The following is a 57,671-nucleotide window of genomic DNA, read 5'->3' as shown; positions in this document are numbered from 1 at the left end:
TGCGCGGAGGATTCGGATTCACCGTGAACGTCTTCGCCGATGCCCTCCTCGGCTGGGGCGACGGCGCGCCGGGGCCGGATCCGCGTTCCGTCGTCGACCTCCTCGCCGAGATGGGTGCGCGGGTGATCGCGCCGGGCCTGGTGGATGCGCCCGATCCCGCGGTCGAGTCCGCGCAGGCACGCGATCTCGAAAACGTCGTGGCATACGCGCAGGAGTGCGGTCTCGACCTCACGGTGACGCTCGCGAACGTCGGGCGCCGCGATTTCGCCCGGATGCTCCGCGTCGTCGACCACGCTGTCGCGCTCGGCGCGGTGCGGGTGGACCTCATGGACTCGACGAGCAGCCTGAGCGCGGATGCGATGCGCGTGTTCGTCCGCCGATTCCGTGCCGGGCTCGCCCGACCGGTCCCCGTCACGATGCACGTGCACGACGACTTCGGCTTGGGCACGGCGGCCGCGATCGCCGCCGCCGGCGCGGGTGCCGGTCCCGACGTGTCCGTGAACTCGATGTCGTATCGCGCCGGCTTCGCGGCGATGGAGGAGGTCGTGCTCGCCCTGGAGGTGCTGTACGGCGTCGATACCGGGATCAGGGTCGACCGGCTGCAGTCCCTGTCGGAGCTGGTGTCCCGCGAGTCGGGCGTTCCTCTTCCCGGACTCAAACCGGTGACCGGGCGCTACGCGCACCTCAAGAGCACGGCGATCGACGCCATGCTCACGCTGCGGGACGGTCCCGACGTGTTCCCGCCGGTGTCCGGGAGCGTCCACCCCTCGGTCACAGGAGCGGAGGCGCGGTGGGTGTGGGACGGCATGAGCGTGCGCGAGTCGGCTCGACTGCTCGCGAGAGCGCTGGGGACGGAACTCGACGACGCGGAGGTCGATGCTGTCAAGGCCGCGCTCGACGCCGCGGCCGCCCGACGCGCGGCGCCCACGGCCTGGCTCGAGGCGAACGAGGCCGCGGACATCGCACGGCAGATCATCGACACGCTTGCGGGCCGGACGGCGCCCACCACGGAAACGGCAGCCGGGGCGCCCGGCCTCGGCCGCATCCCGACGACGAGGAGGAACTGATGCGCATCGGAATCGACGCGCGGCACGCGCCCTGGACGCGTCCGCTCACCGCACTCGAGCAGGTCGCCGATGCGGCCGACCGCGGCATGGAGGGGATCTTCTTCCGGACGATGCTCGACATGAGCTCCGCTCTTGATCCCGGCGAGCTGCGCGACATCCGCGCTCTCGCCGACGAACGCGGGATCTACCTGGAATCCGGTCTGGGCAAGGTCAACACCTACGCCCTCGCCGAGACCCCCGAGGTCCGTGAGATCGGCGACGGCGACACCGTGCTGGGCTTCCGCCGGATGATCGAGGCCGCGGGCGGCATCGGGCTTCACGAGCTGTGGGTCTCGACGGGCGGCTACAAGCAGTTCGGCGGCCGCTTCACCTATGACCGCTATCGCACGGACGTCTCCTGGGGAGATCAGCTGGCCGCCATCGACAAGTTCGTGCACGTCCTCGCGCCGATCGCGCGCGATCACGGCACGCACCTGAACGCCGAGACCCATGAGGAGATCACCTCGTTCGAGCTGGTGCGGCTCATCGAGTCGGTGGGCGACGACGTGATGGGCATCGTCTACGACACGGGGAATCCGCTGCAGCGGGCGGAGTCGCCGGCCGAGACGGCGCGCCGTGTCGCGCCGTACGTGCGTCAGACGCACCTCAAGGACGTGGCGCTGTTCTTCGATCCTCTCGGGATCCGCCATCAGCCGCGGCCGATCGGGGAGGGGGTGATCGACATGCGGGCCGTGCTCGGTCCGCTCGTCGAGGCCAACCCCGGGCTCAACCTGTCTATCGAGAGCGGAGGGCCCTGGGCGCGGCCTGAGGGCGTCCCGGAGCCGGCGCCCGGGATAGCGCTCTACGATCCCGTCTGGATCGAGGGGCACCCCGATCTCCTCGTCGGCGAGTTCGCGGCCTACCTCTCCCTGGCCCAGCAGTATGCCGATCGCGTCTCCGCGGGGGAGCGGGCCTCCTTCGAGGCCATGGCCGGTCACCCGGTCACGGTCGAGGAGGCCTGGGACTGGATCCGCCGGTCCGCCACGACGATCCGCACCGTGCTCGCCCAGCTCGGCGCCGACGACGCGGTGCCCGTGTGAGCGGGGCGGTGGATCCCGTGCTCTCCGATGGGGGACAGGCGCTCGCCGAGGCGATCGCGGCGTCCGGTGCGGCCGTCGGGGTCGCGGCACGCGATCTCGCGGCCCTCGACTCCGCCGTCGGGCCGGACGCCATCGCAGCCGGAGCCTCCGAGGTCGCGGAGCTCGGCGGACGGATCATCCTGCTGGGCTCGGTCCGGCAGGCCAGCCCGGAGCTGGATCGGCACGAGCTGCGCGACGCCGCGGCGGCCGCGCGGGCGCACGGAGTGGCGCTGCACGCCAACATCGGCGCTCTGCACGAGAACCGGTATCAACCGGAGTTCGCCGCCGACACCCTCGCCGCCGCCGACGACCTCGAGATCGCTCAGTTCCACACCATCTTCGGACTCATGGAGGACCGATTCTCGACGGGCCCCGCCTGGTCGGATTCGCTCATCCGCGCCGTCGGACCTACCCGCCGGCTCCTGGACCGCGCGGATCGCCCTCTCGTGCTGCGCACGCACGAGGAGATGACGACCTTCGAGGCCGCACGGTTCCTGGACGAGGTCGATCATCCGGCGCTGCGCATCGCGTACAGCCCCGTGAACGTGGTCTGCCGTGTGGAGGACCCGCTCCACGCCTACGACAGGGTCGACAGCCGCACCACGACGCTGTTCCTCGACGACGGCGAACAGGTCCGGGTCCCGACGGGCGCCGACCGGCGCCTGCGGCCGCTGGGCGAAGGCACGGTCGACTGGCTCTCGGTGCTCCGGCGGTTCGGCCGTCGCCCCGGAGGCGTCGTCCTCCTGGACCTCGCCCAGGCGACCTTCGACGTGCCGTTCTACGACGCCGATTGGCTCGCTCATCAGCCCGACCTCACCCCGGGCGAGTTCGCGCGTTTCGTGCAGCTCACGCGTGCCGGAGGTGCGCGGCAGTCGTCGATCGATCGCCGGAGGGCGGTCGCGCGCCAGGTGCTGAGGCAGGCCCACCGGATCCGGGAGAGCACGCGGAGCGCGCGAGAACCCGCGCTCAGCTGGCTGGCGTGGCTGGACACCCTGGACGAGCGTGAGATCGAGCAGCACCTGGGCGGCGTGTTCGAGCATTCGTCGTGGGTCGCGGCCGCGGTCGCGGAGGGGCGCCCGTATCGAAGCCTGGACGAGCTGCATCGCGCCATGATGTCCGTGATCCGGCGGCTCCCGGAGAGAGAGATCGACGCGTTCCTCGCGCGGCATCCGGACCTCGGTGCCGACGCCGCGGGCCTCACGACGGCGTCGTCGCAGGAGCAGGCAGGAGCCGGACTCCTCACGGCGGATGCCTCGAGGGCGGGTCTCATGCGCGAGCTGAGCTCGGCCTATCGCCGCGCGCACGGATTCCCTCTCATCGTGGCCGTTCGAGGGCGGGGCGTCGATGACGTGGTGCGGGAGATGCACCTCCGTCAGACAGGCGACACGGCCTCGGAGCGCGAGCGCGCGCTCGAGGCGATCGGAGCGATCACCCGCATGAGGCTCGACGTGCTGAGCGAGGAAACCGCATCTGCACGCATGTCGTGATCAGCGACGATGTGCAGACCCCGTTCGATGACGAAGCGGCGCGGTCTCGGCCGAAGAGGACTGGATCCGCTTTCCTCGCGGGTCCGGGCCTGTTGTCATCTCGCTGAGGGTCAGCCGTTGCGCAGGCGGCCGCTGATACCGTCTCCTGACGGCCGACGAGGGGAGAACCGTGACCGACGACCCGACCCTCGGGCTGACGCTGAGCGGCGGCGGAGCGTACGGGGCCGCCCAGGCCGGGGTGCTGCAGGTGCTCGCAGAGCGCGGCATCCGCCCCGGGATCGTCGCGGGGACGAGCGCCGGCGCCCTCCTCGGCGCAGCGTACGCGGCCGGATTCGACGCCGACGCGATCGAGCGCGCGGTCCGCGGCTTTCGCTGGGGTGCGATCGCCCGCTGGTCGCTGCGGCCTCGCTGGGGCCTGCTCGACACCCATGCCGTGACCGACGCGATCCACCGCATCCTCGGTCGCGACCCTCTGATCGAGGACCTGCCCCGCCGATTCGGCGCCTACGCGACGGATCTGCGCACACGACGCGGCGTGATCCTCGACCACGGTCCGCTCAGCACCGCCCTCCGTGCCACGGTCGCCGTCCCGGGGGTGCTGCCGCCGGTCCGCCGGGACGGCGCTCTGCTCGCCGACGGGGGGATGGTCGACAACGTCCCCGACGCCGTGACTCGCGCACTCGGCGCGGAGCGCACGATCGTCGTCCGGCTGCACGCCAAGTGGGAGAACGTCCGCATGATGCGCACCGTCACCGCGACGGCGGATCTCGTCGCCGACCCTACCGTCCTGCTCATCCAGCCGGAGATGGAGCGCATGGCGCAGTGGGTGACGAAGGATGTCCCCCGGCTCATCGCCGAGGGGCGGCGCGCCGCCGAGGAGTCGCTGGACGCTGCGGACCGCGACGGCCGCGTGACGTCCGTCGCCTGACCGCCGCCCCGCCGCTGTCCGGGAGTCTTGCGTGAACGCATTCGAGGCGGATGCACAGGCGTCGCATGCCCGTCCCCGCATATGCCTGCGCGTAGCGTGGGACCAGCGATCGGCGCCCGCCTTTGGCTCCAGCTCCGGCCCTCGGCCGGACCCAGGGAAAGCGCTCATCGATGACGTCTGTACGCACAGAGATCCCCTCGCGTCTGGGGCCCGTCCGCCAGACCTACGCCCGCCAGGAGGATTTCCCGCACGTCGCGCGTGCGTTCGTCGAGGTGTCACGGGTGGTGCGGGAGACCGGGCTGATGCAGCGTACGCCGAGGTTCTACGTGCTCGTGGCCGCCGCGCTCGCGTGCGCGTTCGGTGCGGCGATCGCGGGGTCCGTGCTCTTGGGGGACAGCTGGTTCCAGTTGCTCATGGCCGCCGTCTTCGGGATCCTCTTCACCCAGGTCGCTTTCCTCGCACATGAGGCCGCGCACAGGCAGATCCTCACCACCGGACCGGCGAACGATCGGCTCGCGCGTGTCCTGGCCGCCGGCGTCGTGGGCATCAGTTATTCCTGGTGGGACTCCAAGCACAGCCGTCATCACGCGAACCCGAACCGCGTCGGGAAGGATCCCGACATCGAGGTCGACACGATCTCGTTCCTCGAGGAGGATGCCGCACAGGCACGGGGCCTGATCCGGATGATCACGCGCAAGCAGGGCTGGCTGTTCTTCCCCCTACTGACGCTCGAGGGGCTCAACCTGCACTACCTCGGCATCAAGCACCTCATGGGCCGCGAGCCGGTGAAGGGCCGCTGGGTGGAACTCGGGCTGATCGCCGCTCGCTTCGCGCTCGTGCTGACGCCCCTCTTCCTGCTGCTGCCGCTCGGCAAAGCCGCCGCGTTCGTCGGCGTCATGCTCGCCGTCTTCGGCGTGTACATGGGGGCGTCCTTCGCGCCGAACCACAAGGGCATGGCCGTGATCGCCCCTGACGCGCGTCTCGACTTCTTCTCGAAGCAGGTCTACACCTCGCGCAACATCCGCGGCGGCTGGTGGGCCACCTGGCTCATGGGTGGGCTGAATTACCAGGTCGAGCACCACCTGTTCCCGAGCATGTCCCGGAAGCACCTGGCCCGGGCCAGCGAGATCGTCCGCGAGTTCTGCGTCACCCACGACATCCCCTACACCGAGACGTCGCTGGGACGCTCCTACGCGATCGTCATCGACTACCTCAACCGGGTGGGGCTCGCCGCTCGTGACCCGTTCGACTGCCCCATGGTCGGGCAGTACCGGCGCGCCTGATCGAGGGCGTTCGTCGCCCCTTGGTCGTGGCCAGGCCACGGGTGACGCGCCGCCTCGATCTCCGGCGCAACGCCGCTCAGGCGAGATCCGCGAAGAGCGCCATCGTCTCCGCACCCATCTCGATCTGGGCCAGGATCACCCGGAACGATCCGTCGGGATCGATGTAGAAGTCGGTGCCCAGACCTCCGGACCACCCGTAGCGGCCTCGGTGCGGCCCGTCCGTCTGCACGGCGACGCCGTAGCCCCAGCCCACCCCGTCCCAGAAGCCGGGGAAGAAGCTGTCCGGCGTCTTGAGCCGCGCCGGAACGCGATCGGTCCGCATCTCGTCGAGCAGGTTCGGGTGCACGATCGTCCGGTCACCGGCGCGGCCGCCGGAAGCCAGCATCCGGGCGAACGACGCATAGTCCGACGCGGTCGAGACGAGCTCGGCGTGACTCAGATCGAACGGTGCCGGCGCGACGTAGAAGCCCGAACCGGCGGGCTCGATCTCGAGCAGCCCGCCCGAACCGTCGTGACGGTGGGCGGCGGGAAGGCGGTGCGCCTGCTGCGGCGGAACGGAGTATCCGGTGTCGACCATGCCGAGCGGATCGAAGATCTCGTCGGCGAGGTGATCCTGCACGGGGCGCTCCACGATGCGGCCGAGGAGGATGCCCAGAATCCCGAAGGAGTGGTGGTACCGCCATCCCGTTCCGGGCTGGAACATCAACGGGAGCTCGGCGAGGGCGTTCAGCCAGTTCTGGGCGCCGAGCGCGACCGGGTCCTGGCTCGCGTGGGTGCGACCCTGCACCATCGCGTCCCGTAGCGGTCCGGGAGCGGTCGTCATGCCGTATCCGGAGGTGTTGGTGAGCAGGTGCCGGACGGTGATGGGCGATTCGGCGGGCACGACCTCGTCGAGCGCTGACTGCGGAGTGCGCAGAACACGGCGATCGGCGAGCTCCGGGATCCACCGTTGCACGGGGGCGTCGAGCTCGAGCCGGCCCTCCTGCACCAGCTGGAGCGTCGCGACCGCCAGCACGGGCTTCGTCATCGACTGGATGCGCACGATGGCGTCGAGCGGGAGATCGCCCGAGGAGAGGATGTCCAGCCGGCCTGCGGCGTCCCCGTCGGCGACCACGATCCCGGGCGCGGTTCCGCTCGCGACGTGCCTGTCGAGGATCTCCTGCAACGGTGTCGTCATCGATCCGGCTCCTTCACCTGCGCGGGCATCGTCATAGGGGTGGTCCCGGCCCACTCTAGGCGGAGGGCCGGCGATCTCTCTCGGCAGCGCGATCGGCTCGGCGACCGGTTGTCAAGCCCCATGGATCTCGGCGGGATCCGGCCTATTCTCACTCCGTACGGCATCCAGCTACCGAATGGAGGCACTCCTCATGGGCATCGGAACCGGCATCGTCCTCTTCGTGATCGGCGCGATCCTCGAGTTCGCACTCAACGTCCAGGTCTCGTGGATCGACCTGCACCTCGTCGGCTACATCCTGATGATCGCCGGTGCGGTCGTCTTTCTCCTCAGCCTGATCCTGCTGCTCGTGCGGCGCGGCCGCCGCACGGTGCCGCCGACGACCGACGAAGACCTGCTCTGAGCCGCTGAGGCGTCAGTCGCGGTGCTCCCGGTAGTAGGCGAGCAGCGCGCGGGTGGAGGGATCCTGCGCGGCGATCGCCTCCTGATCGCCCTCGATCGCGGGGGCGATCTGCAGGGCGAGCTGCTTGCCGAGCTCGACGCCCCACTGATCGAACGAGTTGATGCCCCAGATCGCGCCCTGCGTGAACGTGATGTGCTCGTAGAGGGCGATCAGCTGGCCGAGCACGGCCGGCGTCAGCGCAGGGGCGAAGATCGAGGTCGTCGGGCGGTTGCCGGGGAAGGTCCTCGCGGCGACGAGCGCGCCCGTCGTGCCCTCGGCCTCGACCTCCTCCGCGGTCTTGCCGAACGCGAGCGCCTTGGTCTGCGCGAGGAAGTTCGCGAGGAACAGGCCGTGCACGTCGCGGCCGTCATCGGCGAGCGGGTAGGCGGGGTTCGCGACGGCGATGAAGTCAGCCGGGATGAGACGCGTGCCCTGATGGATGAGCTGGTAGAAGGCGTGCTGCCCGTTCGTGCCCGGTTCACCCCAGAACACCTCACCGGTGTCGGTCGTCACCGGCGTGCCGTCCCAGCGCACCGACTTGCCATTGGACTCCATGGTGAGCTGCTGCAGATAGGCGGGGAAGCGGCTCAGCTGCTGCGCGTAGGGGAGCACCGCGTGCGACTGCGCGCCGAGGAAGTTCGAATACCAGACGTTGAGCAGGCCCATCAGGACCGGCACGTTGCGCTCCAGGGGAGTGGTGCTCACGTGCTCGTCGACGGCATGGAAGCCGGCGAGCAGCTCACGGAACACGTCAGGGCCGAGCGAGATCGCGAGCGACAGGCCGATCGCGCTGTCCACGGAGTAGCGTCCGCCGACCCAGTCCCAGAAGCCGAACGCGTTGGCGGGGTCGATGCCGAATGCGGCGACCTTGTCCAGTGCCGTGGAGACGGCGACGAAGTGGTGCGCGACCGCGTCGCTGCGGGCCTCGTCGGTCGCGACGTCGACGCCGGCGGCGGCGAGGTGCTCCCAGAGCCAGTCGCGGGCGAGGCGCGCATTGGTGAGCGTCTCGAGAGTCGTGAAGGTCTTCGAGGCGACCACGAACAGCGTCGTCTCGGGATCCAGATCCGCGGTCTTCTGCGCGATGTCGGTCGGATCGATGTTGGAGACGAAGCGAGCCTGAACCCCGGCATCGGCGTAGGGCCTCAGCGCCTCGTAGACCATGACCGGGCCGAGATCGGATCCGCCGATACCGATGTTGACGACGTGCGTGACCTTCTTGCCGGTCACGCCCCGCCACTCGCCGGAGCGCACCCGGTCGGCGAAAGCACTCAGCGCGTCGAGCACCGCGTGCACGTCGTGGTCAACGTCCTGGCCATCGACGACGAGCGCGGGGGAGGCGTCCGCGGGACGCCGGAGCGCCGTGTGCAGCACGGCGCGGTCCTCGGTCGTGTTGATATGCTCACCGGCCAGCATCGCGGCGAAGCGCTCGGCGACGCCGGTCTGCTCGGCGAGCTGCACCAGGGCCGCACGGATCTCGGGCGTGATGAGGTTCTTCGACAGATCGACGCGGAGGTCCGCAAGGTCGAAGGTCAGACTCTCCACGCGCTCCGGGTCTGCGGCGAACCAGCCGCGCAGATCGGGAGAGAACGACTCCCGCAGCGCGGTGAGTGCGGTCCAGGCGGGCGTCGTGGTGGCGTCGATCGGGGAGCTCATGGAGCCCACGCTAGCGCGCCCGGGGCACGCCGTGCGGACGAAGTCGCGCCGCCCCCGCGTGACCCGGAGCGGGGCGCGCGCCGCGCCCCGCTCCGGGGCGGGGATCAGGCCTGAGCGCTGCGGTCCGGCAGCTCCTGCAGCGTCCAGCGGTTGCCGTCGGGATCGGCGAACGTGACGAAGCGGCCCCAGGCCTGCTCATCGACATCGGTCGCTTCTGCGCCCACACTGCGCAGATGCGCCAGAGCCTCGTCGGCGTTCGGCACGACGACCTGGATCGTGTTCTGCTTGCCCGGCTCGAGATCGACCCCGAGGTTGGTTCCGAACGCGATCGAGCAGGCGGATCCGGGAGGCGTCATCTGCACGAAGCGCAGCCCCTCGAACGGCGTCTGGTCATGATCGGCGTGGAAGCCGATGCGCTCGTAGAACTCCTTCGAACGATCGACGTCTGTGACCGGTACGAAGATGAGCTCGATCTTCCAGTCCATGCTGCACGCTCCTTTGAGAGGGAAACCGTAGCGGGGGGATCCGCCGTCGTTCCGACGCTACGCCGGGCGTCCGACATTCGGACTCGGCCGCGAGCCTGACGGCGGGCACCGTGAAGGCGCGGTCAGCTGTCGTCGCGCAGGGCCTCGGTCGCCTGGCGGTGCGGGAGCACGGAGTGCATGCCGGTGTAGCCCTCGCGCTCCTGGGCGGCTGCGAGGATCCCCTTGCGGGCGGCGAACCACCCCACGATGAGGGCCGGGACGATGACGATGAGGGAGAGCAGCACCCAGCGGCCGGTCTCGGTGAAGCCCATGGTCACGAGCACGAACAGCAGGAACGCGAGGGTGAGGTATCCGGTGTAGGGGGCGCCGAACATCCGGAATGACGATCGCTCGAGCAGGCCCTTCTTCGTCAGCGCGTGCAGGCGCAGCTGGCAGAGGATGATGGTGGCCCACCCGCCGATGATGCCGAGCGCAGAGACCTCGAGCACGATCTCGAAGGCCTGCGACGGCACCACCGCGTTCAGGACGACGCCCGCGAGCGTGATGACCGAGGTGAGCAGGATGCCGCCGTACGGCACGCCGTTGCGGCTCATCCGTGCCGTGAAGCGCGGCGCCGACCCGTTCACCGACATGGACCGCAGGATGCGGCCGGTCGAGTACAGCCCGGCGTTCAGGCTGGAGAGGGCGGCGGTGAGCACGACGAAGTTCATCACCGATCCGGCCACGGCGCCCGTCTCGGCGCCGCCGAGGTGGGTGAAGAAGGTCACGAACGGCGACTCCCCGGCCTTGTAGGTGTTGAACGGAAGCAGGAGCGAGAGCAGCAGGATCGAGCCGACGTAGAAGATCGCGATCCGGATCACGACGGTGTTGATCGCACGGGGCATGATCTTCGCAGGCTCGGCCGTCTCGCCCGCAGCCGTGCCGACGAGCTCGATCGAGGCGTACGCGAACACCACGCCGGAGATCGCGATGAGTGGGGCGAACAGGCCCATCGGGAAGACTCCGCCGTGCTCCGCGATGATCGAGAAGCCGGTGGGCCCGACATCGGTCGGGGCCTGCATGATGAGGATGACCGTCCCGATGATCAGGAACGCCACGAGCGCGACGACCTTGATCATCGCGAACCAGAACTCCATCTCGCCGAAGAGCTTCACGCTGACGAGGTTCAGCGACAGCACCACGACGAGCGCGACGAGTGCGATGAGCCACTGCGGCACGGCCTGCAGCGGGGGCCAGTAGTGCGCCCAGAACTTCACATAAAGCGCCGCCGCGGTCACGTCGACGATGGACGTCATGGCCCAGTTGAGGAAGTAGAGCCAGCCGCTCACGAAAGCGACCTTCTCGCCGTAGAACTCGCGGGCGTACGAAACGAAGGATCCGGAGGACGGACGATGCAGCACGAGCTCGCCGAGCGCGCGCAGGATGAGGAACGCGAAGAAGCCGCACACCGCGTAGACGATGATCAGCGCCGGCCCGCTCGAGGCCAGGCGCCCGCCCGCTCCCATGAACAGTCCGGTGCCGATGGCGCCGCCGATCGCGATCATCTGGATCTGACGGGGCTTGAGTGCCTTGTGGTAGCCCGCGTCCTCGCTGGAGAAGTCTTCGACCGCCATGAGGCGATCGCCGGTGAGCTCGCGCTCGTTCTCGAGGGCGTCCTCGGGATCGACCGCGTGGCCGGGGTTCTGATCGCTCATCTGCGATGCCTTTCCTCTGGGCCGCCCCGGGACGACAGCCGATCATCGTGCATCGGAGATCATGCCTCGGATCCGGTGCGCAGGGCAACGAACGAACCGGCGCGGGGGACAATGGGCCATGACCGAAACCAGCCTCGCCGGCGACACGATGCTCTCCCGGGCGGAAGGGCTGGCCGCGGGCAGAGCCGCTCGTGACCGCATGCCCCGCACCGCCCTGGCGACGATCACCACGACCGGACGCGACCCGCTCGGGATCCTCGATCGCCAGAACAGCACGCGGTTGCAGGATCTCGTGCCGCTGCGCACGGAGCGGATGGCCTCCGATCCGTTCGCGTTCTACCGGGGCACAGCCGCGATCATGGCCGCGGACTTCGCGCGCGAGCCGCACACGGGGATACTGGTGCCGTCCTGCGGCGACGCCCACATCGGCAACTTCGGCTTCTTCGCGTCTCCCCAGCGCACGCTAATGTTCGACCTGAACGACTTCGACGAGGCCGCGTGGGCGCCCTGGGAATGGGACCTCAAGCGGCTCGTCGCGAGCGTCGTGATCGGAGCACGCGAAAGCCGCGGACAGGCATTGGCGGACGATGCAGCGCGGCGATGCGTCCTCGCGTACGCGAGAGCGCTGCGCGCCGCCGTCGACGCGGATCCGCTGCAGCGGTACTTCGCCCATTTCGATGCCACCGCGGCAAGGGACGGACTCGACGTCGACTCGCAACAGACCCTGCAAAAGGCGATCGCCGCCGCCGAGAAGCGGACCGGGGCCCGCGCCGCACGCAAGCTGACGGTCCGCGGCGACGACGGCCACCTGCGGTTCGTCGAGCAGCCCCCGGTCATGACGCACGCCGATCCCGAGATCCGCGAGGTCAGCGACACCGCCTTCGAGCGGTACGCCGTCACCGCGAACATCGACATCCAGCTGCTGCTGCGCCAGTACCGGGTGCGCGACGTGGCGCGCCGTGTGGTCGGCGTGGGCAGCGTCGGCACGCGCTGCTTCCTCGCCGTGCTCGGCACCGCTGACGCCGAGCCGCTGCTTCTACAGGTGAAGCAGGCGGGGCGCAGCGTGCTCGAGGAGTACGGCGGGATCGAGCAGCCCGCCGACCTTCAGGAACGGATCCGCGAGAGCGGCGAAGGGGCACGCGTCGTCGGCGTGCAGCGTGTGCTGCAAGCCTTCTCGGATCCCTTCCTGGGGCACATCAAGGGTTCCCGTGATGACTACTACGTGCGTCAGTTCCACGACATGAAGGGCTCGATCGACACAGACGAGGTCGAGGACGAGGGGTATCGCGAGTACGCGGTGGCCTGCGCGATCACGCTCGCCCGCGCGCACGCGCAGGCGCCCGCGGCCGCACAGATCGCCGGATACGCGGGCAAGGGCGCCCAGCTCGCCGATATCCTGGTGAGCTGGGCCAACGCCTATGCCGAGTTGGCGGATGATGACTACCGGTCGTTCGTGGCACGGGCGGCCGAGCAGGGTGCGACGCACGCCGCATCGGACACAGCGCAGCACGCTGCGCGGGAGGAGAGCAGATCATGAAGCAGGTCCGATTCGGATCCGGATCCGCTCCGGCGGTCGTCGCCGGGATGATGCGCATCGACGGGCGCACCCACACTCAGATCCGCGAGCTGTACGACACCGCGCGAGCGAACGGGATCGACTTCTTCGATCATGCCGACATCTACGGCGGTGCGATGCACGTCTGTGAGGACCGTTTCGGCGCCGCACTCGGGCTGTCCGCTGCGGAACGCGACGAGATCACCCTGCAGACCAAGTGCGGCATCGTGCCCTCGGAGGGGATGTTCGACTTCTCCTACGAGCACATCATGGGACAGGTCGAGGGCTCCCTGAAGGCGCTGCGCACCGACCGCATCGACGTGCTGCTGCTGCACCGTCCCGACGCCCTCGTGGAGCCGGACGAGGTCGCGCGCGCCTTCGACGAGCTGCACACCTCCGGCAAGGTACGCTCCTTCGGCGTCTCCAACCACACGCCGCGGCAGATCGATCTGCTGAAGACCGCGGTGACGCAGCCGCTCATCGCCAACCAGCTGCAGCTGTCCATCACGCACGCGCCGATCATCGCGCAGCCGCTCGCGGCGAACATGGCCGGCCTGGATCAGAGCATCGTCCGCGACGGCGGCGGGATCGTGGAGTACTGCCGCATCGAGGGCATCACCATCCAGGCGTGGTCGCCCTACCAGGCGGGCTTCTTCACCGGAGTGTTCCTGGACAACCCGGCCTACCCGGAGCTCAACGCGGTGATCGACCGGATCGCGGCCGCGCACGGCGTCACGCCCACGGGCATCGCCACCTCGTGGATCACCCGGCACCCCGCCGGCATGCAGGTCGTGCTCGGCACCACCACGCCGTCGCGCGTGCAGGAGGCGGCGGAGGGCGCCGACGTCGAGCTCAGCCGCGCCGAGTGGTACGAACTGTTCCGCGCCGCCGGACACACCCTGCCGTAGGGGCTGGGCCGGAGCGCGTCCGCGATCTCTTAGGCTGTCGGCATGGGCCTGGTGTTCTCGATCCTCGTGCTGTTGCTGTTGATCGGCGCGCTCATCGACATCATCACGCGCCGCGACGACCAGGTGAAGCACCTGCCCAAGGTCTTCTGGATCATCCTCGTGATCATCGTGCCGCTCGCCGGATCCCTGATCTGGTTCCTGGTCGGTCGCGAATACGACGGGGAGGGGATCCGGCTGCCGCGTCCGCGCGAGCGCCGCTCCGGCCCGCCGGCGCCCGCCGCGCCGTCCCAGCCCCGCGACACACGCAGCACCGAGGAACAGATCGCCGACCTGGATCGCGAGATCGAGGAGTGGCGACTGCGCGCCGAGATCGAGAAGCGCAAGAAGCAGCAGGGCGAAAAGGGCACGGAATGAGCACCGCACCGCAGCGTCCCCGCGCCGTGATCGGCGGCGGCAGCGGCTATCTCGGCACCGCACTGCGCGACGCGCTGCGCGTGGATGGCTACGACGTGCGCACGATCGGGCGGGGTGCCGATGCCGATGCGCGCTGGGATGACGAGGACGGGATCCTCCGTCTGGTCGACGGCTCCGCGCTCGTGATCGGCCTGGCCGGCCGGCGCATCGACTGCCGCTACACCGACCGCAACCGTGACGAGATCCTGCGCTCGCGCGTACGCACCACGGCGGCCCTGCACCGCGCGATCTCGTCCGCCGCCAATCCACCGGCGGTGTGGATGAACGGCAGCTCCGCCACCGCCTACCGTTACTCGCTCGCCACGCCGCGGACGGAGGCGGATCCGCTCGAGGAGCGGGGCTTCTCGCCCGACGTCACCCGGGAGTGGGAGGCCGCGCTGTTCGCCGGCGAGCTTCCGGGAACCCGCCGGATCGCCCTGCGGACGTCGCTCGTGCTGGGCCGCGGTGCTCCGGTCATGACGATGCTGCTGCGCCTGGCTCGGCTGGGTCTCGGCGGACCGCAGTACGACGGCTGGTGGTTCCCGCATCGGCGTTACCGAGGGATCGGCCCGCATCCCTCCGAGCCCGCGCGGCCCGACTATGAGCACTCGCGGGGCCGGCAACGGCTGAGCTGGATGCACGAGCAGGACTTCGTGCAGGCGGTGCGATTCCTCCGCGACCACGACGAGATCACGGGGCCCGTGAACATGGCGTCGCCGAACGCCGTGACCAACATCGAGCTCATGCGCACGCTGCGCCGGGCCGTGCGCGCGCCGTTCGGACTGCCTGCGCCGCGCTTCGTGCTGGAGCCCGGGATGGCCGTGCTGCGCACCGAATCCGAGCTCATCCTGAAGAGCCGGTGGGTGCTGCCGCAGGTGCTCGAGGATGCCGGATACGTGTTCCGGTTCCCGGAGCTGGCCGGGGCTGTGCGTCAGATCCAGGGGCGCTGAGCCCGGCTGCTCGCGGCGCCAGGTCGAAGGACGCTGAGCCCGGCTGCTCGCTGGTTGCATATTGCGGCTTCGGCCCTTGGGTGACGGCAATCTGCGACCACTGAGCGCGGCGCCAGGGGGCGTCAGGCGCGGGCGCGGGCGGCGGTCGTGAACGAAGCGCGCACGGCCTCGTCGAGGTCGGGGTGCGCGAACGCGTAGCCTGCGGCGAGGAGCTTCTCCGGCGCGACCCAGCGGCTCTTCAGGATCAGTTCGGTCTCGGTGCGGATCCCGATCGCGCCGAGCTCGAGCATCCAGCGCGGCTGCGGCAGCCCGAACGGCACGTCCAGGGCGCGGCGGATCGTCGCCATGAGCGTCCGGTTGTCGCCGGCCCCCGGGGACACCACGTTGACGGGACCCTCCAGCTCGGGGTGAGCCTCGAGGAAGGCGATGATCCCCGCCACGTCGTCGAGGTGCACCCAGCTGAATCGCTGCCGCCCTCCGCGGGTGCGGAACTCGTGTGCGGTGCCCGCCGCACGACGGGCGCGGCCGATCGGCCAGTGTCCGTCGTGCTGCGTGCCGCCGAGGCCCCGCCGGGTGAGGGTGCGCAGGGTGGCGAGCACGCCGCCGTCACCGAGCACGATCGCGGTGCGCAGCGCCACGCGGCGCGTTCCCGGCAGTTCGCCCGTGAACAGTGCGCGCTCCCACGCCCTCGCGACCTCGACGGAGAACCCGGTGCCGAGCTCTCCGGTCGATTCGGTCTGAGCCCGGTCCTCCGCATGCCGGTAGATCGTCGCCGTCGAGGAGTTCACCCACAACGGGGGCGGGGTCGCCGCACGTCCGATCGCGGTGCGCAGGGCGGCGGTCGTCTCCTCGCGCGAACGGAAGATCTCGGCACGGTTCGCCGGTGTGTAGCGGCAGTTCACGCTCTTGCCGGCGAGCCCGACCACGAGATCCGCGCCGTCGACGGCGGCATCGATCCCGGCCTGGTCTCCCCAGGTCAGGTCGGCGCCGTGACGGGAGATCGTGATGACCTCGCGCCCCGCGGCGCGCCAGCGCCGGGCGAGATCCTGGCCGATGAATCCCGTGGATCCGCCGAGCACCACCCGTCCGCGGCGGGTGTCCGCTCCGTTCATGCGTCCTCCTCGATCCGGTACTGGAACGTGCCGGCGTACTCGTGGATGCGGCCGAGCAGCGGCATGTCCACGGTCAGAGCGACTCGCTGCGCGCCGACCGCGTCGTCTGCGCTCTCCCGCAGTCGAATCCGCGGAGCGAGCCACTGCGGGAACCGGATCCGCACTCGTCCCAGTCGCAGGCCCACCCGAGTGCTCCGCAGTTCGAGGGCGCCGTCGGATGCCGTCACCTCGAAGACCGCGGCGACCACTCCACCCCGCCCCAGGCGATCCACGACCCGGCCGTGCGGCAGCGGGTGCACCTGATCGCGCATGGTCCAGGGGTCGGTGCGAAGGTGCAGCGTGCGCTCTGCGGATCGGCCCACTTCGTCGCGGTTGCGCACCGTGAACGGGACTGCCTGCGCCCAGCCGGCGTAGACCGCGCCGCCCCGCTGCAGCACCCGCAGCAGCGGGCCGAGCAGCGTCCGCAGGAGCGGGTTCCGGCAGCCGACCTGGTCGAAGACGCCGTCGCCGACGCCGACCCACCCCGCGGGGATCGGCTGGACGTACGCCTGCAGACGCGGATGCAGCGTGGTGATGCGGTCGCCGAGAGCGATCGCGTACGGGGATCCGATGGTCATAGGTTCAGATTATCGAACATGTTCAATTATGCAAACAGGGCTTCAGGAACAGAACTCTGGCCCTTCAGGAGCAGAACTCTGGCCCTTCGGGAGGACAACTCTGGCCCTTCAGGTCGCAGAAACTGCTCTTCCAGACGCTCGGAACGAGCAGATATTGCGACCTGAACGAGCAGAGGTCGCGACGAGCAGGGGTCGCGACGAGCAGGGGTCGCGACGAGAAGAGGTCGCGACGAGCGGGGTCGCGGCAAGCAGACGTTGCGACCTGAACGCCGAAGCGAGCGCGGCGAGCGGAGGGGATCGGTGGCGCTGAACCTCAGGCGTCCTTGAGGCGCACGAGGCGCTCGTGGCCGGACTCCTCGAGCTCGGCGATGTCGGCCCGCGACTTCACGAAGGCGTTGAACGAGCGGTAGCCGAGCGCCTTCTCGCTGAACGAGGGGTCCATGCGCCGCATCTGCGTCTTCACCGCCGAGCTGTGCAGCCATTCGTCGCCGTCGCTCTTGTCGTGCCCGAGGCGCAGCGCGCGCACGAGGGTCGCCGTGGCCTGCTCCTGATCGGACGTGCTGGGCACGTCCTTCTCGGTGGTCGCGCGGGACTGCTTGCGTGCGCTCTGGGTCTGCTTTGCGGCTGTCTTCTTCGGTGCCGCCTCTTCGGCCGGCGCTGCCGGCGTCACCGCGCGCTCGACGCCGGGAAGCGAGTCGTAGGCCTCGAACTCGTCGCAGGCCGCGGCGAGCGACTTGGCGGTGGAGCCGGCGACGCCGACGCCGATCACGTACCGGCCCAGGCGCTTGCACCGCTGTGCGAGCGGCACGTAGTCGCTGTCGCCGGCGACGATGACCACGTGGGTGAGATCGGGGAGGCGGAACATGTCCTCCACGGCGTCGACCGCCAGGCGGATGTCGGCGCCGTTCTTCGCGTAGGCCGCGGCTGGGAAGAGCTGCACGAGATCGACGGCCCGGGCCACCAGCTGCGACCGGTACTCGGCGTTGACCGGTGAAGACCAGTCGGCATATGCCCGCGTGAGCACCAGCGTGCCGAACGAGGAGGCGTAGTCGATGATCGCGCCGACGTCGATCATCGCGGCCTTGAGCCGCTCCGCGACCTCGGCGTCGGCCGGATTGTCCTGGATCCGCTGACGGTCCTTGCTGTACGCGTTGCGTCCGTGCACGCGGTCGTACCAGGAGATGACGATGTTGTCGAAGTCGAGATAGACGGCGACACGGGTGTCCTGCGGCTCGGCCATGGGGCTCCTTCGGTTCGGAGGTTCTCGGGTATCAGGCGGTCTCGCTCGGATACTGCACGCCGATCTGCCCGCGGATCTCATCGAGCAGACCCATGATCGCCACCGACTCCGCGACGGGCAGCAGATCGCTGTCCGGCGCCGAGCCGCGCTCGGCGGCCTCCGCGACGTAGCGCTCGGCGGCGAGCGCCTGGTACTGCATGCCGCGTCCGCCACCGCGACCATGAGCGGTGGTGCGACCGTCGAACTCCTCGAGCACGGTGCCATCGGCGGCGATCACCCGGAAGGTCGTGGGGGAGTACCAGACCCGGTCGATCTCGATGCGGGCCTGGGTGCCGAGCACGACGGCTGTGTTGGGGCCGGCCGCGCGCGACGAGGAGAGCGTCGTGGAGACGGCGCCTCCGGCGTGCGTCATGACGGTGGCGACCTCCGCGTCGGCGCCGGTCTCCACCAGGCGCCCCGTGGCCTGAACGGTCACCGGCGCGCCGAGGACGTCGTGCACGAACGAGATCGGGTAGATCCCGAGGTCCAGGAGCGCCCCGCCGCCCAGCTCGAGGGCGTTCAGGCGATGGGCCGGATCCGTCGGCAGCGACTGCGTGTGGTCGGCCGAGACCGCGCGGATCTCACCGAGCGTTCCGGCGGCGACGATCTCGCGCAGACGTGCCATGTGCGGCAGATACCGGGTCCACATGGCCTCCATGACGAGCAGACCCTTCTCACGACCGAGGTCGGCGAGATCCTGCGCCTCGGCGCGGTTGAGGGTGAACGCCTTCTCGACGAGCACGTGCTTGCCGTGCTCGAGAGCGAGACGGGCGTCGGCGTGGTGCATCGGATGCGGGGTGGCGACGTAGACGATGTCGACCTCGGGATCCGCCACGAGCGCCTCATAGGATCCGTGCGCCCGGGCGATGCCGAAGCGCGCGGCGAAGGCGGCGGCGGACTCCTGCGACCGGGATCCGACGGCGACGAGGTCGAGCCCCGCCGTACGCAGGTCGGCGGCGAAGGCGGCGGCGATGCCGCCCGTGGCGAGGATGCCCCAGCGAAGCGCTGGACGGGGGGAGTGGCCGGTCATGTCTCCAGCGTAGGGGGTATCGGATCGCCCGGCGGAGGCGCCGGGCGCCGCCCGTGCCGCTCACGAAGGAGGTTGGCATGATGGGACCATGGCAGACCTCATCACCGCCGCCGAACTCCGCGCCCTTCTCGAGAGGGAGCCGGTCGCCGACGACGGCGCCGATCCGCGGATCCTCGATGTGCGCTACCGCCTCGGCTTCGCGGACGGGCACGCGAACTACCTCGCGGGACACATCCCCGGCGCGGTGTTCGCCGACCTGGAGGCCGATCTCGCGGGTCACGGTGCGGCGTCGGAGGGCCGGCATCCGCTGCCCTCCGACGATGCGCTGGCGGAGGCGGCGCGACGGTGGGGTATTCGACAGGGGCAGACCATCGTGGTCTACGACGACTCCTGCTCGCTGCCCGCATCCCGCGCGTGGTGGGCCCTGCGCCGGGCGGGGATCGCGGACGTGCGCGTGCTCGACGGCGGTCTCGGAGCATGGCGCGAGGCCGGGGGAGAGATCGAGGAGGGCGAGATCATCCCGCGGCCGGGGGACGTCGTACTGAGCCGGCCCGGCACCGCGGACGTGCTCGACACCGATCAGATCGCAGGGTGGGGCGGAGTGCTGCTCGATGCGCGTGCTCCCGAGCGCTTCCGCGGCGAGACCGAGCCGATCGACCCCGTCGCCGGACACATCCCGGGCGCGCGCAACCTGCCGATCGCCGAGCTGCTCACCGCCGACGGGCGCTTCCGCAGCCCTGCCGAGATCGTGGCGGCGTTCGAGGCCGCGGGCGCCGGGGAAGAGGTGCCGATCGCGGCGTACTGCGGATCCGGCGTGACGGCGGCTCAGCTCGCTCTCGCCGGCGCGCTCATCGGCCGGGAGGTGATCGTGTACCCCGGATCCTGGAGCGCGTGGTCGAACAGTCCGGGCCGCCCGGTCGAGGTCGGACCCGTGCCGGCCGAGGAGGACCCGCTGGACGAGTGACCCGGCGAAGCACGCAGGAAGGGGTGCCGCCGGTCCCCTCGGCGGCACCCCTTCCCCTCGGATCGCTGTGCGTCAACCCGACTTCGCACATCCCCAGTTCACGGTGTCCCCAGTGGCCGACGCTCTTCGCAGTGGCCGCACCGTATCGATCCGCAGAAGAAGAGCACCCAGGGTGGCCGGTGATACATCGGGCTCAGAAGCCGCTGCCGTGCGTCTGGAAGGGGGAGACGACGCCCGTCTGCTCCGTCGCCCGTGCCAGTGCGTGCGCGGGGGCGAGCCCCGCGGCGAGTCCGGCGTGGACCGCGCCGAGAAGCTCGCACGCGTCGTCGTCGGCGACGATCACGGGCGACGCGATGACCGCGCGCGTGCCCGCATGCAGCCAGACCCTGGTCATGCCGATCGCCTCCCACCCCCAGCGCACGGACGATCGTCCGACCTCGCACGCCGACAGCACGACGGTGTCCGGGACCCGCCCCATCTGGTCGATGTCATAGCCGAAGAGGGCACCGTCGGCGAGCTCCAGGCCGGAGAACATGGGGTTGCCGTCGGCGTGGCGACCGTGCGCGGCGACGTGCAGTACGCTCACCCGCGTGGACAGCTCCGTCGTCGCGCCCACGGTCGCCGCGTCGGGACCGAGCACCTGCGCGCCCGGCCACGCGGTTGCGGCACGGGCGACCTCCTCGGCGCCCCGGACGACACGCGGACCGACCGCGAAACCGGCGCCCCGGAATGGCGCCTCACCGCGAGCACGCAGCCACTGCGTCGCCGAGTCGGTCAGGGTGAACACCCGGCCGCGCATCCCGGGCAGCATGCCCCAGGGGAGGCCGTTCAGGATCGCCGCCGCAGCCAGCGCGAGGCGCCGATCGCCCACGACTGGGAGCACCGGCGTCAGCAGCGTCTCCGACAGAATCATGAGCCGCTCGTCGAGCGCGCGTCGCACGACCGAGCCCATGGGACCGTCGCGGACGGTCGCTGCGACATCCAGATCGGCGCGCAGACCGGCCATCGCCCGTCGCGCCTCGGGCCAGCGGGGGACGTCGATCACCCGGGCGTCGTCGGCGGTCACGGCGATCGCGACCAGGCCGTCGCGCTGATACGCGTAGGCGACGAAGGCGCTGTCGTCATCGAGCGCCACCTGCAGCTCGTCGAGCGCGGCGCGCTCCCGGCCTCCAGCCCGGCCGATCGAGGACCACTCGCGCTGCCGCACGCGCTCGCTCAGCTCGGCGGCGCGGGGCTGTGCGAGCCAGTCGCCGGACGCGGCCTCGGAACGGAGCATCCGCAGCTCGGCGAGATCCGCGGCCAGCCCGGGGTCGGGCGGAGGGCGCAGCGGCACGGTCTGCTGGCTCAGGTGCCGGGCGCGCTCCGACCACTCGAACACCACCGCCGGCCGACGGGAGCGCACCGCTGCCTCCAGCCCGGCGTAGAGCAATCCCGTGCCGTGCATGACGAGGGCGGTGGCGAGATCCAGGCTGCCGAACGAGGCCTGCCACGCGGCGAGCTCGTCCAGGCCCGCCGCGGCGATCCGACGTGCGCCCGCGTCATCCCCGGCAGCGGCGGCCCGCGCCGCTCGCACCTCCTGGGCGAGCAGACGCACCTGCAGCCCCGCGCCCGGCGACACCCGTATCCGCGCCTGCACAACCGGGACTGCGCTGCCGGTCTGCGCGTGGTGGCGCTGCCAGGCGAGCCGCAGTGACGACGCCTCGCCCCGAAGCCGGTGGTGCTGCAGCTGCGCCTCGACGCGGTCGATGTCGGCGTCGCTCGGAGCGCGCAGCCCGGTCGGCCGTCCTTCGGTCTCCACGGTCAGCAGCGCGCGCAGCCGCACCGCCTCGGCGCGCACCGCCCATGACTCGCTCCCCACGGCGCGGAACCGCCGTGCGGCCGCGGCGGAGATCGCCGCCGCCCGCTCCGGCTCGTGACTCAGCAGGGAGCGGGCGAGATGGAACTCCGCCTCCGCGCGCGCCTGCCTCATCCGGTGCGCTCCGAACACCCGGATCGCCCGTTCGAGCGTGCGCTCCGCATCGCGGGTGAGGCCCGCGTCACGCAGCACCTCCGCTCGATCACGGTCGCAGATCGCCGCGTTCACGGCCGACGCCGCGCTCAGCACCGCCTGCGCCTCGCCCATCTTCTCGAGCGCGGGCACCAGCTCGCCCGCGAGCAGTGCCGCGTAGCCGCGATTGTGCACGGCCATCGCACGCGAGATCTCGTCGCCCGTCGCCGCGTAGTCGAGCACCGCCCGATCGAGGTCGGCGATGGCCGGCGCCAGCCGCCCTGCCTGCATGTGCGCCACGCTGCGGTTGAGCAGCATCGGCCCGCGATGCGCCACCTCATCGCCGATGCCCGCGATGCCGCGATCCAGCATCGTCACCGCTCGCGGCAGATCACCGCGTTCCAGGGCCACCAAGCCGAGCTGGCCGTAGAGCATGGCCGCCGTGGTCACGGACAGGCCGGGCAGGCGCAGCGCCTCGAGGCAGACCGCTTCGGCGGAGGCGCGGTCTCCCTGGCGGATCGTGATCGCGGCGATCGAGCCGGCGATTCTGGCCCGGAGGTTGGGGTCCTCGGTGCGCGCTCGCGCGCGCAGGAGCTCGTGCCGCGCTGCGGCGTTGCGTCCGGCGTTCAGCTGCGCGCGGCCGCGCCGGTACAGCTCATCCGCCGTCAGCGTCACTCTCACAGCATGGCGCTTCGGCGCTCGCTACGGGAGTGTCTTCTCCGTGCGTGACGCGTCCTGGATGGCGCAGCGCTCGAGCACGGCGTCCACCGCGTCGGCGGGCGCCGACGGTCCCCGCGCCGAGGGTGCTCCGGTGCCGAGCTCGTGGGCGATCCGCCCGGCGACGATCGGCGCGGCGAACGAGGTGCCGCTCCACACGGCGAACCCTCCCGCGAAGTCGTCGAGGTCGAGCGTCTCGCGCCGGCGGTCCTCCGCGTCGTTGCGCATGCCGGCCTGCGTCCCGCCGTCGAACGACACCGGCAGCGTGGAGAGCACGGAGACGCCGACCACGTAGGTCCGCACCCACGGGCCGATGTTCGAGAACAGCGCCACCGAGCGTGCGGACGGGTTGAGCGCGCCGACCGAGACCTGCGGGGCGAGGTCGGCCTCATCGGCCGGATCGATGCCGGACTCCGGGCCCCAGGCGAAGAGCGCCGCAGGCGAGGAGGGCCGGTCGGTCGCCTCGTTCCCCGCCGAGCACACCACGACGCATCCTGTCCTGCGCACGCGCTGCAGTAGGGCGTACAGCTCGCTCTGCGTCTCCTCGGCCCCGGGGGATTCGTGGAAGAAGCCGAACGAGAGCGTCATCACGTCCAGGTGCACCGTCCCGTTCTCGAGGAGTCCGACGATGCGCCCGAGCGCGCCGAGCAGGTCGTTCTCCATGATCGTGCCGTTCCCGTCCGAGACCCGGACCGGCAGGATCTGCGCCTCGGGGCAGGCCTGCAGCACGAGCCCGGCGATGAAGGTGCCGTGTCCCGCGACCGGATCCAGATGTCCGTCGAGCGGGTCGCTCATGCTCGGGTGCGTCTCGGGGTCGGTCGCCGGATCGCTCAGCCCGAGCGGCTCACCGGTGAGACTGGTCCTCGCGATCAGCACGGGGTCCGTACCCGGTGCGGTCCCCGGCATGTTCCCGAACCAGGGGTGCGCGCCGCAGCCGGTGTCCAGCACGGCGACGACGGGGCGACGTGCTCCTGCGGGCAGCGGGGTACGCGCAGGTGCCGCTCCGGTCCACGCGACGGGCTGACGTCCGCCGAAGCCGGGGAACGCGTAGCTCGCGAGTCCCGCCGGGTTTCCGGTGAAGGGGTTTCCGGTGAACGGGTTCCCGGTGAACGGGTTGCCGGTGAACGGGTTGCCCGTGAAGGGATTCCCGGTGAAGGGATTCCCCGTGAAGGGGTGGATCCCGAGCAGGTGGTTCAGCGTGAGACCGGGGATGCCCTCGTCCCGCGCCGCCACGAGCAGGCGCCAGGCGTCGGGTGCGAGCACCGGCCGGGCGTCTCGTGCGGCCCCGGCCGACACGCTGATCCGCAGACGGGTCGAATCCGCCACTCCGGGGTCGCGCGCGGGGCCCGCCCGGCCCGCGAGCGCTTCCGCCCCGGGATCGTTCCCCGGCGCTCGGCGTGTGCTCGGCGTGATGCCGCCGGCCTTCCGTGCGTCGAGGGAGTCCTCCAGGCGCTCCACGGTCACGCTCCATCCGAGCGCCGCGGCGAGGGCGGCCAGCCGCTCATCTCCGCGGCGGCCCGATGCGTCCGGCTCGAAGAACGCCGGCCGCACCAGCAGCACGTCAGGCTCGTAGACGGTCGTGTGCGCCGCGGGGCCGTGCGCCGGCTGCAGGGTCACGTCGAGCACCGCACCCCTGAATCGCGCCGCGCGCTCCCTCTCCCGCCAGCTCGGTCGCGAGCGGGGCCTCCGTCCGTCCTCGCCCTGGCCATGCTGTCCCTCATCGTCCCGTGCCATCCGTGTCTCCTGCTCGATCCGTCGTCTCGCATCACACTTCGAACTGCGGGGTGCGGAATTCCGTCGGCTCGCCGTCCGCCCCGCGCAGGACCAGCCGCAGCGCCGAAAGACCGCTCGGCACCGCGTCGAAGGCGAACCGGCCGGGGCCCGCGATCTCCGCGGACCAGTCGCGGTCCTGCTGGATCAGGCGGATCGCGAGAACGGCCCCGTCGACCCACCCGTCGATCCGGCGCAGATCCGATTCGGTCGTCGTGACGTGCACCACGACGCCCGTGGTGCCATCGCTGAACTGCAGGGTCGCCGTATCCGCCTCGCCGCGCACGGCGATCGACCCCTCCTGCTCCACCAGCGTCAGCAACGCGTACTCGCGCCCGAGGTCCTCTACCGCGACCGCGGCGACCATCCGGTCCGCAAGCCCGGCGGGCACCGGATCGTGGACTCCCCACTCGACGCGCAGCCGCGCGAAGAGCGCCGCGTCGGCCGCTGTCTCGTCAACGGTCATCGTCGTCCTCCCATCCGTCCTGCTCCAGCAGCGCGCGGAGCTTGCCCAGGCAGCGCTGCCTGGTCGGCCCGATCGAGCCGATCGGCATCGCGAGGTCCTGCGCGATCCGGGCGTAATCCGGCCGCTCCTCGAAGGCCACGATGCGCAGCAGCCGCTGGCACCGTGCGTTCAGCGCCGCGACGGCGCTCCAGAGCGCGCCGGCCTCCGTTCCGCGCTGCGCCTGGCGCTCGGCGGACTCGCCCGCGGGCAGGTGCGGCTCGAGGAACTCCGCCTCGGTGGGATCCGCTCGGCGCTGCATCCGGCTCACGCGCCACGCCTCGCGCCGGGCGCACATCGTCAGCCACCCCGAGATGGCGCGTGGTTCGGCGATCGCGGCGTGCCGGCGCATGAGGGCCATCCAGGTGGATTGCACGACGTCCTCGGCCAGGGCACGGTCCAGCCCGTATGCGCGCGCGACGTGCCACAGCACGGGCGTCATCAGGCGCACGAGCTCGTCCATCGCGCGGGGCTCGCCATCGCGCCAGCGCAGGAAGAGCGCCGTCGCCCGCTCCCATCGCGGCGGATCCGATCCGGCGCCGTCCCACGCCGCGACCCGGCCGTCGGCAGTGCCTCGATCATGCTCGACGGCGTCGCCGAAGGCTCCGTCGCGCTCGTCGAACGGCTGCGTACGGTCGCCGGTGGCCGTCATGGCGCCCATTGTCTCCACAAGGGGCAGGAGAGCGATAGTGGCTCGTTGATACAACTTCCGCGCGCGGATGTGGTGGCATCCGCGAGGGGGGGCTCAGAGCGCTTCGATGACCTCGCGCAGCACGTCGGGGTCGTACCAGGCGATCTCGCCGCCGGCGAGGGCGTGGTAGCGCTCATGGCCCTTGCCGAGGACCACCACGGTGTCCTCGGGACGCGCCATGCGCACAGCCGCGGCCATGGCCTCGCGGCGGTCGGCGATCTCGGTGATCTCGACGGTGCTCGAGCGTGCGCCGGCGATGAGCGAGGCGCGGATCTCGGCCGGATCGTCGTCGTAGGGGTTGTCGTCGGTGATGACCAGCACATCCGCGCACATCGCGGCGAACCGGCCCATCATGCGGCGCTTGGCGGCGTCGCGATGGCCGTTCGCACCGAGCACCGCGATCAGGCGGCCCTGCGGCGTCGTGGTCCGGATCGCCCGCAGCGCGGCGTTGATGGCTTCGGGCTTGTGCGCCGAGTCGACGATCGCCGTGAACGGCTGCCCGAAGTCGAATCGCTGCAACCGTCCCTCGACGCTCGGCAGCGCGGCGATACCCGGGGCGAGGTCGGCGAGCTCGCGCCCGGACTCGACCAGGGCGGCGACGGCGGCGAGGATGTTGTTCACATTGAACGCGCCGGTCAGCTGCGTGGTGAACGGCACGCGCTCGCCACGGGGGGAGCGCACGATGAACGAGGATCCGTGCGCGTGCAGTTCGACGTCCTCTGCGCGCCAGTCGGCGGAATCGGATCCGCTCGCCGAGGTCGTGCGCACCGGCACCGTGGCCTGGGCGGCGAGCACGCGGCCCCAGTGCGAGTCGATGTCGACGATGCCGATCTTGGCGTGCTCGGGGGTGAGCAGCAGCGCCTTGGCGGCGAAGTAGTCGGCCTGGGTGGGGTGGTAGTCGCGGTGGTCATGGCCGAGGTTCAGGAAGATGCCCGCATCGAACGCGAAGCCGTCCACACGGCCCAGGGTGAGGGCGTGGCTGGACGCCTCGACGGCGACGGTGCCGAGCTTCTGCTCGCGCATCACCGCGAACAGCGCCTGCAGCTCGGGCGCCTCCGGGGTGGTCAGCACGGGCGGGAAGAAGTCGTCGCCGACCGTCGTGCCGATGGAGCCGATCGTGCCGGATTGCGACATGCCGGCCGCGGCGGCCACGTAGAACGCCGTCGTGGTCTTGCCCTGGGTTCCCGTGATGCCGATCGAGGTCATCGACGCGACCGGGTCCCGGTACAGGAACGCGGAGGCGGGGCCGGCCGCCAGGCGCGGATCATCGACGACGAGCGTCGGCACGTCGTCGGGCACGAGGGCCGCGCCCTCGGCATCGGTGAGCACTGCGGCGGCACCGGCCTCGACGGCCTTCGCCGCGAATCGGGCGCCGTGCGCGTTCGCGCCGCGGATTCCGAGGAACAGATCTCCGGATCGGACGTGCTCCGTGCCCAGGGCGACACCCGTGAACGCCGCGTCGGCGCGATCGGGGACGGCGACGTCGAGGTGCGCCGCGAGGTCGCCGAGCGTGGCGCGGAACGTCTCGACAGGGCGGGAATCCAGGCGCGGGGCGGGATAGTTCGACACGGAGGGCATGACCGTCCGAGTCTACCGGGGCGCGGGGCGGATCCCTTCGGGGGCTTCGTGGCCGAGGCGGCTCACTGCGCGCGCATGAACTCCTCGGCGGCGCGCACCTGCTCGTCGGTGGGGCGGACGCCGGTGTACAGCACGAACTGCTCGAGCGCCTGCAGCGTGGCGACCGAGGCCCCGTTGATGACGGTCTTGCCCGCGGCGAGTCCCGCGCGCACGAGCGGGGTCTCGGCGGGGAGCGCCACGACGTCGAACACGACCCGGGCGGCCTCGACCGCGGACGGCGGGAACGACAGCGCCTCGGCCTCGGCGCCCCCGGACATGCCGATCGGGGTCACGTTGACGAGCACGTCGGCGGCGTGCCCGTCCACGTCCGCGGCCCAGTCGAAGCCGTACAGCCCGGCGAGCGCGCGTCCGGCGTCCTCGTTGCGCGCGACGATCGTGACGTCCGCGAAGCCCGCGTCGCGGAAGGCGGCGGCGGTCGCCTTCGCCATGCCGCCGGACCCGCGCAGCAGCACGGACGACGCCGGGTCGATCTCGTTCCGGGCGATGAGCTGGGCGATCGCCGAGTAGTCCGTGTTGTAGGCGGTGAGCACACCGTCGTCGTTCACGATCGTGTTGACCGAGTCGATGGCGGTGGCGGAGGGATCCATCCGATCCACTAGCGCGATCACGTCCTCCTTGTAGGGCATGGAGATCGCGCAGCCGCGGATCCCGAGGCCGCGCACGCCGGAGATCGCCTGCGCGAGGTCGGTCGGGGCGAACGCCTTGTAGATCCAGTTCAGCCCGAGCGCTTCGTAGAGGTGGTTGTGGAACCGGGTGCCGTTGTTGCTCGGTCGCGCGGACAGCGAGATGCACAGCGTCATGTCTTTGTTCAGGATCGGCACGGGACCAGCGTACCGACGCGGGCTCAGGCGTTCGCGAACTCCTGCGGCACGGCCGTCGTCGCGATCGCGAGAGCGAGGGCCTGCTCGAGGTCGGCGAGGATGTCCGCCGGATCCTCGATGCCGATCGACAGACGCACCGTCGTGGACCCGATGCCGGCGGTGGCGCGCTGGGCGGCGTTCAGGTGCGAGTGCGTCATGGAGGCGGGGTGGGAGACGAGCGAGCGGGCGTCGCCGATGTTCGCCACGAGGCGCACGATCTTCAGACCGTCCACGAACCGCTCCACGCGCTCCTGATCCAGGGCCTCGTCACCGGTGGAGACGAGATCGATCGAGAACACCGCGGGGGTCCCGCGCGGGAGGTAGCGGGCGGCCAGGTCGTGCCACGGGTTGCCGGCGAGACCGGGGTGGTGCACCGCGGCGACGGCGGGGTTCTGCGCGAGTGCCTCGGCGATGGCCTGGGCGGACGCGCTCTGCCGTGAGACGCGCAGGTCGAGCGTCTCGATGCCCTGCAGGATCTGGTGCGCGTTGAACGGGGACAGCGACGGCCCCAGGTCGTGCACGTACTTGGCCTTCACGAGCGCCGCGAAGGCGAAGCCCTGTCCGAACCGCTCCCAGAGCGAGAGCGGACCGAACCGGTCGTGCTGCGCCGTGAACTGCGGCCAGCGCGCAGGGTCGGCGCCGAAGTCGAAGGATCCGAGGTCGACGGCGACTCCGCCCAGCGACGTGCCGTGGCCGCTCAGGTACTTCGTCGCGGAGTGCACGACGATGTCGGCGCCGTGCTCACCCGGGCGGATCAGGTACGGGGTGCCGACCGTGCTGTCGATCACGAGGGGGACTCCGGCGGCGTGCGCGGTGTCGGCGACGGTGCGGATGTCGAGCACCTGCGCGAGCGGGTTCGCGACCGATTCCGCGAAGAACAGCCGGGTGCGCTCGTTCGCGGCGGCGCGCCAGGCCTCCGGGTCGTCCTGGTCGACGAAGCTCACCGTGATGCCGAAGTCGGCGAGCGTGTCCTGCAGCAGATCGACGGTGCCGCCGTAGAGCCGGTCCGCGGCGACGACGTGCCCGCCGCGGCCAGCGAGCGCGAGGATCGTGACGGCGACCGCGGCCTGTCCGCTCGCGACGGCGACGGCTGACACACCGCCCTCGAGCGCGGTCACCCGCTCTTCGAGCAGCTGCTGCGTGGGGCTGGCGTTGCGGCTGTAGATGTTGCCGGCACGGCGCAGCGCGAACAGGTCGCGGGCCTCGGCCAGCGAGCCGAACTCGTAGGCGGCGGACTGGTACAGCGGTGGGACGGCGGTGTTCTGCGGCGTGCCGGCGACGTACGCGGCCTGCACCTGCTTCGTCGCGAAACGGGTGTCGGGGGCGGAGGCGGCGGTATCGGTCACGGACCCATCCTCGGGCGCGCGGGTGCGGATCCGCAGGGATGTTTCCGACTGTTGCGGATCCGAAGGGTCAGAGCCCGCCGGGTGGCTTCAGGGGCGCAGCACGATCTTGCCGTCCGCGGCGTGCGCCTCGATGAGGCGGTGCGCCTCTGCGGCGTCGGCGAGAGGCAGCTCCGGTCCGAACTCGATCGAGAACCGGCCCCTGGCGATGAGCCCGAGCGCCGCCGGCACGGCCTCGGCGCGCCAGGCGAGCTCCTGCTCCGTGAGCGGCACGGGGCTGCCGCCGCTGAACGCGCGGATGCCGAGCGCGGCCGCGTCGGGGCCGCGCACGATCGTGGCGATCCGGTCACGGTCGGAGACGAGCGCGAGCGACGTCGCGATCGCCTCGTCGGTGCCGGCGCCGTCGAGCGCCACCGTGATCTCTCGCCCGTCTGCGGCGTCGCGGATCCGCTGCTCCAGGCCTTCTCCATAGATGACCGGGATCGCGCCCAGCGCGCGCATCCGCTCCTGCGACGAGGGGCCGCCCGTCGCGATGACGGTGGCGCCCCAGTCCACGGCGAACTGGATCGCGGCCTGGCCGACCGCCCCTGATCCGGCGTGCAGGAGCAGCAGATCCCTCTGCTCGACCCCGAGCGAGAGCAGCGACTGGTATGCGGTGCCGGCGGGAATGCCGAGTGCGGCGCCCTGCGCGGCGGTGACGCCCTCAGGAATCACCGAGGCGTGCGCGGCCGGTACCGCAAGCGCGGTGGCATACGTGCCGCGGGTGTCGCGGATCGCGACGCGATCACCGACTTCCAGATCGTCGACGCCGGATCCGATCGCGGTCACCACGCCCGCTCCGTCGAAGCCGAGGTGCCGGGGCTCTGTGATCGGCGGCAGGGGGCGCAAACCGCTGCGCTGCTTGGCGTCGATCGGATTCACGCCGGCTGCCTCGACGCGCACGACCACCTCGTCGGCGGCAGGCACCGGATCCGGAACCTCCACGAGAGTGAGGACCTCCGGTCCGCCGAGCTCGGTCTGCACGATCGCCTGCGCCATGGCTCCAGGCTACGACGCGTCGGAGGGGGCGGGGCGGTGCAGCCGAAGGTGGTCAGTCACCTCATGATCAAGCAGAAGGGTGGATCCGACATCAAAGACGCGCCTTTTGTAAAGGGACCGCAGCTTCTTCTTCCTGGGTATTCCGTTGGAGTTTTCCTATGCGCTAGCTTGATGCCTGGTCGGCTCTTCGCCGGTCGAATCTGCGGTTTCGCCCGGTGGAATGAGGAGACGCGTGCGCGCACTACCGACGTTTGTTGTGTCCGCAGTCATTTGCGCGCTGGTGGCGACCGCGGCGCCAACAGCCTCAGCGACACAGCGACCTATAGCCCAATCAACGGCCTCAGTTCCCAAATCGAGCGTCCTCTCGGCTTCCCAGACATATGCGTCGGTTCGTTCGATGGCATCGGGCGTCCCTGTAGTGGTGGATGATCTGACGACTTCTACGTCGCTTACGAAGGCGATGCCGGACGGGTCGATGCAGCTGGAGATGTCGAGCCGTCCCGTACGTGTGAAGCAGGACGGTGGATGGGTTCCCGTCGACACAACCCTCCAGCGTGACGGGGACTGGTTCTCCCCGGCCGCGTCGGCCGTGCCGGTCCGCTTCTCACCCGGTGGGACAGATGTCATCTCCCAGACGCAGACGACGTCCGGAGAGTGGGTGTCGGAGTCGTGGGCGCACGGACCGCTCCCGACGCCGACGGTCGACGGCGACACCGCAACGTATGCCGAGGTGATGCCCGGCGTAGACCTCAAGCTCGTGGCCACGAAGACGGGTATGGCTTCGATCTATGTGGTGAAGTCGGAAGAAGCGGCCAAGGGGAGCGGGCTTGCGAGTCTGTAAGTCGCTGTGGACGGGGCGGAGCTCACCTCCCCCGACAAGGGCCGGGTGGGAGCCAAAGCGGCGGACGGGTCCGCGTTGATCGCTGCGCAGCCGCTGTGGTGGGACTCGTCGGACGGCGCCACGTACAAGGAGCCGGGGGACAAGGACTCGCCGGCGCCGGTGACGCACACGCTGACGTCGGATCAGCTGACCATGGACGTCGGCGCATCCGTGGTCACGGAGGAGAAGGCCAGTAAGAGCCCGGTGCAGTACCCGATCTTCGTGGACCCGGATTGGAGTTCGGGCACGACGGCCGCGTGGTACACCGATGCAGCATACCCGGACGCGTCGTATCTCACCGCCGGTGCCTCCGACGTGCTTCGCGTCGGGATCTACGGGCAATACAACTCGGACATGTTCTTCGCGTTCCCGAACACAGCGCTGGCAGGGAAGCAGATCCTCAACGCAGTGCTGAACACGACGCAACTGTCAGTCGATGCGTGCCCGGCCGGTCCGATCAGCAGCCACTTCGTGAGCGTTTTCGACCCGGGATACACCTGGAATCAGGAGCAGTTCTGGCGGGCGACTGGGCAGCAGTGGTGGTCTGGCACCTATCAGCAATGGGTGGGGCAGTCCGGCTGCGGTGATGTGTGGCAGCCGATCGGGTGGTCGGTGACCTCGATCGTGCAGTCGATGCAGGGTCGGGCGAACAATCTGCATTTCGCTTTCACCGGGGACAACAGCATGTCGCGGAAGCACTTCAGCCGGGATGCGTCCCTGATCGTCTCCTACAACACGCCCCCGGACACCCCCACGAACCCGGCCTTCGCCTCTCCATCGAGAGCATGCGGAACCGCGAGTGCGCCGGCGTTCGTGGGAGCGGCGAACGTGACGGTCAGTTTCAACCAGACGGACCCCGATGGCGGAAACGTCGACGACAACGTGAACCTGTTCAAAGCGACTGATCTTGTCAACCGAATCCAGTGGCAGCATCCGGGAATGGTTGCGCAGGGGCCGAGAAGCGTCACCTTCACGGGGCTCTCGGACGGTATGACATACGCGTGGGACGCGCGGGGGAGCGACTGGCAGGCTGATGGTGCCACCGCGACACCGCTCTGCTATTTCACCGTTGATCTGACCAAGCCCGCGGTGCCGTCGGCGACGACCACCGCGTCCTCATTCACAGTCGGTAGCCCGACGAGTGTGCAGGTCACTGGGGCGGCAGACGTCGCCGGCTACACGTATTGGGTGACTCCGACGCAGTTGACGTCCCCGGCCCCTGCGGTGCCCGTGGATGGCACGGTTAACACCGCTGCGGCACTTCCGGATTGCAACGGCCGGGTAACAGCGAGTGTGCGGTGGGCATGCGGAAACGGCACGGCCGCAGTGACGATTACCGTCGCCCCTACGAACTCGCTGTCCACGCTGTGGGTCTCGGCGTATGACAAGGCGGGTAACCAGTCGACCGCTCAGGGGCTCCCGCTGTACCAATCGACGGGTGCCCCGGCCGCCGACGCCAACGTTGATGCCGGTCACATGTGGCAGGTCTCCACGCTGTCGTCGCCGCTGCCGTTGGTGATCCCGGACAGCAACCCGTGGGCGGGAGCCAATGCGATCAGTCTTCAGCTTCCGTCTGGCTCGGTGAGTTCAACGGACAGCGTCTTTCCGCCGCTCGCCGGACCGGTGCTGAAGACGGGCCCCCTCGCCCTGTCTAGTGACCAGATCGTGGCGTCGAAGGTACCGGTGAACGCTGCGAATAGCTTCACCTGGAGCATGTGGGTCAAGGCGACGAGCGTGCCATCGGGCCAGGATCAAGTCGTCGCGGTTCAGACAGCGGGCGCCGGGCGGGGCCAGGTCCAGTTGAAGGCGACGAAGGACAACACTTACTCCTTCTGCATCACGGGCGCCCCTGCCGCAGACGACAACGGCCGTCCCGTCAGCAGTTGCGCGACGGGTGGATCTCTGTCGATCAATCACTGGCAGCTGATGACGGGGATCTGGGATGCAGGCAATCAGCAGCTACGGCTGCTGATCGGCAGCTCCATTGTCCCGGTGGCGGCGACCGAGCATGTCGTCGGGTCGGGCGATTGGTCCGCGAACGGGTCTCTCATCCTCGGTCCTGCACCGGAGACGGGGAGGTTCGCTGGATTCATCGCGGACCCCGCGTTCTTGCCGGGTGTGATCGATTCCCATCAGCTGTCCCAGCTGGCCAACCAGCAATTGCCGTTCAGCAGCTAAGACGACACCTAACGAAGCAAGGGATGAGGAAGCGATGAAGCGGATGTCGATGCGCCGGTCCTGGGCGCTATCGGTGGTGTCGGTCGTGTCTTTGACCGTCGGGGTCGTCGCGGGCACGCCGGGCGCGGCCTTGGCGGCGATTCCCCCGGCGCCGACCGTGCCGGCGCCGATATTCGGCGACCCGGTGCCCGGTTCCTCCTTGGGCGAGCTGGCCGACCTCGGCGGCGGTGACGCTTCGCAGAGTGTCAGCGTGCCATTCCCGGCAGACATCCCGGATACCCCGGCCGCGTCGATCGACACCCCCGCCACCGACGTGCAAGGGGTGACAACAACCGGTGAGGCAGAATCCACCCCCGCGACAGTCGTCGGCGACTGGAAGGACGTGGGCAATTCGCGGATCAAGGTCGCCGCTGCATCGAACGGGAACCATCCGGCGAAGGCTTCGAGCAAGCCGCAGACCGGATCGAAGCCGCCGAAAACGCCCCAGCCGAAGGGCAGCGAACCTGCCACGCCCACGCCCACGCCCACGCCCTCTCCCTCGCCGAGGCTCACACCGGGCACGTCACCGACCGAATAGCCTTCCCCAACGCCCACCCCCTCGCCGACACCCAGCCCTGAGCCCACCGACACACCAACCCCAGCGCCTGCTCCCAGCGAAGAGCCGACCTCGCCTCCGGCCGACGACACGACCGCGTCCCCGTCCGTGGAGGTCGGCGTGCTCAGCAGGGCCGCGGCGAAGAAAGCCGGTTTCGACGGCGTAGCGATCTCGCTCGCCCGAACCGACGGGGAGAGCGAGGCGCCCGTTGCCGTGCAGGTGCCTGACGAACTGCTGTCGAACCGATTCGGCGGCAACTACGCCTCGCGTGTGCGCTGGACGCTGGTCCCTGACCCGACGGCCAAGAAGGGGGGCGCGAAGGGCAAGTCCGTCCCCGTGGCTTCGGCGAAAACTACTGGCGCCACGGTGCTGACTCCGACGGTGGCGGCGCAGCCGATGATGCTGGTTGCTACTTCGACGACGTCCTCATCGGATGGAACCGGATCGTACGGTGCGACGCCGTTGAAGTCCTCGTCCTCGTGGGACGTTGCCGAGCAGACGGGTGCGTTCACCTGGAAGTACGACATGCCCGTCACTGCCCCCGGGGCCGGCCCCGTGCCGGCCCTCGGTCTCTCTTACAACTCGCAGTCCGTGGACGGGGAGACAGGATCGACCAACAACCAGACGTCCGCGGTTGGTGAGGGGTGGGATCTGTCCGCGGCCGGGTTCGTGGAACGCAGCTACGTCCCCTGCGCGAAAGACGACGGCGCAACCGGTGCGGTCACAACCTCGGGCGACCTGTGCTGGAAGACCGATAATGCGACCGTGTCGTTCGCCGGCCACTCGGGCCCGCTCGTGAAGGACTCGTCGTCGGGAAAGTGGCGGCTCGAGCACGACGATGGCACGCGGTTCGAGCACCTGACGGGCACGGCACAGGGCTGTCAGGCAAACGGGACCGTGTCGACCGACTGCTGGAAGATGACGACCACCGACGGTACCCAGTATTTCTTCGGTCTCAACCAGCTTCCCGGCTGGTCGGCCGGGAAGGCGACGACGAATTCGACCTGGACGGTGCCGGTGTATGGCAACGATTCGGGCGAGCCCTGCAATACGGGCACGTTCGTGGCATCGTCGTGTATGCAGGCGTGGCGGTGGAACCTCGACTATGTCGTCGATGTGCACGGCAACGCTGAGGCGCTGTACTACACGGCCGAAACGAACAAGTACGCCAAGGGCGGGTCCGGCGCGACCGCCTATCAGCGTGGTGGTGTGCTGTCCAAGATCGAGTACGGGCTGCGCGCGAGCAATGTCTACGGCGCGAACGCGGCCGGCTACCGGGTGAACTTCACCTACGACCCGCGCGGTCGCTGCAGCGATGCCTCCGGCGCGACCTGCACCACCGGCGCCCTCGACAGTGCGACTGCACCGACGAACCCGTCCTCCTACCCGGATGTCCCGTTCGATCAGTTGTGCACCGGCGCGTCGTGTTCCGCGTCGCAGATCGGGGCGAGCTTCTTCACGAACGCGTCCCTCACCCAAGGTTGACGCGCAGGTCCTTGTGGCGGGCGCTTATTCGACGGTGAACTCGTGGGCGCTGTCGCACTCGTTCCCCGCGCCTGGGGATGGTACCTCGCCGGCGTTGTGGCTGACCCAGGTGCAGCGCACCGGCACCGCGGCTGGTCAGGCGGCGATCGCGGAGCCGGCGACGGTGTTCTCCGGAACGACGATGCAGAATCGTGTGTGGGTCGTCGATGGGCTCGCGCCGCTGGACAAGTGGCGGCTCAGCTCGATCCAGACCAGCCTCGGCGCGGTGATCAGCGTCAACTATCAGGGGCAGCAGTGCACCCCCGCGCAGGCATCCGCGATCCTCGCCGACCTGCCGAACAACACCAAGTGGTGCTTCCCGGAATGGTGGGTACCGCAAGGATCGATCCCGCTCGGCGGTCGTCAGGACCTGTTCCACAAGTACCCGGTGAGCTCGATGATTGTCGACCCGCGCACCGGAGGCCCGCTCAGCAAGACCCAGCAAACCCAGTACTTCTACGGCACCCCCAAGTGGCGATACAACGACTCCCCGACCACTGTCGCGAACACGCGAACCTGGAATGTCTTCGCCGGCGTCGACACCGTCGAAGTTCGCGAGGGCAATCCGGCCGCACCGGCCGCCCAGAAGGTCTCGAAGTACACCTACTACCAAGGCATGAACGGCGACCGGGCATCGGCGTCCGGTGGGACGAAGACCGTCACCGTGAACGGCACCACGATCCCCGATGACCGCTGGTTCGCGGGACAGACCTACCGGCAGCAGACCCTCGCAGGTGTCGGCGGGACGAGCGTGACCGACCTCATCAACACCCCGTGGACGTCACCGGTAACGGCGAACGACGGCACCCGGCAAGCCCGCATCACCGCTGTCGGAACCACAGTCAGCACCGAACCGCTCTCCACCGGCGGCAACCGGACCTTGACGACGTCTACGACGTTCGACAACACCTACGGCTACCCGCTGACGGTCTCGAAGGTGCCATCGGATGCCGGCGCGACCTGCACGACAACGACGTACGCGGCGGCAAACACGTCGGCATGGCTGATCGGGCTTCCCAGCGAGGTGCGCACGCTCGCCGTGTCGTGCCCGAACACGGGCACTGCTGTGATGCCGCGGGATCTCGTCAGTGATACGAAGACCACCTACGACAATGGTTCGTGGGGGGCTGCCGCGACGCGGGGACTCGCGACATCCACCCAGGCGATCGATCGATACGACGGCGCCACCGCCCACTGGGCGGGCACCGGATCCGTCACCTACGACGCCCTCGGACGACCCCTGGTGAAGACGGACGCCCTGGGCCACACCGCATCCAGTGGTTACACGCCGGCGGCAACGCTGCCGGTGACGAGCACGACCACGACGAACACAGCACCGTTCTCCTGGGTCACGACGACCACCTACGACGCGTCCACCGGGGCTGTCACCTCGGTCGTCGACGCGAACGGATCCCGCACGGACGTGTCGATCGACGCGCTCGGTCGGACCAGCCAAGTCTGGCTACCCCTCGTCCCCAAGGCGACGAACCCGTCGTCACCGTCGATGGCATACACGTACACACTGTCGCAGACCGCGCCGAACGCCGTGAGAACCGACAAACTCACCAGCGGAGGGGTCGTCACGACCTACGACCTGTATGACGGGCTCGCCCGCGCCGTGCAGACACAATCCGCGGCAGGGGGTGGCGGCACGGTCGTGAAAACCACCAACTACGACGACCAGGGCCGCACCTACTTCGTCGACAACGACTACTGGACCTCCTCCGTCAACCCCGGCACCGCGTTCTTCACCCCCACCAGCGAGAACAACATCCCCTCCCAGGTGGTCACCTCCTACGATGCCGTCGGGCGGGCCCTCACGAGCATCTTGAATGGGACCGGCACCGAGGTCTCGAGAACGACGAACACCTACCCGGGCGCGGACCGCACCGACACGGTCCCGCCGACCGGGGGAACAGCGACGAGCACGTTCACGAACACGCTCGGGCAGAAGACGAAACTGCTCCAATACCTGACCGGTGCCATCAGCGGCACCAGCCAGGCGACGACATACGGGTACGACGGCGCCGGTCACATGTCGAGCATGCTCGACCCTGCCGGCAACACGTGGACGTGGACGTATGACCTGCTGGGTCGCCGGGTGGGGCAGAAGGATCCCGACTCGGGGACGTCCTCGGCGACGTACGACCTCGCCGGGAACATGACCTCGACCACGGATGCCCGTGGCCAGCTGGTCACGACGACCTACGACGAGCTGAACCGCAAGACCAAGATGTTCTCCGGCGACGCTCTCGGGCCGCTGCTCGCGTCCTGGACGTACGACACCGTCAAGAAGGGTCTCGTCACCGAGTCCACGTCCTACACCGATTCCGGATCCGGAGCTCTCGGGGTCCCCGGCGTTCCTGGCAAGGCGTACAAGACAACGGTCGTCTCATATGATGCGGCGGGGAACCCGACCAAGACGACCGTGTCGTTGCCGTCGGACGCCCCCGCGTTCGGGGGGACGTCGTTCACGAAGACGAACTACTACAACGTTGACTCCACACCTCAACTGACCCAGTTCCCGGCGGTGGGTGGGCTTCCTGCGGAGAACCTTCGCTACAACTACGACTCATGGGGGCGACTGTCCGGGCTCAGCGGGTACACAGCGATCCTCGCAGGTACGGTGTATACGCCGATCGGGCAGTTGTCGCAGTTCGATCGGTACAACGGCACGAACAGCGCATACTCGACCTACGGGTATGACAACGCGACCGGGCAGGTATTGCAGATCACCGACAACGCCGTGTTCGGTGGTGCCGGCCACTACGTCGCCGACCGGTCGTTCACCCGTGACAAAGTCGGGAACGTGACCTCCTCGACGGTGAACTCGGTCCTGCCGACCACGGGTACGCAGACGACGTGCTACACGTATGACGGGCTGAGGGAGCTGACCCGCGCATGGACTCCGAACTCCTCGTCCACGTGTGCGACGACACCGTCGGCGGGGGCGATGGGTGGCATCGCACCGATGTGGAACGACTACACCTACGACACCAAGACGGGCGACCGCACCGGCCTCACTTACCACTCGTCCACGGGCGTTGCCTCTCCCGTGGCGTACACGTACCCGGCTGCCGGTGCTGCACGTCCGCACGCGCCCGGCACGGTGACAGGACCGGTGGATCTCGGTGCGGGTTCGTATTCGTACGACGCGGCGGGTAACCAGACGGGTCGGCCCGGTCAGACGCTCACTTTCAACGAGGTCGGGAAGGTGTCCAAGGTCGTCACCGGCTCAACGACGCAGACGAATGTGTACAACCCGGATGGGTCGCTGCTGCTGCGTGTCTCAAGTGCAGAGGGTGCCGCGCTGATCCTCGGGGAGACCACGCTCACCCAACCCGCAGGATCGACCGTGACCTCCGCCGTCCGCACCTACATCGCGGCCGGTGGAAAGGTCGTCGCGGAGCGTTCGGCGACGACCGGTGTGACCGGCACAACCCTGACCTGGTTGTTCAGTGGACTCGACGGAACCGTCGACACCCAAACTGACGCGAAGACGGGAACCACATCCCGCCAATACCGGGACCCCTTCGGTATCCCGATCGGCGGAGCAACCGGCGTATGGGCAGACGGCACAGGGTTCCTCGGCAAACCCGCCACCGCATCGAGCAAGCTCACCACCGTCGGCGCGCGCACCTACGACCCGCTGTTGGGTAAGTTTGCTTCGACCGATCCGATCATCGACCCCACCAATCCGCAACAAAACATCGGGTATGCGTATTCTCAGAACAACCCGGTCACTTTCAGCGACCCAAGTGGTTTGATCATCGACGAAGGATGCGGTGGATGGCACGTAAGGTGCGGTCAGATGGCCAGCACGCCAACTATTCCAACCAAGGCAGGCGGCAACACGCCGCCAAACTCGTCAGGAAACTGGTGCAGCGGTCTTGACTTCGGTTGTGAAGTCAACAAGAACCTCAGGGAACCTGTACTGAAGGAAAAGAAACCACTTGTCACTAGGGACTACGAGTACAGCTATTCATGGCCGACCGACCTAAGGCACTCGGCGAGCGACGTCATGTCCCTCTTTAAGCATGCTCCCGGCAAGATCTTTCCGTTCAAGATCGACGGATGTTCCGAATTCAGTGCCGGGAGTAAGTGTTGGCTTCGAACTGACGAGGCCGCGAACGGTGCGCTTGCTTTTAACCCGTTGGCCCCGAACGGTCATGTTGGCGTGAGCACAACCCCGACCAGTGTCACCTTTACGGTCCTCGATTGGGGCTACTTCGACGGACCCGGATCTCAAATCACATTTTCGACAAAGCAAAACGATGATGGGACTGTTACATTTAGTCAACATGGTAATGCGCAGTATGCTCTGGTTGTCTCTGAGCTCTTGATCAATCGGGGACACGCATCCGAATACCCTTGGTGGCGACAGGCAGAGAATCTCCAATGCGTTGGTGGAGTTTTGACCCACTGCGTTGGGGGGTAGCGACGATGGAGACGAAGACGTTGGATGCGGGGCAGGTGAGATCGCAATGACCCGTGAATGCGAGGATCCGCGGAACGCTGCTGCGCATCAACGAAAATGGAAATTCTTGTCAGCGTGGGCGCGAACGTCTATCGGAACGATTATCGCGGGTATCGCGTGGAGTATCTCGTATCAGGTCTTGTATATAGACTCATTTCCCGTACTCAATCCTCCGTCGGCTTCGGAATCGATACAGAATGCTGCGATTCTCGCTGCTATTGTTTGCGCGCTTGGAATGATTCCGGCGGTTTTGGTCGCAGCACTTCTTGTTGGCGCATCCCGGTCGAATATAACGCGCATCCTCCTGGCGCCGATTCTGGTCAACCTTGGTGCGGGCGTCCCGTTATTCTTCATAGCTGGCTTGATGCCTTCATTACTACTGCTGATTCCGCTCGGCGCCATTTCAATGATCCTTTCATTGATGGTAGGGACCCGAACACAGAGAGGATCATTCGTCGAGTGAGATTACGCGGTCGGTTGGACGGTCCCGTCCGAATGTAACGACGATTGCAGCAATCAATCTGGAGACAGGACCCTTATCGGTGATATGGACACGGTGATGAGGGGGAACTCGCCTCAGCAGCGGAGCGCAGTGAATCGGACTGGGTTTTGTTCCGATCGCTATTCCTGTCCGGCGGTCGCAACCGGGTGAGTGGGATTCAAGCCGGTGTCACACGCTGGTTCCTGATGAGCCAGGAATCCCCGAGTCTCACTTCGCGGCGAGTGCCTTCACGATACGCTGCGGAGACACCGGTTGCGCGGTGCCCAGACGCTGGGCGAACAGGCTCACGCGGTACTCCTCGAGCAGCCAGCGCACCTCGACGAGGCGGGGCTCGGCCCCCGCGGGCAGCGGGATCGTGCCGTCGGCATCGGCGTAGGCCTGCGCCATGCGCTCGTACTCGCTCTGCCGGGTGCGATCCTTGCCCGGGGCGTCGGCGAGGGTGCGCAGCCGATCCAGGATCCCGTCCAGGTACCGCGGATAGTGGGCGAGGCGCTCCACGCCTGCGTTGGAGACGAAACCGTTCGGCAGCAGCCCGCCGAGCTGGCCGCGGATGTCGTTCAGCGGCCCGAGCAGGGCGAGAGAGTTCTGACCCTTCATCGCGCGCTCGACCTCGCGCGCTTTCGTGAGGATCTTCGCGATCAGCGACACCAGCGCGAACAACTCGTCCACGACGACCGCCGAGACGCCGTCGCGCACGCGTGCGAAATCGGCCTCGGAGCGCACGATGCCCGCGGTCCCTGAGTCTGTCGAAGGGGCCGTCAGACGGTCGATCGCCGCCCTTGCAACCGCGGCACGAGAATCCTCGATGAGTGTCGCGACGTTCGGGTACGGCGACGCGGCGAGTGCGAGCTTCTCGGCGCTGGTCAGGTGCTGCTGCACGTAGGACGCGGGGGAGGGGATCCCGAGGAGCACCAGCCGCAGCACACCGTCGCGCGTCGCCGCGCGCGCGGCCTCTGCGGTGGCCTCCACGCGCAGCGCGACGGACTTGCCCTGGTCCACGAGGGCGGGATAGCCGCGCACCACTCCGCCGGCCACCCGCGTGTCCAGCACCTCCGGCAGATCTCCGACGTCCCAGGTGGTGATGCCGTCGCGCTCGGCCGGGGCTGCGGCGTGGGCCGAGCCCGCCTGAGCCACGTCCGCCGCACCGCGCCGACTTCCGGGGCGGCCCTGTCCGGGACCCCGTTCGATCGATCGGGCCACGCTCTCGCGCGACCGATCTGCCAGATCCCGCTGCAGGGTGGTCAGGTCCCGGCCGGATCCGACCGCGCGGCCGCGTTCATCGACCGCGCGGAAGTTCATCCGCAGGTGTGCGGGAACCCGCTCCAGGTCGAAGTCCGCGGCAGACATGGGCTGGTTCGCGAGCGGCTGGATGAGACGGGCGAGCGCCTCGCCCAGGCTTCGGACGGGAAGGCCCCGGAACGATTCCGGTCCCTCTGCGGCGAGCTCGGCGCCGAACTTCTCCGCCCAGTCGGCGGCAGGCACGACGTGCCGCCGGATCGCCTTTGGCAGCGCCCGCAGCAGCGCCGTCACGAGCTCGGCGCGCAGTCCCGGCACCTGCCAGTCGAAGCCGGCGTCCCGCACCTGCTGCAGCAGTGCGAGCGGGATCACCACGCTCACGCCGTCATCGGGAGCCCCGGGCTCGAAGCGGTAGGCGAGGCCGAGCACCTGATCGGCCTGGGTCCAGCGGGTGGGGAAGTCCTGCTGATCCGCGCGCTCGTCGTCCTCGAGCAGGTCTGCCTCGCGCATGACGAGCAGCTTCGGGGTCGCCTGGAGGGCGTGGCGCCACCACGCCTCGAACGAGTGCACATCGAACACATCGGTCGGGATGCGCTCGTCGTAGAACCGGAACACGGCCTCGTCGCCGACGAGGATGTCGCGGCGGCGCTCGCGCTCCTCGAGCTTCTCCAGGCGGCGGCGCAGCTCCGCGTTGCTGCGCCAGAACGCCGAGACGCGCTTGTCGATCCGGGACGGATCCCATTCGCCTTCGACCAGCGCGTTCCGCAGGAAGAACTCGCGCGCCGCGGGTCGGTCGATGCGCGCGAACTGCACCCGTCGGCGCGCCACGATCTCGACGCCGAACAATGTCACCTTCTCGTACGCGACGGCGGCGCCCGCCTCCTTGGACCAGTGCGGCTCGGAGACCTGCCGCTTGGCGAGGTCGCCGGCGAGCGCCTCGGCCCACGCCGGGTCGATCGCTGCGGCCGTGCGCGCGAACGTGCGCGAGGTCTCCACGATCTCGGCCGCCATGACCGCACGCGGGGCCTTCTTGCGCAGTGCGGAGCCGGGGAACAGCGAGAAACGGATCCCGCGCGCGCCGCGGTATTCGGCGTTCCGACGCTTCGGATCCTTCTGCCCGCCCTTCGTCGGCGGACCCTTGGTGAGGTTGCGCTCGTCCAGGATGCCGATGTGGCTGAGCAGCCCTGCGAGCAGCGCGCGGTGGACGGCGTCCGGGGCGGCGGAGTCCGTCGCCGCGTCGCGGCCGGTCTTCACGAGCGTCCGCAGCTGCCGGTGCACGTCGAACCATTCCCGCACCCGGACGTAGTTCAGGTGCTCGGAACGGCAGAGCCGGCGGAACGCGCTGGATCCGAGCTCCTTCTGCTGCTCGCGCAGGTGGTTCCACAGGTTCAGGATCGACAGGAAGTCGCTGGTCGGGTCCGCGAAGCGCGCGTGCATCCGCTCCGCCTCGTCGCGCACGCCCTGCGGCGCGTCCGCCGACGGGCGCTCGCGCACGTCCTGAATCGACAACCCCGCGACGATCGCGAGCACGGGCGCCGTCACGCCTGTCCGGCCCGCTTCCACGAGCATGCGAGCGAAGCGCGGGTCGATCGGCATGCGCGCGATGTCGCGGCCGATCCGGGTGAGCCGGGGGGCCGCGGTCGCCGAGCTCGTCGAAGCCCCCTGGCCCGTCTGCACCGCGCCCAGCTCCACGAGCAGATCGAGCGCGGAGCGCACGTCGCGCGACTCCGGGGGAGTGAGGAACGGGAACTCCGCGATGTCGCCGAAGCCGAGGCTGAGCATCTGCAGCACGACCGAGGCGAGCGAGGTGCGCAGGATTTCGGGCTCGGTGAACTCGGGGCGCTTGTCGAAGTCGTCCTCGCTGTACAGGCGGATCGCGATACCGGCGCTCGTGCGGCCCGCGCGCCCGGACCGCTGGTTCGCCGAGGCCTGCGACACCGCCTCGATCGGCAGCTGCTGCACCTTGGATCGGCTGCTGTACCGCGAGATGCGGGCCGTGCCCGTGTCGATCACGTACTTGATGCCGGGCACGGTGAGGCTCGTCTCGGCGACGTTCGTGGCGAGGATCACGCGGCGGCGCAGGCCGGCCACCGTCGACGGCTCGAAGACGCGATGCTGCTCGGCGGCGGACAGGCGCCCGTACAGCGGCAGCACCTCGACCGGCGCCGTCTGAGAGCGGTAGGCGCCGCGGATCGCGTCGGCGGCGTCGCGGATCTCGGCCTCGCCCGGCAGGAACACGAGCACGTCGCCGCGCTCCTCGCGGTCGAGCTCCTGGAGGGCTCGCACGATCGCGGTGACCTCGTCCTCGGGCTCGGACTCGGTGCGCTTCCTCGGTCCCTGAGCTTGTCGAAGGGACTTCGTGGATCCGGGCCCTTCGACAAGCTCAGGGACCGGATCCACGAGCGGCCGGTACCGGATCTCGACCGGATAGGTCCGCCCCGATACCTCGATCACCGGGGCAGGCTCGCCGTCCGCTTCGGCGAAATGCTTCGCGAAGCTGTGCGGGTCGATCGTGGCCGAGGTGATGACGACCTTGAGGTCCGGGCGCTCGGGCAGGATCCGGTGCAGGTATCCGAGCAGGAAGTCGACGTTGAGGGAGCGTTCGTGCGCCTCGTCGATGATGATCGCGTCGTAGCGGCGCAGCAGCCGGTCGCGGTGGATCTCGTTGAGCAGGATCCCGTCGGTCATGACCGCGATCCGGGTCTCGTCCGAGACCTGGTCGGTGAAGCGCACCTTGTAGCCGACGAGCCCGCCCAGCGGCACGCGCAGCTCCTCGGCCACGCGCTCTGCGATGGTGCGCGCGGCGAGCCGGCGGGGCTGGGTGTGCGCGATGCGCTCGCGACCGAGCTCGAGCAGGATCTTCGGCAGCTGCGTGGTCTTGCCGGATCCGGTCGCGCCGGCGACCACGACCACCTGATGGTCGCGGATCGCCGCGGCGATCTCGTCGCGCGCGGCACTGACCGGGAGTTCCGGCGGATAGGAGATCACGGGCGCAGACATAGCCCTCCAGCCTATCGCGGTGGAGCGCCTCTGTCGGGCTCGTCCGGCGAACGACGAGCGGCAATACTGAAGGCACCATGAGCATCCCCGTCATCCTCGACTGCGACCCCGGCCACGACGACGTCTTCGCGATCTGGCTCGCCGCCGCGAACTCCGCGATCGACCTGCGGGCGATCACCACGGTCGGCGGGAACGGTCTGCTGGAGTTCACCACGCTCAACGCCCGCATCGCCTGCACGGTCGCGGGGATCGAGGGCATCCCGATCGCCGCCGGCGCGGCCGGGCCGATCCATGGCCGGCTGCATCCCGCCGAGCAGATCCACGGCGCGAACGCGCTCGGCGGACCCGTGCTGCCCGAGCCCACCGTTCCCGAGGATGACCGGGACGCTCCGACTCTCATCCGCGCGGTGCTGGAGTCGTCGGAGGAGCCGGTCACGATCGTCGCGACCGGGCCGCTCACCAACGTCGGCCTGCTCGTGCGCGACCATCCCGACCTGCTGCCGCGCATCGCGCGCGTCGTCTGGATGGGCGGGTCGACGGGCCGGGGCAACGCGACCCCCTACGCGGAGTTCAACGCCTGGACCGATCCCGAGTCGATAGCGCTCGTGCTCGACAGCGGCGTGGACTTCACGATGGTCGGGCTGAACATCTCGCATCAGGCGCTCATCACCAGGGAGGTGCGGGAGCGGATCCGCCGCATCGCCACCCGCACGGCGGCGTTCGGGGCGGAGCTGCTGGAGTTCTTCTGTGCAACCTACGAGGTCGCGGAGCATATGCCGGACGGGCCGCTGCACGACCCCATCACGGTCGCGATGCTCATCGATCCCTCGGTGGCGACGACCGAGCGTGCACGCCTCGACGTGGAGACGGAGGGCGTCTTCACGAGGGGCGCCACGAGCGTGGATCTCCTCGGCGTGCTCGGCGCGGAGCCCAACGCCACGATCGCGATGGACCTGGACGTCGATCGGTTCTGGGCGCTCATCGAAGAGGCGGTCGGCGCCCTCGCCTGAGAGTGCCGACCGCCTCGAGGGATCAGTGGACCGCGCGGCTCAGAAGTGGGTGCCGCCGTCGATGCGCACCTCGGTGCCGGTGATGAAGGCGCCGTCGGCGCTCGCGAGCATCGCGACCACGCCGGCCACGGACTCGGGACCCGCGAAGCCCTGGCCGATGGCCGGGGCGAGCTTCATGAACAGGCTCATGTCGGCGTCCTCGGGCAGCCCCGGTCCGCGGCTCTGCCCGCTCTGGCCGGATCCGTCGGTCATTCCGGAGGAGATCGACCCGGGCTGCACGGCTGTGAAGCGGATGCCCTGCTTCGCATACTCCGCCGCCAGCGCGTGCGTCATCGACTGCACGCCGCCCTTGCTCGCCGCGTAGGCGGCCATGTACGGGTGCGCGAACATCGCCGAGGTCGAGCTGAAGTTGACCACGGCGGCGTCGCTGCCTTCGAGCAGTGCGGGGATCGCTTCGCGGATCATCAGGAAGGTGCCGACGAGGTTGACCTGGATGACCTGCTGGAACTGGTCGAGCGTGGTCTCGGCCGTGTGCGAGGAGCGCAGGATGCCCGCGGCGTTCACCAGCACGTCCAGCCCGCCCAGTGCCTCGACCGCGGCGGCGACGCCGGCCCGGACGGAGGTCTCGTCGCCGATGTTGACCTCGATCGCGGTGAGACGATCGGCGGCGTCGCCTGCCTTCGCGATGGTGTCCGCGAGCCCGGCAGCGCTGACGTCAGCGGCGACCACGCGCCCGCCCTCGGCGAGCATGCGCAGCACCGTGGCCTGTCCGATGCCGGATCCGCCGCCGGTGACCAGTGCGCGGCGACCTTCATAGCGGTTCATTCGAATCCTTCTTCCTTGCGGTCTTGTCGTGCCTGAATGGCACAACGTGCCATATTGACACATAACACCTCACAACGGAAGGTATTCCCGTACGCTCGGAGCATGCAGACCCGCACCGGACTCATGTCGCGTCGCAAGGCCGCGACCGCCGGTGAGATCGCGGCGGAAGCGGCTCGCCTCTTCGCGGAGCGCGGCGTCGCCCAGGTGACCGCGGCGGAGATCGCAGAGGCCTCAGGAGTCTCGCTGCGCACCTTCTATCGCTACTTCGCGACCAAGGAGGACGCCGTCGCGCCCGTGCTCGAGATCGGCGCCGCACGGTGGCAGGCAGCTCTCGAGGAGGCCGAGGACGAACCCGCGGTCGCGATCCCCGCAGTGCTCGCCGCGCAGCTGACCCCGGAGACACCCGAAGACGCCGAAGGTCTTGCCCGCATGCGTCCGCTGCTGCGCGCGCTCGCCGAGGATCGCGAGCTCAGGGCCGTCTGGCATCGCGTGAACCACGAGTCCGAGGAGCGCCTCGTGGCCCTCATCGCCGAGCGCGGCGAGAGCGACCGGCTCGCCGCGCGAGTGCTCGCCGCGGCGGCGACGGAGGCGATCCGCATCGGCCTGGAGGAGTGGGCGCAGTCGACGGCAGGGGTGCGCGGAGCCGGATCCCCGGCGGCGCTCGCCGCCCGTGCCTACGCGGCGCTTGCCCCCAAGCGCTGAGCGCTTGTCGGCGGGAGCCGGGCCGGAGGACGCCGACCCGACCTCCGGAGCGGGAACCTAGGCTGGAGGCATGACGACGATTCCCGGAATCCTGCTCAACGACGGCCACACCATCCCTCAGCTCGGCTACGGCGTCTTCAAGGTCGACCCGGCCGACACCGAGCGCACGGTCACTGAGGCTCTCGAGATCGGATACCGCCACATCGACACCGCGGCCATCTACGGCAACGAGGCGGGCGTCGGAGCGGCGATCGCCAAGAGTGGCATCCCGCGTGACGAGCTGTTCGTGACCACCAAGCTGTGGAACGACCGGCACGACGGCGACGAGCCCGACGCGGCCATCGCGGAGAGCCTGGAGAAGCTCGGTCTCGACCACGTCGACCTGTACCTCGTGCACTGGCCGACCCCCGCCAAGGACAACTACGTGCACGCCTGGGAGAAGGTCGTCGAGATCCGCGACCGGGGCCTTGCCCGTTCGGCCGGCGTCTCGAACTTCCTCGTGCCGCACCTGGAGCGCATCGTCGCCGAGACCGGCGTGACCCCCGCGGTCGACCAGATCGAGCTGCACCCCGCCTATCAGCAGCGCGATGTCGGCTCCTGGGCGCGCGATCACGACGTGAAGATCGAGGCGTGGGGTCCGCTCGGCCAAGGCAAGTACGACCTGTTCGGCATCCCGGCCGTCGCGGACGCCGCAGCGGCGCACGGCAAGAGCCCGGCGCAGGTCGTGCTGCGCTGGCACCTGCAGAAGGGCAACATCGTCTTCCCGAAGTCGGTGCGCGCCGAGCGCCTGCGGGAGAATCTCGACGTGTTCGACTTCGCCCTGAGCGACGTCGAGTTCGCCGCGATCTCCGCCCTCGACCCGGGTGACGGATCCGGCCGCGTCGCCTCGCACCCCGACGAGGTCAACTGACCGTTCCGGGAGCCGGCCCGGCGTAGCGTGAGGCCATGAGCAATCGCCTCGCCGGCACCGGCAGCCCCTATCTGCGCGCGCATGCCGACAACCCCGTCGACTGGTACCCGTGGGGGGAGGAGGCGTTCGCCGAGGCCGCGCGCCGCGACGTCCCGGTGCTGATCTCGATCGGATACTCCACGTGCCACTGGTGCCATGTCATGGCGCGGGAGTCGTTCCAGGATCCGGCTACGGCGGAACAGCTCAACCGCGGATTCGTGTCGATCAAGGTGGACCGCGAGGAGCATCCCCAGGTCGACACCGCGTACATGGCGGCGGCCTCCGCGTTCACGCAGGATCTGGGCTGGCCGCTCACCGTCTTCGCCACGCTGTCCGGGCGGGCCTTCCACGCCGGCACGTACTTCCCGCCCGTGGCTCGGGGACAGCTCCCGGCGTTCGGCACCGTGCTCGCCGCCGTGCGCGAGGCCTGGACCGAGCGCCGTGCCGAGGTGGAGGGGCTGGCCGGCGCGGTCGCCGAAGCGCTGGAGTCGTCGGAGTCGGCGGATCCCTCGCCGGTGCCCGATGAGGCCGCGCTGACGGCGGCCGCGAACGAGATCGTGGCGCGAGAGGACCGCCGGCACGGCGGGTTCGGCACGGCGCCGAAGTTCCCGGTCGCCACGACGCTGCGCTTCCTGCAGGCGCAGGGACGCACCGATGTCGTCGCGCGTGCGCTCGACGCGATGGCCACCTCGGAGCTGTGCGACGAGGACGGCGGCTTCTTCCGCTACGCCACGCAGCAGGACTGGGCGGTGCCGCACTACGAGCGGATGCTCACCGACAACGCCCAGCTGCTGGATGTGGCCATCGACGCCGGGCGCGCGGACGTGGCGCGCGGCATCGCGCATTTCCTGCTCACTGTGCTGCAGCGCGCCGAGGGCGGGTTCGGTGCCGCGCAGGACTCCGAGTCCGTGATCGACGGGCAGCGCAGCGAGGGCGGCTACTACCGCCGCCCGGTGGCCGAGCGGGAGAGGCTGCAGCCGCCGGCGGTCGACGGCAAGGTCATCACGGGCTGGAACGGGCTCGCGATCGCCGCGCTGGCCCGCGCCGGCGCCGCGCTCGGCGAGCAGTCCTGGATCGACGCGGGCGTCCACGCCGCGGAGACCGTGCTGGCCGTGAACCGCGACGCGGCCGGGCGCCTCGTGCGCACGTCCTTGGACGGGGTGCCCGCGGCGGCTGTCGCCACGGACGCCGACCTCGGGCTGCTTGCGAACGGGCTGTTCGCCCTCGCTCTCGCGACGGGCGATGTGCGCTGGGCGACGCGCGGACTGGAGGTGCTCGACGCCGACGCGGCGGCCGATCCGGTGCTCGCCGCGCATGCGATCCCCGCCGCCGCGGACGGCGGCGACGGCGACCTGCCGTCCGGCACGTCTGCGCGGGCGGCGGCCGAGTTGACCGCCTGGCGGCTCGGGGCGGGGGAGCAGCACCGCGAGCGGGCCGCAGCCCTGGTCTCGGCGCGGGCAGCGCAGGCGATGCGGCAGCCGTTCGGATCCGGCTCGCTCCTGCGTGTGGCGGCGGGGCTCGCTCGGCCGCCACGGCAGATCGTCGCGGTGACCTCGGAGCCGCGCGGGGCGCTCGCGATCGCCGCGCGCTCCGCCGAGGCCGATCTCACCGCGGTGCTGGCTCCGCAGCAGGTGCGGGCTTTCGCCGCGGCCGGCTTCGCCCTCTTCGACGAGCGCGACGGCGTCGACGGCGTCGTGCACGACTGCCGCGGCTTCGTCTGCCGGCTGCCGGTGTCGGATCCCGCACTCGTCCCTGTCGCGCGCTGAGCGTCGAATCCGCGACTGCTGTACATTCTGACCAGGCGTACGGCACCGGGGCTCGGCAGACTGTGCGACGTGCGCAGGTCTTGCTGATCCGTTTGTCCAGCGATCGTGGCCACGGATACAGTGGCCCGGATCCCCGGCGACGTCGCCGCTGCGGCCCCGCCGCCGACGCGCCTCCCACCGGCCCGAACGAACCGCAGCAAGGACGCCCTCGACGATGACCCTCCCTGTCACCACGCCCCCGGCCACTCCGCCGACCAACGCCCGCTTGGACGCCGTGCCGGCCTACAAGCAGGGACGATCCGCCCCGGACGGCGCCTCGAAGCTGTCCTCGAACGAGTCCCCGCACCCGCCTCTGCCGTCCGTGGTCTCCGCGATCGCCGAACGGCTCGGATCCATCCATCGCTATCCGCAGATGGCGGCGCCTGAGATCATCGGCCGCCTCGCCGAGCGCTACGGCGTCGAGCCGGAACTGGTGACGGTCGGCGCAGGTTCCGTCGAGCTCGCGTCGCAGCTCATCCACGCCACGGCCGGCGAGGGCGACGAGGTCATGTTCGCCTGGCGGTCGTTCGAGGCCTACCCGTCGTTGGTCCGGATCGCAGGGGCGACCCCGGTGATGGTCCCGCTCGACGCGGAGCACCGGCACGACCTCGACGCGATGCTCGCCGCGATCACCGACCGCACGCGCCTGATCTTCGTGTGCAACCCGAACAACCCGACCGGCACCGTCGTCGGGCCCGAGGAGCTCGAGCGCTTCGTGGCCGCAGTACCCCGCGACGTGCTCGTGGTGATCGATGAGGCCTATGTGCACTTCGACGGGTCGCCGTACTTCGCCGAGCACCCGACCGCGACCGATCCGGAGCGCGGCGCCGGCCTCGAGCTGTTCCGCCGCTACCCGCATGTCGCAGTGCTGCACACGTTCTCCAAGGCCTACGGGCTCGCCGGCCTGCGGATCGGCTACGCCATCGCGCCCGCCGGGATCGCGGCCGCCCAGCGCAAGGTCGCCGTGCCGTTCGGCGTGACCGACTTGGCTCAGGCCGCCGCCGTCGCCTCGCTCGACGCGCAGGATGAGCTCGCCGTGCGCATCGCGGAGGTCGCTGAGCAGCGCGACCGCCTGCTCGGGGTGCTCTTCGACGCGGGATGGCCCGCCGTGCCCTCCGAGGCGAACTTCGTCTGGGTGCCGGCGGGGGAGCGCGCCGTCGAGCTCGATGAGCTCCTGCACGCGGGCAGCGTCGTCGCCCGCACGTTCCCCGGCGAGGGCGTGCGCGTCTCCGCCGGATCCGCCCTGGACATCGACCGCGTCGCGGCGGCCCTCGCCACCGCGAACCCCGCTCACCCCACCGCTGCCGTTCGCGAGGAGGCGACCGCATGACCATCGAAGTACCCCTGACGACGACCACCACGAAGGGCCTGCACCCCGGGCTCACCCGTCGGCAGATCTCCATGATGGGGCTCGGCGGCGCGATCGGCGCGGGACTGTTCGTCGGCTCCGGCCAGGCGATCGGCATCGCAGGGCCCGCGGTGATCGTGTCCTATCTCGTGGCCGGCACGATCGTGGTGCTCGTCATGGCGATGCTCGCCGAGATGGTCGCCGCCAACCCGTCCTCGGGCGCATTCAGCTCGTACGCGCAGAAGGCCATGGGCCGCAGCGTCGGCAGCGCCGTGGGCTGGCTGTACTGGATCCAGCTCGTCGTCGTCATCGCCGCCGAGGCCACGGGCGCCGCGGGCATCGTCGCGCATCGCTTCCCGGGCCTTCCGGAGTGGGCGTGGGTGCTGCTGTTCGTGCTCGCGCTCACGATCGTGAACCTGCTCGGCGTGCGCAACTACGGCCGGTTCGAGTTCTGGTTCGCCGCGATCAAGGTCGCCGCCATCATCGCCTTCCTCGTCGTCGGCGTGCTCGCGATCGTCGGCCTGATCCCCGGCGTGCCGGCGACCGGCGTCGGCAATCTCGTCGATCAGGGCGGCTTCGCCCCCACGGGCATCGCCGGCATCGCGGGCGCCCTGCTGATCGTCGTGTTCGCGTTCGGGGGCACCGAGGTCGTCGCGATCGCGGCGGCGGAGTCGGACGACCCTTCGCGCAACATCAGCCGGATCGTGCGCCAGGTGATGGTGCGGATCCTGGTGTTCTACGTCGGATCCATCTTCGTGATCGTCACCGTGCTCCCGTGGAACTCCAAGGAGGTGCTCGCCGGTCCGTTCTCCGCCGTGCTGGACACGCTCAAGATCCCCGGGGTGGGACTCGTAATGGACCTCATCGTCATCGTGGCGCTGCTGTCGGCCATGAACGCGAACATCTACGGCGCCTCGCGCATGGCGTTCTCGCTCGGCGAGCGCGGGCTCGCACCGCTGGCGCTCACCCGCACGAGCACGGCAGGCGTGCCCCGCGTGGCGGTGCTGGCCTCGGTGGCGTTCAGCTTCGTCACGGTGATCCTGAATTGGATCTGGCCCGAGCAGGTGCTGCCCACGCTGCTGAACGTGGTGGGATCCACCCTGCTGGTCATGTGGACGGCGACGGCGATCACGCAGCTGATCCTGCGCCGCCGGGCCGACGCCGAGGGCACACCGCTGCCGATGCGGATGTGGGGCTTCCCGTGGCTGTCGGTGCTGACGCTCGTGCTGCTGGGCGCGATCATCCTGCTCACGATGCTCAACGAGGGTGCGCGCACCCAGCTGCTGCTGACCATCGGCCTCACCGTGGTGCTCGTGGTGCTCGCCCGGGCCACCCGGGGCCTGTCCCGCCCCGGCGTCCTCAAGGACGGCGCGGACGACGTGTTCCGGGGCTGACGATGCGCATCGATGCCCTCGACGCGGCCCTGATCCGGCTGCTCACAGACGCGCCGCAGCTGCCCGTGCTCGAATGCGCGCGGCGGCTGGGCGTGGCCCGTGGCACCGTCACCAGCCGTCTCGCGCGGCTGCACGAGAACGGCGTCATCGAGGGCATCGTGCCGCGCATCGATCCGCGCGGCTTCGGATACGCGCTGACCGCGTTCTGCCAGGTGGAGATCGATCAGAAGGTCGGCCACGACGAGGTCGCGGAGGCGCTGGCGTCGGCGATCCCGGAGGTCGTCGACATGTACACGGTCACCGGCGCGAGCGACATGCAGCTGCGCCTCGTCGCGCACAGCGCCGAGCAACTGCAGGGGGTGCTGGACCGGATCGCCCTGGTGCCCGGCGTCGCCCGCACCGCGAGCTCGATCGCGATGCGCACGCACTTCAGCGGCCGGGTGCTGCCGCTCGTGGAGCACGCCGCCCGAGGCTGAGCCCTACTCGTCGTTCCCGGTCCAGCCCTTGCGGCGGAACCACCACCACATGATCGCGCCCGAGACGACCATGGATCCGATGCCGAGCAGGAAGAACGACCACGGGCCGGACAGCACGTGCGCGATCGACCAGTCGAAGTTCATGCCGAAGAAGCCCGTGAGGAAGCTCAGCGGCAGGAAGATCGACGCGATGATCGCGAGCTGCTTCGACGTCTCGCCCTGGCGGTTCGCGACCGTCGAGAGATACAGGTCGGTGCAGCCCGACACCATCTCGTGGTAGCCGTCGATCTCGTCCGTGATCCGGATGAGGTGGTCGTAGATGTCGCGGAAGTAGTCGTGGCTGTCCGCCTCCAACCCGGCCAGATCCGTGATCACCTCGGCCTGCCGGGCGAACAGGTCGCGCATCGGGACGACGACCCGGCGCAGCTTCAGCAGCAGTCGTTTGAGACCGAAGGTCTGTTGCAGCTCCTTGCGCCCGCCTCCCGCAACGATCGCGTCCTCGAGGGCGTTGATCTCCTCGTCCAGGTCGCTGAGGATCGGGAAATAGCTGTCCACGATCACGTCGACGATCTTGTAGACGTAGTAGCGCTCGGTCTTGGGGGCCGTGGAGTTCTGCAGCAGCGTGCGCACCTGGCGAAGATCCTGGAAGCGTTCGGAGTGCACGGTGACGATGAACTCGCCGCTGAGGTGGCAGTGCACCTCCTCCAGCGGGTGGTCGTTCTCATCCTCGGGGTGCCGCTCGACGGCGCCCTGCAGCACGAGGAGCGCTCCGTCGCCGTAGACGTCGAGCTTGGGGCGCTGGCCCATCCGCTGGGTGTCCTCGATCGAGAGCGGATGCCAGCCGAGCAGGGTGCCGAGCCGCTGGATCTCGTCCGCGGAGGGGGAGACCAGGTCGAGCCAGAAGAACTCCTCCTGATCGCGCAGCTGCGCGATCAGTGATTCGTCGATGGTGTCGAGGATGCGCATGTCAGATCCAGGTGATCATCCAGTTATGGGCCTGCCAGAACCACCACGGCACGGGCAGACCGATCCACAGCGGGTAGAAGAACGCGCTCAGCAGCACGATCATCACCACGACGATCGCGACGGTGCGCTGGCCGGACTGCCGGCGGTGCCGCGGAGCGCTCCGGTGCCCGGCGATGTCCCGCAGCGCGAGCACGAGCGCGAGGATCAGGAAGGGCGTCATCACGACCGTGTAGAACTGGAAGATCGTGCGCTCGGGGAATGCCAGCCACGGCAGGTAGGTCGCCGCGAGGCCCACCAGCGGGATCGCGTAGCTCCACGGCATGGGGGAGCGCAGCACCAGTCCGCGCACGAACCGCACCAGCAGGTAGACGGATGCTGCGACGCCGAGGTACCAGATGAGCGGGTTCGGGATCGAGGTGATCGTGCCGATGCAGTGATCCGTGCCGAAGCACGGCGCGTTCTGCCCGCCCACCCAGAACGCGGTGGGGCGGATCAGCAGGGGCCACTGCCATGCCGGGCTCGCATAGGGGTGCGAGGAGGTCAGCCCGACGTGGAACGCCAGGATGTCGGAGTGGTACTTGAACCACGACGTGAGCGCGTTGTCCGTGATGTTCCGGTCGTAACCGCCCTTGGTGAGGAACCAGCCGCTCCAGGAGGCCAGATACACGGCCGCCGCCACCGGCACGAGCAGCACGAAGCTCGCGAGGCCCTGCCGGAGGACGGCATCCGTGGGCCAGAGTGCGACACCCGCGCGGCGGCGGGCGAGTGCATCGGTGACGACGAGGTAGATCCCGGCCGCGGCGAGCACGTACGCGCCGGACCACTTCACCGAGGTCGCGGCCCCCAGGGCCAACCCCGCGGCGATCACCCACGGGCGGCGCCAGAACACGCGGCCCCAGAGCGTCGGGTCATCGCCGCGCTCGTGGGAGGCGCGATCCTCGAGCCGTGGCATCGTCTGGCGCCGGTCGTACACGAGGAACAGGATCCCGAGCACGATGAAGAAGGTGAGGATCCCGTCCAGCAGCCCGATCCGGCTGAGCACGATGCCGAGCCCGTCGACGGCCATGAGCAGGCCCGCCAGGCTCGCGACCGTGACCGAGCGGGTGAGGGCCTTGGCGAGCAGGTAGACGACGAGCACGGTGAGCGTGCCGATGATGGCCGTCGAGATGCGCCAGCCGAAGCTGGATCCGGGGCCGAAGGCCGCGATGCCGAGCGCGATCAGCCACTTGCCGAGGGGCGGGTGCACGACGAAGGAGGCGGATTCCTCGAGCGCGCTCGTATCGCCCTTCACGAACAGGTCGTTCGCCCCGGTGCGCCAGGTTCCCTCGTAGCCCTGCACCCACAGCGACCAGGCGTCCTTGACGTAGTAGGTCTCGTCGAACACGATCGCGTGCGGATGCCCGAGCCCTGCGATGCGCAGCACTGCCGCCAGGAGCGTGACGAGCAGCGGCGCAAGCCAGGACACGAGTCGGAGCCGGACCGGATCGCCGAGCCAGGCATCGCGCAACCGCTCCCAGGCAGTGGGACGGTCGTCGTGCCGGGCGTCGACGCCGGGCAGCAGAGGCGCGGTCACCCGCTCAGCCTATGCTGGGGCGGGTGATCATCCTCGCGGCCACTCCGATCGGAAACCTGGGCGACGCGTCCCGCCGGCTCATCGAGGTGCTGGAGAACGCGACGATCATCGCCGCCGAGGACACCCGCACCACCCAGCGGCTGCTGCAGGGACTCGGCATCGCGAACCGGCCGAGGCTCATCGCGCTGCACGATCACAACGAGAAGGCCAAGGCCGCCGAGCTCGCCGAGGCGGCCGAGACCGAGGATCTCGTGGTGCTCAGCGATGCCGGCATGCCGACGGTGAGCGATCCCGGCTACGGGCTGGTCGCCGCAGCCGCCGAGCGCGGCGTGACGGTGACGGTGATCCCCGGCCCGAGCGCGGTGGTCACGGCCCTCGCCGTGTCGGGCCTTCCCACCGACCGGTTCACGTTCGAGGGTTTCCTGCCGCGCAAGCCGGGGGAGCGCCGCTCGGCGTTGAAAGCGCTCGCCGCCGAACCCCGCACGATGGTGTTCTTCGAGTCGCCGTCGCGGCTAGCCGCGACCCTGGGCGACATGGCCGCGGCGTTCGGCGCTTCCCGGCGCGTGGCGGTGTGCCGCGAGCTGACCAAGCTCTACGAGGAAGTGCGCCGCGGCGGCGCCGCCGAGCTCGCCGCATGGGCGGCGGAGGGCGTGAAGGGCGAGATCGTGGTGGTCGTGGAGGGAGCCGCGCCACGAGTGGTCTCGCCGGAGGATGCGCTGGCCCAGGTGCAGGCGCTGGTCGCCTCGGGTGTGCGCCTCAAGGACGCGTGCGCCGAGGTCGCCGCCGCCACGGGCCTCGGCTCGCGGGATCTGTACCAGGCGGCGCTCGCCGCGCGCTGAGGCCGGCCTCGCGTTGGCGCGCGCTGCGACCTGCCGCCGCCGGGACGCGCCGCCTCTGGATCCGCCGTCGCGCTCGCCCGCCGAGAGCACGGCCTGCCGCCGAGAGCACGGCTTGTGGACGCGATGTTCCCGTGCACGCGACAGGATCCGGTGCCTCGAGAAGCACCGGATCCTGTCGTCGTGTCACCGTCGCGGGAGCGGCGGCGACGGCGGCACGGCGGCGAGTGGCACGGGCACGCTGATCGTCGGGGGCAGCGTCAGGGCGGCGGGGCTGAGTGTCGGGCGCATCGCCGGTCAGCCGTTCTCGTCGCGCGCCGGCGTGGTCGCCGGCGGCACGGTGTCGACCACCGTCGTGGACATCGCGGTCAGGGCGGTCTGCTCCTCGCCGGCCGACACCGTGCCCGCCGGGTAGAAACGTCGTTCGCCGATGACCTGACCCGTGCTCGGGTCGATGATGATCTCCTGGCGCTCGCCCGACCGCTGCGGTTCGTTGCGCCCGATCGCGACGCCGATCTGGCCGTCGAGGTTCGCGACGCCGTCGGTCGACGTGGTGCCGGGGATGAGAGCGAGCGCCTCGAACATGCGGGCCCTGAGCGTGGCCGGCACCGGGTAGTAGCGCAGGATGTCGGTGATCCGGACGAAGTCGT

45 protein-coding genes (2 of these 45 running past the window's edge) are annotated in these 57,671 nt (G+C 69.7%); 24 read left to right on the top strand and 21 right to left on the bottom strand.

The features are described from left to right. From AB4078_RS05995 to AB4078_RS05975, 5 genes are all read left to right on the top strand, one after another. Nucleotides 1-1,067, top strand: partial view of a hypothetical protein gene (locus tag AB4078_RS05995; protein WP_441976351.1) — the 3' portion only. 304 nt of this gene lie to the left of the window's left edge; only the last 1,067 of its 1,371 coding nucleotides appear in the window; its start codon lies off the left edge, out of view; it ends in the stop codon at nucleotides 1,065-1,067. Beyond that, the gene (locus AB4078_RS05990) at nucleotides 1,067-2,146 is read left to right on the top strand and encodes a sugar phosphate isomerase/epimerase family protein (protein ID WP_441976350.1); all 1,080 of its coding nucleotides are present in this window, start codon (nucleotides 1,067-1,069) and stop codon (nucleotides 2,144-2,146) included. The genes AB4078_RS05995 and AB4078_RS05990 overlap by 1 nt, the downstream gene beginning before the upstream one ends. After that, nucleotides 2,143-3,672 carry a 2-oxo-4-hydroxy-4-carboxy-5-ureidoimidazoline decarboxylase gene (gene uraD / locus AB4078_RS05985; RefSeq protein WP_441976349.1) on the top strand — a complete coding sequence of 510 codons (1,530 nt, stop codon included), beginning with the start codon at nucleotides 2,143-2,145 and terminating at the stop codon, nucleotides 3,670-3,672. Before AB4078_RS05990 ends, uraD begins: the two co-directional genes overlap by 4 nt. A 169-nt stretch (nucleotides 3,673-3,841) precedes the next feature. Next, nucleotides 3,842-4,600 carry a patatin-like phospholipase family protein gene (locus AB4078_RS05980; protein ID WP_441976348.1) on the top strand — a complete coding sequence of 253 codons (759 nt, stop codon included), beginning with the start codon at nucleotides 3,842-3,844 and terminating at the stop codon, nucleotides 4,598-4,600. A 170-nt stretch (nucleotides 4,601-4,770) separates the two neighbouring features. Then, entirely contained in the window at nucleotides 4,771-5,883 is a 1,113-nt protein-coding gene (locus AB4078_RS05975) for a fatty acid desaturase family protein (RefSeq protein ID WP_441976347.1), read from the top strand. Nucleotides 5,884-5,959: 76 nt separating this feature from the next. Here the strand turns inward: AB4078_RS05975 and AB4078_RS05970 are convergent, their stop codons facing one another. Continuing rightward, nucleotides 5,960-7,060, bottom strand: coding sequence for a serine hydrolase domain-containing protein (locus tag AB4078_RS05970; protein ID WP_441976346.1), 1,101 nt, complete (start codon nucleotides 7,058-7,060; stop codon nucleotides 5,960-5,962). Between the two features lie 190 nt (nucleotides 7,061-7,250). Here AB4078_RS05970 and AB4078_RS05965 point away from each other — a divergent pair, with 190 nt between their 5' ends. Continuing rightward, nucleotides 7,251-7,460 carry a DUF6458 family protein gene (locus AB4078_RS05965; protein ID WP_441976345.1) on the top strand — a complete coding sequence of 70 codons (210 nt, stop codon included), beginning with the start codon at nucleotides 7,251-7,253 and terminating at the stop codon, nucleotides 7,458-7,460. A gap of 12 nt (nucleotides 7,461-7,472) precedes the next feature. Here the strand turns inward: AB4078_RS05965 and pgi are convergent, their stop codons facing one another. From pgi to AB4078_RS05950, 3 genes are all read right to left on the bottom strand, one after another. Further along, nucleotides 7,473-9,152, bottom strand: a complete 1,680-nt coding sequence (pgi, locus tag AB4078_RS05960) for a glucose-6-phosphate isomerase (RefSeq protein WP_441976344.1) — start codon at nucleotides 9,150-9,152, stop codon at nucleotides 7,473-7,475. A 104-nt stretch (nucleotides 9,153-9,256) separates the two neighbouring features. After that, nucleotides 9,257-9,637, bottom strand: a complete 381-nt coding sequence (locus tag AB4078_RS05955) for a VOC family protein (protein WP_440734670.1) — start codon at nucleotides 9,635-9,637, stop codon at nucleotides 9,257-9,259. A 122-nt stretch (nucleotides 9,638-9,759) separates the two neighbouring features. Continuing rightward, the gene (locus AB4078_RS05950) at nucleotides 9,760-11,250 is read right to left on the bottom strand and encodes an amino acid permease (protein WP_441976452.1); all 1,491 of its coding nucleotides are present in this window, start codon (nucleotides 11,248-11,250) and stop codon (nucleotides 9,760-9,762) included. A gap of 199 nt (nucleotides 11,251-11,449) precedes the next feature. Between AB4078_RS05950 and AB4078_RS05945 the strand changes: the two genes are divergently transcribed. From AB4078_RS05945 to AB4078_RS05930, 4 genes are read left to right on the top strand one after another with little or no spacing between them, the layout of a single operon-like run. Then, the gene (locus AB4078_RS05945; RefSeq protein ID WP_441976343.1) at nucleotides 11,450-12,868 is read left to right on the top strand and encodes a DUF2252 domain-containing protein; all 1,419 of its coding nucleotides are present in this window, start codon (nucleotides 11,450-11,452) and stop codon (nucleotides 12,866-12,868) included. Further along, nucleotides 12,865-13,794 carry an aldo/keto reductase gene (locus tag AB4078_RS05940; RefSeq protein WP_440734668.1) on the top strand — a complete coding sequence of 310 codons (930 nt, stop codon included), beginning with the start codon at nucleotides 12,865-12,867 and terminating at the stop codon, nucleotides 13,792-13,794. The genes AB4078_RS05945 and AB4078_RS05940 overlap by 4 nt, the downstream gene beginning before the upstream one ends. A gap of 42 nt (nucleotides 13,795-13,836) precedes the next feature. Further along, nucleotides 13,837-14,208: a PLD nuclease N-terminal domain-containing protein gene (locus tag AB4078_RS05935; RefSeq protein ID WP_440734667.1), complete on the top strand. Its 372-nt coding sequence runs from the start codon at nucleotides 13,837-13,839 to the stop codon at nucleotides 14,206-14,208. Continuing rightward, a complete protein-coding gene (locus tag AB4078_RS05930) occupies nucleotides 14,205-15,197 on the top strand; it encodes an epimerase (RefSeq protein WP_441976342.1) in 993 nt (330 codons plus the stop codon). The genes AB4078_RS05935 and AB4078_RS05930 overlap by 4 nt, the downstream gene beginning before the upstream one ends. Nucleotides 15,198-15,319: 122 nt before the next feature. Here AB4078_RS05930 and AB4078_RS05925 read toward each other — a convergent pair whose 3' ends face one another. The 4 genes from AB4078_RS05925 to AB4078_RS05910 form a co-directional block, all read right to left on the bottom strand. Then, on the bottom strand, nucleotides 15,320-16,309 hold the full coding sequence (locus tag AB4078_RS05925; protein ID WP_441976341.1) for an epimerase: 990 nt from the start codon (nucleotides 16,307-16,309) through the stop codon (nucleotides 15,320-15,322). After that, the gene (locus tag AB4078_RS05920) at nucleotides 16,306-16,926 is read right to left on the bottom strand and encodes a DUF4166 domain-containing protein (protein ID WP_441976340.1); all 621 of its coding nucleotides are present in this window, start codon (nucleotides 16,924-16,926) and stop codon (nucleotides 16,306-16,308) included. The genes AB4078_RS05925 and AB4078_RS05920 overlap by 4 nt, the downstream gene beginning before the upstream one ends. 313 nt (nucleotides 16,927-17,239) lie before the next feature. Further along, a complete protein-coding gene (locus AB4078_RS05915; RefSeq protein WP_441976339.1) occupies nucleotides 17,240-18,166 on the bottom strand; it encodes an NYN domain-containing protein in 927 nt (308 codons plus the stop codon). Between the two features lie 31 nt (nucleotides 18,167-18,197). Then, nucleotides 18,198-19,235 (bottom strand): Gfo/Idh/MocA family protein, encoded by a 1,038-nt coding sequence (locus tag AB4078_RS05910; protein ID WP_441976338.1) that lies wholly within the window; start codon nucleotides 19,233-19,235, stop codon nucleotides 18,198-18,200. A gap of 88 nt (nucleotides 19,236-19,323) precedes the next feature. On the opposite strand from AB4078_RS05910, the gene AB4078_RS05905 reads away from it, so the two are divergent. Then, nucleotides 19,324-20,199 (top strand): sulfurtransferase, encoded by an 876-nt coding sequence (locus tag AB4078_RS05905; RefSeq protein ID WP_441976337.1) that lies wholly within the window; start codon nucleotides 19,324-19,326, stop codon nucleotides 20,197-20,199. Nucleotides 20,200-20,392: 193 nt separating this feature from the next. On the opposite strand, the gene AB4078_RS05900 is transcribed toward AB4078_RS05905, so the two are convergent. The 8 genes from AB4078_RS05900 to AB4078_RS05865 all read right to left on the bottom strand — a co-directional run bounded on the left by AB4078_RS05900 (nucleotide 20,393) and on the right by AB4078_RS05865 (nucleotide 30,745). After that, a complete protein-coding gene (locus AB4078_RS05900; RefSeq protein WP_441976336.1) occupies nucleotides 20,393-22,861 on the bottom strand; it encodes a CHAT domain-containing protein in 2,469 nt (822 codons plus the stop codon). Nucleotides 22,862-22,888: 27 nt separating this feature from the next. Beyond that, a complete protein-coding gene (locus AB4078_RS05895) occupies nucleotides 22,889-24,637 on the bottom strand; it encodes a S8 family peptidase (RefSeq protein WP_441976335.1) in 1,749 nt (582 codons plus the stop codon). 31 nt (nucleotides 24,638-24,668) lie between these two features. Beyond that, the gene (locus AB4078_RS05890) at nucleotides 24,669-25,139 is read right to left on the bottom strand and encodes a hypothetical protein (protein ID WP_440734658.1); all 471 of its coding nucleotides are present in this window, start codon (nucleotides 25,137-25,139) and stop codon (nucleotides 24,669-24,671) included. Further along, nucleotides 25,129-25,827 (bottom strand): RNA polymerase sigma factor, encoded by a 699-nt coding sequence (locus tag AB4078_RS05885; protein WP_441976334.1) that lies wholly within the window; start codon nucleotides 25,825-25,827, stop codon nucleotides 25,129-25,131. Before AB4078_RS05885 ends, AB4078_RS05890 begins: the two co-directional genes overlap by 11 nt. A 93-nt stretch (nucleotides 25,828-25,920) precedes the next feature. After that, nucleotides 25,921-27,444, bottom strand: a complete 1,524-nt coding sequence (locus tag AB4078_RS05880; protein WP_441976333.1) for a Mur ligase family protein — start codon at nucleotides 27,442-27,444, stop codon at nucleotides 25,921-25,923. A 62-nt stretch (nucleotides 27,445-27,506) separates the two neighbouring features. Then, on the bottom strand, nucleotides 27,507-28,325 hold the full coding sequence (locus AB4078_RS05875; protein WP_441976332.1) for a shikimate 5-dehydrogenase: 819 nt from the start codon (nucleotides 28,323-28,325) through the stop codon (nucleotides 27,507-27,509). Nucleotides 28,326-28,348: 23 nt separating this feature from the next. After that, nucleotides 28,349-29,710: an O-acetylhomoserine aminocarboxypropyltransferase/cysteine synthase family protein gene (locus AB4078_RS05870; protein ID WP_441976331.1), complete on the bottom strand. Its 1,362-nt coding sequence runs from the start codon at nucleotides 29,708-29,710 to the stop codon at nucleotides 28,349-28,351. 87 nt (nucleotides 29,711-29,797) lie between these two features. Then, nucleotides 29,798-30,745, bottom strand: a complete 948-nt coding sequence (locus AB4078_RS05865) for a quinone oxidoreductase family protein (RefSeq protein ID WP_441976330.1) — start codon at nucleotides 30,743-30,745, stop codon at nucleotides 29,798-29,800. 397 nt (nucleotides 30,746-31,142) lie between these two features. On the opposite strand from AB4078_RS05865, the gene AB4078_RS05860 reads away from it, so the two are divergent. From AB4078_RS05860 to AB4078_RS05840, 5 genes are all read left to right on the top strand, one after another. Next, nucleotides 31,143-31,586 carry a hypothetical protein gene (locus AB4078_RS05860; protein ID WP_441976329.1) on the top strand — a complete coding sequence of 148 codons (444 nt, stop codon included), beginning with the start codon at nucleotides 31,143-31,145 and terminating at the stop codon, nucleotides 31,584-31,586. A gap of 6 nt (nucleotides 31,587-31,592) precedes the next feature. After that, on the top strand, nucleotides 31,593-33,803 hold the full coding sequence (locus AB4078_RS05855; RefSeq protein ID WP_441976328.1) for a LamG-like jellyroll fold domain-containing protein: 2,211 nt from the start codon (nucleotides 31,593-31,595) through the stop codon (nucleotides 33,801-33,803). Between the two features lie 34 nt (nucleotides 33,804-33,837). Continuing rightward, nucleotides 33,838-34,380: a hypothetical protein gene (locus AB4078_RS05850; RefSeq protein WP_441976327.1), complete on the top strand. Its 543-nt coding sequence runs from the start codon at nucleotides 33,838-33,840 to the stop codon at nucleotides 34,378-34,380. Between the two features lie 138 nt (nucleotides 34,381-34,518). Next, nucleotides 34,519-35,883 carry a hypothetical protein gene (locus tag AB4078_RS05845; RefSeq protein ID WP_441976326.1) on the top strand — a complete coding sequence of 455 codons (1,365 nt, stop codon included), beginning with the start codon at nucleotides 34,519-34,521 and terminating at the stop codon, nucleotides 35,881-35,883. A gap of 34 nt (nucleotides 35,884-35,917) precedes the next feature. Beyond that, on the top strand, nucleotides 35,918-40,360 hold the full coding sequence (locus tag AB4078_RS05840; protein WP_441976325.1) for an RHS repeat domain-containing protein: 4,443 nt from the start codon (nucleotides 35,918-35,920) through the stop codon (nucleotides 40,358-40,360). 748 nt (nucleotides 40,361-41,108) lie between these two features. On the opposite strand, the gene hrpA is transcribed toward AB4078_RS05840, so the two are convergent. Further along, entirely contained in the window at nucleotides 41,109-45,137 is a 4,029-nt protein-coding gene (gene hrpA, locus AB4078_RS05835; RefSeq protein WP_441976324.1) for an ATP-dependent RNA helicase HrpA, read from the bottom strand. Nucleotides 45,138-45,214: 77 nt separating this feature from the next. Here hrpA and AB4078_RS05830 point away from each other — a divergent pair, with 77 nt between their 5' ends. Then, nucleotides 45,215-46,147: a nucleoside hydrolase gene (locus AB4078_RS05830; RefSeq protein WP_441976323.1), complete on the top strand. Its 933-nt coding sequence runs from the start codon at nucleotides 45,215-45,217 to the stop codon at nucleotides 46,145-46,147. A gap of 39 nt (nucleotides 46,148-46,186) precedes the next feature. Here the strand turns inward: AB4078_RS05830 and AB4078_RS05825 are convergent, their stop codons facing one another. Further along, nucleotides 46,187-46,972, bottom strand: coding sequence for an SDR family NAD(P)-dependent oxidoreductase (locus tag AB4078_RS05825; protein WP_441976322.1), 786 nt, complete (start codon nucleotides 46,970-46,972; stop codon nucleotides 46,187-46,189). A 102-nt stretch (nucleotides 46,973-47,074) separates the two neighbouring features. Between AB4078_RS05825 and AB4078_RS05820 the strand changes: the two genes are divergently transcribed. The 6 genes from AB4078_RS05820 to AB4078_RS05795 all read left to right on the top strand — a co-directional run bounded on the left by AB4078_RS05820 (nucleotide 47,075) and on the right by AB4078_RS05795 (nucleotide 53,646). Further along, entirely contained in the window at nucleotides 47,075-47,674 is a 600-nt protein-coding gene (locus tag AB4078_RS05820) for a TetR family transcriptional regulator (protein WP_440734649.1), read from the top strand. A gap of 70 nt (nucleotides 47,675-47,744) precedes the next feature. Next, a complete protein-coding gene (locus tag AB4078_RS05815; protein ID WP_440734648.1) occupies nucleotides 47,745-48,584 on the top strand; it encodes an aldo/keto reductase in 840 nt (279 codons plus the stop codon). 35 nt (nucleotides 48,585-48,619) lie between these two features. Continuing rightward, entirely contained in the window at nucleotides 48,620-50,389 is a 1,770-nt protein-coding gene (locus AB4078_RS05810) for a thioredoxin domain-containing protein (RefSeq protein ID WP_441976321.1), read from the top strand. A 214-nt stretch (nucleotides 50,390-50,603) separates the two neighbouring features. Then, the gene (locus tag AB4078_RS05805) at nucleotides 50,604-51,758 is read left to right on the top strand and encodes a histidinol-phosphate transaminase (protein WP_441976320.1); all 1,155 of its coding nucleotides are present in this window, start codon (nucleotides 50,604-50,606) and stop codon (nucleotides 51,756-51,758) included. Continuing rightward, entirely contained in the window at nucleotides 51,755-53,170 is a 1,416-nt protein-coding gene (locus tag AB4078_RS05800; protein WP_441976319.1) for an amino acid permease, read from the top strand. Before AB4078_RS05805 ends, AB4078_RS05800 begins: the two co-directional genes overlap by 4 nt. Nucleotides 53,171-53,172: 2 nt before the next feature. After that, a complete protein-coding gene (locus AB4078_RS05795) occupies nucleotides 53,173-53,646 on the top strand; it encodes an Lrp/AsnC family transcriptional regulator (protein ID WP_441976318.1) in 474 nt (157 codons plus the stop codon). Between the two features lie 3 nt (nucleotides 53,647-53,649). On the opposite strand, the gene corA is transcribed toward AB4078_RS05795, so the two are convergent. After that, nucleotides 53,650-54,612, bottom strand: a complete 963-nt coding sequence (gene corA / locus AB4078_RS05790) for a magnesium/cobalt transporter CorA (RefSeq protein ID WP_441976317.1) — start codon at nucleotides 54,610-54,612, stop codon at nucleotides 53,650-53,652. A 1-nt stretch (nucleotide 54,613) separates the two neighbouring features. Beyond that, nucleotides 54,614-56,185, bottom strand: a complete 1,572-nt coding sequence (locus AB4078_RS05785; protein WP_441976316.1) for a dolichyl-phosphate-mannose--protein mannosyltransferase — start codon at nucleotides 56,183-56,185, stop codon at nucleotides 54,614-54,616. A 23-nt stretch (nucleotides 56,186-56,208) separates the two neighbouring features. On the opposite strand from AB4078_RS05785, the gene rsmI reads away from it, so the two are divergent. After that, entirely contained in the window at nucleotides 56,209-57,024 is an 816-nt protein-coding gene (gene rsmI, locus AB4078_RS05780; RefSeq protein ID WP_441976315.1) for a 16S rRNA (cytidine(1402)-2'-O)-methyltransferase, read from the top strand. Nucleotides 57,025-57,318: 294 nt separating this feature from the next. Here the strand turns inward: rsmI and AB4078_RS05775 are convergent, their stop codons facing one another. After that, nucleotides 57,319-57,671 carry the 3' end of a CU044_5270 family protein gene (locus AB4078_RS05775; protein WP_441976314.1) on the bottom strand. It continues 652 nt past the right edge of the window, so the window shows 353 of its 1,005 coding nt (coding positions 653-1,005); its start codon lies off the right edge, out of view — the gene reads right to left on this strand; it ends in the stop codon at nucleotides 57,319-57,321.

Source organism: Microbacterium sp. 2MCAF23, assembly GCF_052115565.1.
GTDB lineage: Bacteria > Actinomycetota > Actinomycetes > Actinomycetales > Microbacteriaceae > Microbacterium.
Note: the sequence above shows the minus strand (reverse complement) of the source record. Positions and strands in the feature narration are given on the sequence as shown.

What these genes read in the sequence shown, in the direction of transcription:
- AB4078_RS05915 (WP_441976339.1), bottom strand. Translation starts at nt 18,166, where the DNA reads ATGGCCGAGCCGCAGGACACCCGTGTCGCCGTCTATCTCGACTTCGAC.
- AB4078_RS05930 (WP_441976342.1), top strand. Translation starts at nt 14,205, where the DNA reads ATGAGCACCGCACCGCAGCGTCCCCGCGCCGTGATCGGCGGCGGCAGC.
- pgi (WP_441976344.1), bottom strand. Translation starts at nt 9,152, where the DNA reads ATGAGCTCCCCGATCGACGCCACCACGACGCCCGCCTGGACCGCACTC.
- AB4078_RS05905 (WP_441976337.1), top strand. Translation starts at nt 19,324, where the DNA reads ATGGCAGACCTCATCACCGCCGCCGAACTCCGCGCCCTTCTCGAGAGG.
- AB4078_RS05935 (WP_440734667.1), top strand. Translation starts at nt 13,837, where the DNA reads ATGGGCCTGGTGTTCTCGATCCTCGTGCTGTTGCTGTTGATCGGCGCG.
- AB4078_RS05795 (WP_441976318.1), top strand. Translation starts at nt 53,173, where the DNA reads ATGCGCATCGATGCCCTCGACGCGGCCCTGATCCGGCTGCTCACAGAC.
- AB4078_RS05920 (WP_441976340.1), bottom strand. Translation starts at nt 16,926, where the DNA reads ATGACCATCGGATCCCCGTACGCGATCGCTCTCGGCGACCGCATCACC.
- AB4078_RS05910 (WP_441976338.1), bottom strand. Translation starts at nt 19,235, where the DNA reads ATGACCGGCCACTCCCCCCGTCCAGCGCTTCGCTGGGGCATCCTCGCC.
- AB4078_RS05895 (WP_441976335.1), bottom strand. Translation starts at nt 24,637, where the DNA reads ATGGCACGGGACGATGAGGGACAGCATGGCCAGGGCGAGGACGGACGG.
- AB4078_RS05800 (WP_441976319.1), top strand. Translation starts at nt 51,755, where the DNA reads ATGACCATCGAAGTACCCCTGACGACGACCACCACGAAGGGCCTGCAC.
- AB4078_RS05865 (WP_441976330.1), bottom strand. Translation starts at nt 30,745, where the DNA reads ATGGCGCAGGCGATCGTGCAGACCGAGCTCGGCGGACCGGAGGTCCTC.
- AB4078_RS05820 (WP_440734649.1), top strand. Translation starts at nt 47,075, where the DNA reads ATGCAGACCCGCACCGGACTCATGTCGCGTCGCAAGGCCGCGACCGCC.
- AB4078_RS05825 (WP_441976322.1), bottom strand. Translation starts at nt 46,972, where the DNA reads ATGAACCGCTATGAAGGTCGCCGCGCACTGGTCACCGGCGGCGGATCC.
- hrpA (WP_441976324.1), bottom strand. Translation starts at nt 45,137, where the DNA reads ATGTCTGCGCCCGTGATCTCCTATCCGCCGGAACTCCCGGTCAGTGCC.
- AB4078_RS05830 (WP_441976323.1), top strand. Translation starts at nt 45,215, where the DNA reads ATGAGCATCCCCGTCATCCTCGACTGCGACCCCGGCCACGACGACGTC.
- AB4078_RS05815 (WP_440734648.1), top strand. Translation starts at nt 47,745, where the DNA reads ATGACGACGATTCCCGGAATCCTGCTCAACGACGGCCACACCATCCCT.
- AB4078_RS05945 (WP_441976343.1), top strand. Translation starts at nt 11,450, where the DNA reads ATGACCGAAACCAGCCTCGCCGGCGACACGATGCTCTCCCGGGCGGAA.
- AB4078_RS05950 (WP_441976452.1), bottom strand. Translation starts at nt 11,250, where the DNA reads ATGGCGGTCGAAGACTTCTCCAGCGAGGACGCGGGCTACCACAAGGCA.
- AB4078_RS05955 (WP_440734670.1), bottom strand. Translation starts at nt 9,637, where the DNA reads ATGGACTGGAAGATCGAGCTCATCTTCGTACCGGTCACAGACGTCGAT.
- AB4078_RS05975 (WP_441976347.1), top strand. Translation starts at nt 4,771, where the DNA reads ATGACGTCTGTACGCACAGAGATCCCCTCGCGTCTGGGGCCCGTCCGC.
- AB4078_RS05880 (WP_441976333.1), bottom strand. Translation starts at nt 27,444, where the DNA reads ATGCCCTCCGTGTCGAACTATCCCGCCCCGCGCCTGGATTCCCGCCCT.
- AB4078_RS05925 (WP_441976341.1), bottom strand. Translation starts at nt 16,309, where the DNA reads ATGAACGGAGCGGACACCCGCCGCGGACGGGTGGTGCTCGGCGGATCC.
- corA (WP_441976317.1), bottom strand. Translation starts at nt 54,612, where the DNA reads ATGCGCATCCTCGACACCATCGACGAATCACTGATCGCGCAGCTGCGC.
- AB4078_RS05810 (WP_441976321.1), top strand. Translation starts at nt 48,620, where the DNA reads ATGAGCAATCGCCTCGCCGGCACCGGCAGCCCCTATCTGCGCGCGCAT.
- AB4078_RS05990 (WP_441976350.1), top strand. Translation starts at nt 1,067, where the DNA reads ATGCGCATCGGAATCGACGCGCGGCACGCGCCCTGGACGCGTCCGCTC.
- AB4078_RS05890 (WP_440734658.1), bottom strand. Translation starts at nt 25,139, where the DNA reads ATGACCGTTGACGAGACAGCGGCCGACGCGGCGCTCTTCGCGCGGCTG.
- AB4078_RS05805 (WP_441976320.1), top strand. Translation starts at nt 50,604, where the DNA reads ATGACCCTCCCTGTCACCACGCCCCCGGCCACTCCGCCGACCAACGCC.
- AB4078_RS05940 (WP_440734668.1), top strand. Translation starts at nt 12,865, where the DNA reads ATGAAGCAGGTCCGATTCGGATCCGGATCCGCTCCGGCGGTCGTCGCC.
- AB4078_RS05965 (WP_441976345.1), top strand. Translation starts at nt 7,251, where the DNA reads ATGGGCATCGGAACCGGCATCGTCCTCTTCGTGATCGGCGCGATCCTC.
- AB4078_RS05885 (WP_441976334.1), bottom strand. Translation starts at nt 25,827, where the DNA reads ATGACGGCCACCGGCGACCGTACGCAGCCGTTCGACGAGCGCGACGGA.
- AB4078_RS05860 (WP_441976329.1), top strand. Translation starts at nt 31,143, where the DNA reads ATGGCATCGGGCGTCCCTGTAGTGGTGGATGATCTGACGACTTCTACG.
- AB4078_RS05970 (WP_441976346.1), bottom strand. Translation starts at nt 7,060, where the DNA reads ATGACGACACCGTTGCAGGAGATCCTCGACAGGCACGTCGCGAGCGGA.
- AB4078_RS05850 (WP_441976327.1), top strand. Translation starts at nt 33,838, where the DNA reads ATGAAGCGGATGTCGATGCGCCGGTCCTGGGCGCTATCGGTGGTGTCG.